We start from the raw sequence: 54959 nt of genomic DNA, 5'->3' as shown, positions 1-54959 counted from the left end.
GGCGACGAGCACGTCCGGCCCCCGCTCCCTGCTGTACAGGGGCGCGGTCGGGGGCACCGCGCGCAGTTCGAGCCCCGTCCCCGGCCGCAGGGGGAGCTCCCCCAGCACGGTGGTGAGCGGCCCGGCCTGCGCCACGGCGCGCACCCGGTCCGCGTCGACCTCCAGCGCGAACCGGTGGGCGGGGTCGATGCGCAGCTCCAGGGCGCCGGTCCCGCCGTCCGCGGCGACGACCGCCCGGGCGGTCATGGTGGTGTGCTCCTGGCGGCGGCCCACGAACACCCGGCCGGGGCCGGGCGGGGCCATCCGCCACCGGTCCCCCGCCCACCGCAGCACACGGCCGGGGAGGACGCCGGCGCCGACCCAGTCGGGCCCGATCACGCCGTCGGCGAGGACCGACCGCACCGGGGGCCGCGGCGGGGGTTCCAGCGGGCCGGAGACCACGGGCCAGCCGTCCCTCCAGGAGACCTCCGCGGCGAACGTCTCCCGGCCCAGCACGTGCCAGCCGGGGAAGGAGCCCGCGGGGCGCACGCCGAGGAACACCATCGCCCACGACCCGTCGGGGCGTTCGACCAGGTCGGCGTGGCCGGTGTTCTGGACCGGGCCGGGGGTGCCCCGGGCGGTCAGCAGGGGGTTGTCCGGACAGGGCTCGAACGGGCCCTGCGGGGAGGGCCCGCGGGCGACCGTGACCGCGTGCCCGGGACCGGTGCCGCCCTCGGCGATCACCAGGTACCACCACCGGCCGACCCGGTACAGGTGCGGCCCCTCCGGGTCCCTGCCGCCGGTGCCGCTCCACAGGGTGCGCGGCCCGGTCAGCAGCTCGCCGGTGGCCGGGTCCAGAACGGCCTGGCGGATCCCGCCGTCCGACCAGGTGAGCAGGCACCGGCCGTCCTCGTCCCAGGCCAGGTCGGGGTCGATGCCGCCCGCCCCGCGGATGCGGACGGGGTCCGACCAGGGGCCGGCGGGGTCGGACGCGGTCATCAGCAGGTGGCCGGGACCGGCGGAGACGTCGGTCGTCACCAGGTGGAAGGTCCCGTCGCGGTGGCGCAGGGTCGGGGCGTACACGCCGCCCGAGGGGCCCGCGCCGGCCGCCAGGTGCGCGGGGCGGTCCATCACATGGCCGATCGGCTCCCAGGCCAGCAGGTCCCGGGACCGGAACAGCGGGACCCCCGGCGCGTACTCGAAGCTGGAGCACGCCAGGTAGAAGTCGTCGCCCACCCGGCAGACGGTGGGGTCGGGGTAGAAGCCCCCGAGGACGGGGCGGGTCGGCAGCACACCGGCCGGGGAGGAGGGCGCCTCGGGCTCGATCACGCGACGAGTCTGGCACGTCGCGGGCGCGCCCGGAAGGGGCCGCCCGGAAAGCACGCCTCTCCTCGGCGGAGGCGTTTCCGGGCGGCCCGTGCGCGTTCAGGCGGCCGCGGGTCCGAACCACCGGGACAGCGCGTCGGGCAGCCCCTCCCGGTCGCGCCCCACCCAGACCGCGTGGCCGTCCGGGCGCAGCAGCACCGCGGGCACGTCCATCTCCGCCAGCTCCTCGCTGTCATCGACGACGTGGTCCACCCGGTCCCGCCACCCCTGTGCCGACAGGCTCCCCGTCCGGTCCAGCAGCAGTCCGCGGCCGCCGTGCATCAGCCCGTACAGGCGCCCGTGCTCCTTCAGCTCCACGTCCCGCAGCCGCGCGCCCAGCAGCGGGTGCCCTTCCGTGCCCACGTCGTAGCGGATCCCCGTGGCGATGATCTTCTCGGTCAGGTACCGGTTCACCTCCTCGATGTCCATCAGCTCCGACACCAGGCGGCGCGCCGCCTGCGGCCCCGGCTCCGGGGACATCAGCTCCATCTGCGCGCGGGTGTTGTCCAGCACGTCGGCCGCCACCGGGCGGCGCTCCGCCTCGTAGGTGTCCAGCAGCCCCGCCGGGGCCCGGCCGTTCACCTCGGCGGCCAGCTTCCACCCCAGGTTGAAGGCGTCCTGGACGCCCAGGTTGAGCCCCTGCCCGCCCACCGGCGGGTGGACGTGCGCCGCGTCCCCGGCCAGCAGCACCCGGCCGACCCGGTAGCGGTCCGCCAGCCGGGTCGCGTCGCCGAAGCGGGACATCCAGCGCGGGGAGTGCACCCCGAAGTCGGTGCCCGCGTACTCGCGCAGCTGCCGTTTGAAGTCCTCCAGGGTCGGCGCGGCGGTCCGGTCAGGCGCCACCCCCGCGGCGGGCACGACCACCCGGTGGACCCCGTCGCCCATGGGGCCGATGCCGAACCGCAGGTGGGTCCTGCGGACCTCGGCCATCGCCGCCGCCAGCTCCTCCGGCGACGCGGTCACCTCCATCTCGCCCAGCAGCGTCTCCGTCCGGCTGGGCTCGCCGGGGAAGCCGACGCCCAGCAGCCTGCGCACGGTGCTGCGGCCGCCGTCGCAGCCGACGAGGTGGCGCGTGCGCAGCCGTGTCCCGTCGGCCAGTTCGACGTCCACCCCCTCCGCGTCCTGCTCCAGGCCGACCAGCTCGCGGCCGCGCCGGATGTCGGCGCCGGCCTCGGCGGCGTGTTCCTCCAGCAGCCGGTCGATGGTCGTCTGCGGGATGGCGAGCACGTAGCCGTGCGCGGTGTCGAGCCCCGCGGGGGCGGGCTTGCGGATGGCGGCGAAGAACCCGCCCAGGGGGTGCTCGCGCCCTTCCGCGAGGAACCGGCCCAGCAGGCCGCGCTGGTCCATCACCTCGATGCTGCGCGCGTGCAGCCCCAGCGCGCGGACGAAGGGCGGCCGCTCGGCCTCCTTCTCCAGCACGACCACCTCCACCCCGTGCAGCCGCAGTTCGGCGGCCAGCATCATGCCGGTCGGCCCCCCGCCGGCGATGACCACGTCGATCATGTGTCCCCCGTTCGGTGCGTGTCGATGGCGGCGCGCCCCTCACCGGGTCCCGGGGATCCCGCCGACGGCGGCCGCGATCGACGATTCTGCGCCCTGACCCGGGTCTTGCCGCAAGCCCCGGGGTGCGCTATAGATTGAGAGTGGCAGGAGGTTCCCGGAACCCCTGCCTTTCGCTTTGGGGCGGCCTTCTTCCCGGGCCGCCGCATCCGCTTGCGGGGTCCCGTAATTCCCTGAGTTCTCACCCGGGGATGTGCTACTTTGCCCGCCATGTCTGAACTCGGGCCCGATATCTGGCCACCCTCCCCGATCAAGACCGAACGCCTCGTGCTCCGTGAGACCGAGGCCCGGGACCGTGAAGCGTTCATCGACCTGTTCTCCTCGCCGGAGGTGGGCACCTACCTCGGCGGACCGCAGCCGCGCGAGGACCTCGAACGCGCGATGCCCGAGGTGCCCGGACGGCGCCCCGGCCTGTTCGCGGTCGAGCTCGACGGGGCGATGGTCGGCATGACCACGCTCGACCGGCGCGACCCGGAGCGCCCGGGCCACGTGCGTCCGGAGGGCGCGGAGGCCGAGCTCGGCTACCTGTTCCTGCCCCGGGCCTGGGGGCACGGGTACGCCGCCGAGGCGTGCGCCGCGGTGCTCGACTGGTTCGCCGGGGCGCTGCCCGGCGAGCCGGTGGTGCTGTGCACGCAGACCGCCAACGACCGCGCGATGCGCCTGGCGGCGAGACTGGGGTTCACCGAGGCGGAGCGGTTCGAGGAGTACGGCGCCGAGCAGTGGTTCGGCGTGTGGTCCCCGGCCGCGCCGACCGGCTGAGCCGGGCCGGCCCCAAGGGCACCGCCCCGGCCGACGGCCGGGGCGGACCGGTGCCGAGGGCCCGGCGGGGGCCGGGGCGCGGGCGCACCTGCCGCGTTCCCGGCGGTCCCGGAAGGCGGGGGGAGGTACGCTCCGCGGCGGAAAGGACCACCACGGCCCCCGCAGGTCCGCGCCCCTCCCCGCGCCGGGGCCCCGGCCGCCGCGGCGCCCCGGCGGGGCCCTCCACCATCCGATACCAGACGATTCAGGAGGCCCCATGGCTCCGCTCCCCGACGTGGACGTGGTCGTGTTCGACATCCTCGGCACCATGGTCGACGAACCCGGCGGGATCGCACGCGGTATCCGCTCGCTGCCCGCCCGGCTCGACGACGCGCGCGTGGACGGCCTCGTCGGGACGTGGCAGCGGCATGTCGAGGAGCGGCAGCGGGACATCCTCGCGGGCCGCCACCCCTACACCGACAGCACCGCGATCGACCGGGAGGCCGCCGAACGCGTCGCCGCCGAGGCCGGCGTCGCCGACGCGGACGCGGTCCGCGCGCTGGCGGACTCCGCGCAGCGCCTGGATCCGTGGCCGGACTCGGTGTCGGGCCTGGAGCGGATCGCCGCGCGCCTGCCCGTGATGGGGCTGTCGAACGCCGGCCGTCCGGCGCTCACCCGCATCAACACCCACGCTGGGCTGCGCTGGCACCAGGTGCTCTCCGCCGAGGATGTGCGCGGGTACAAGCCCCACCCGGACGTGTACCGCCTCGCCGTGGCCAACACCGGCCTGGCGCCCGAACGCCTGCTCATGGTCGCCGCCCACGCCTGGGACCTGCGCGGCGCCCGAGCCGTGGGCATGAGGACCGCCTACGTCGAACGCCCCGTCGGGGACCCGCCCCGGCCGGCGGACGCCTTCGACCTGAGCGCGGAGGGCCTCGACGACCTGGCCGCGCTGCTCACCGCCGACTGACGGCCCGCCACCGGGGATGCCGGGCCCCCTGTACCCGGGCACACGGCTCGGGTCGCGCCGGGAACGGGCGGCGACGCCGTCCGTGCCGGGCCGCCGGGGCCGGACGGCCGGCCCCGCACGCCGCGCCGGAGCAGGTCCGGACGGGCGGGGGCGCGTCCGCGCCGACGCGGGCGCCGCTTCCGGGCGTCGGCGGCGCCGGTCCGGCGCCCGGTTCCCCTCACGGGGGCGCGAGGATGGGGCGGACCGCCCCTCCCGTCCTCGGGCAGGCCCAGGCGGGGACCCCCGAGACCAGGCGGGCGGACGGGGGGTGCGGGTGGCCGGGGCAGGGCGGCAGCGGCCGCCCGAGGGCCTGCTCCACGGCGGCGTCCTGGAGGCCGTCGGCCAGGTGGACCACCGCTTCGGCGTCGGTCATGGCGGCCTGGAGGTAGGAGCCCGCTGCGGTGCCGTCGGGGAACCACAGCACGACCTCCACCTCCCCGCTCTCCGGCCGGGACTCCACCACGAGGTTGCGCAGGGGCGGGTCGCCCAGGCCGCGCAGGATCTCCTCCGCCCAGGCGCGCACCGGCGCGCGGACCACGTCCATCTCCGGCCTCCGTTCTCCGTTTCCACGACGCGGCGTGCGCACGGGACCACCGTGAACCGCCGCAGATGACCGGCACCGGCACGGTTCAACGGCATATCGGGGCGATATGCGGTGACGTCCGCGCGGTTCCGGTTCAGGACCTTGGTTTCCGCTTCCGGAAGATATCCCGACAGCCCGGCGAACCCCATCCTCCGGCTGTACAAAGGACCTCATGCGCTCACTCTCGGACACGGACCCCCTGCTCCTCCCCCGCCGGGCGGTCGGCCCCGGGGACCCCTACGCCCTTCTCCCGGCCGGACGGCCCCACGGCGTCCCGTACGGGGAACCGCCCTCCGCGGGATCGGGCCGCGCGCCTCGGAGCCCGTGTCCGGGCCCGGCCGGCGGGAACCGGGGTCTCCGGCTCGCCTGCCTGTCCGCGGCCACCGCCGCCGTGCTGCTGGGCCTGGTGGAGTTCGCCTCCCGGCACCCCGCGTTCGGCGGGCCCGGCTCCGTCGGCCACTGCCTGCTCACCGGCGGCCCGTAGCGGCCCGCCGCCGCCCCGCGGTCAGCGCCGGGCCGGGGCCGCGGCACGCTCCCCCGCGGCCGCCGGACCGCGGCGGACGGCCCACTCGGCGACGGCGAGGTTGACCACCCACCCCGCCGCCATCAGCACCGTCCGGGTGGCCTCTCCCGGCTGTCCCAGCAGCAGCACCCAGGGCAGGTGGGTGAACACCTGGGTCCCCGCCCCCAGCCCGATCGCGTACCCGCGGGTCATCCAGGCCCGGTGCCCGGCGATGTCGCCGCGCCGGACGGCCGCGAACCCCAGCAGGACCGCCGCCGCCATGGCGCTCCCGAACACCAGCCGCACCAGGGTCAGCGAGGCGCCCTCCCCCTCGTTCAGGGGGTAGGCCAGGCTCATCCACACCCCCGTCAGGGCCGCGACGAGCCCCAGTGGGACCAGCAGGCGCCCCGACAGGCGGTGCCAGCGGCGGCGGCGCAGCCCGGGCGCGAACTGCAGGGCGCCCAGCAGGCAGTAGGGCACCACGGCGACGATGTGCAGCACCACGGGCACCGGGTCGGCGAAGAACCGGGCGTTGTCCGGGGTGACCGGCCCGCCGCCGCCGAGGTCGCCCAGGCGCACTCCGCCCGCGACCACGGGCACGGCGCTGAGCAGGATCAGCAGAACGGGTACGGGCCACTCGCGTCGGGCGGAGGGGGTCACGACGGGTCCTTTCGCTGCCGCGGCGGACACCGCGCCCGCCGCCGTGCTCCGATCGTGGCCGCCGGGCCGGTGCCGGGGCATCGGCATTCGGGCCGGGTCCGGGTCCCCCGGAAGGAGGAGATCCGACTCGTCCTTCCGGTCAGCGCGACGTGTTCCCGGCCCTGCCGGTCTCGTAGGCCCACATGGCGACCTCCACCCGGTTGCGGGCGCCGAGCTTGGCCATGATGCCGGCGATGTGGGTCTTGACCGTGCTCACCGCGATGTAGGTCTCGCGGGCGATCTCGTCGTTGGTCCTCCCGCGGGCCACGGCCCGCAGGATCTGTTCCTCCCGGTCCGTGAGCGCCTCGGCGGGCTGCTCGGGAGGCCCGGCGGGGCGGTTGCGCGCGAACGCTTCGAGCAGCCGCCGGGTGACGCCCGGGGCGATGAGCGCGTCGCCCGCGGCGGCGGCCCGCACGGCCTGGGCGAGCAGGTCGGCCCCTGCGTCCTTGAGCAGGAACCCGCGGGCCCCGGCCCTGAGCGCGGCGTACACGTACTCGTCGAGGTCGAACACGGTGATGACGACGACGGCGAGGGGGTCCTCCACCCCGGGGCCGGCCAGCAGGCGTGTGGCCTCGATGCCGTCGGTGCCGGGCATCCGGATGTCGAACAGGCACACGTCGGGGCGCAGGCGCCGCGCCAGCGCGACGGCCTCGCGGCCGTCGGCGGCCTGGCCGACGACCTCGATGCCCGGCTGGGCGTCGAGGATCATCGTCAGGCCGGTGCGGACGATCTCCTGGTCGTCGGCGACGACCACCCGGACGTGTCCGTGACCGCCGCTCATGCGGCCGCCCCGGCCCGGGGCAGGTCGGCGGCCACGGTCCAGCCCCGCCCGGGGCCGGGCGCGGCCCGGCAGGTGCCGCCGAGCAGTTCGGCCCGTTCGGCCATGCCGATGAGCCCGTAACCGGTCGATCCGCGGCTGGCGGGGTCGCCGTCGTCGCTGACCCGCAGGCGCACCGTCGTGTCGTCGGCGGTGACGCGCACCCGGACGCGGGTGGCGTTGCGGGCGTGCCTGCGCGCGTTGGCGACCGCCTCCCGGGCCAGGCGGTGGACCGCGGCCGCCACCTCCGGCGGCAGGTCGTCGAGGCCGTCGTCGACCTCCACCTCCACGGCGGGGCCGCCGGAGTCCCCGGCGAGCGCGCGCAGGTCGCCCACCCGCGGGTGGGGTACCCGAGCCGCGGGGCCGTCCTCGTCCCGGCGCAGGACGCGCACCAGGGCGCGCATCTCGGTCAGGGCGCGAGCGGCCTCGGCCTCGATGACCTCCAGGGCGTCGACCGCGGCCCCGGGCCGCGTCCGCGCCACCGCCAGCCCGGCCTGGGCCCGGACCGCCATCGCCGAGACGTGGTGGGCGACGGTGTCGTGCAGGTCGCGGGCGATCCGTTCGCGTTCGAGCAGGCGGGCCCGCTCGAACTCGCGCTCGCGGGCCCCGGCCCGGTACCGCACCGCCGCGCCCAGGGCCGCGGCCGAGAAGAGCACGGCGGCCCCGCCCAGCGTGTCGGCGGGGGCGCCCGAGAGGACGGGGACCGCCGCATTGGCGAGCATGACGGCCGAGCCCGCCGCGATCTCCCGGCCGGACCCCCAGCGGAAGAGCGCGTAGGGCAGCAGCAGGAAGCAGACCGTCGTGTACAGCGGGGCGCTCTGGCCGCCCAGGACCGCTGTGGCCAGGCCGGAGAGGCCGAAGGTGGCCGCGACCACCGCCAGCGGCCGGGTGCGGCGCAGCGGCAGCAGGGCGATCAGGCCGACGGTCAGGAGCAGCGTCGGGATCCGCCACGGCAGGTCGGGGCGCAGCACGGCCTCGGCCACCGCGGCGGCCGCGAGCACACCCGCGAGCGCCAGGTCCCGACGTGGCCGCGACGGCGGGCGAGGGGGCCGGGGCTCGTCCCACAGGGAGCGGAGGAGGCCGCGCACACGGCCAGGGTACAGGGGGCTCAGCGGCCCATGGCGGTGCGGACCCAGTCCAGGGGTTCCTGCGCCAGCACCGCCGCGGCGAGCGCCCGTCCCCCGTCCGTGGCGATCCGCTCCAGGCTGGAGTCGATCCACCGCTGCGCCGCCGCGTGCCCCTGCGCCCGGTACTCCACGGCCTGGATCAGGCACTCCAGTTTGTCGGCGTCCTTGGCGCAGCGTGCCTCCGGGGTGTCCTGCTCCTCGTAGGCGGCCACGGCGGAGCGCACCATCGCGCCCACCGCCTCCGGGACCCCCCCGGTCTGGTCGGCGGCGATGTCCCGGGCGTCGGGCTTGGACTCCAGGTACCTCTGGGCCAGGTGGTGGAGGTCGCCGGTGCGGGTCTCGCCGGTGTCGTGCCACACAGCGATCAGCGCGGCCTTCGCGGGGTCGGCGCCCTCCATCGACGCCAGCACCGACGCGATCAGGGCGGTCCGCCACGAGTGCTCGGCCACCGACTCGGGGTCGCGCACCCCGGCGACCCACCAGCCGGTACGGCGCTGGTTCTTGAGCGTCCCGGCCTCGAACAGCAGGTGTGCGATGCGGGCCGGCCCGTCGTCGCCCATGGTCACGTCCTTCCGCGTCGGGGGCGGCGGGTCGCGCCCCCGGACATCCAACTACATCCGGCCCCGGTCCGCCCGGGTTTCCGCCACCCACAGGAGGAGAGTCCACTGAAACTCCTCATCATTCCCTTTCTAGTTGCCTGTTAGGGAATGAAAGAGTACTTTCGGTACGTTCCGGCTTCGTACCCCGAGGCCCCGGAGGAAGGAGGGACGACGTGGACACGCCACCCGGGCACCGCCCGCCCCAGGAGCTGCGCGCGCTGCTGCGCGCCGACCTGGTCGCCGCGATGAAGGCCCGCAGGCCCGAGGCCGTCTCAGCGCTGCGCACGGCCCTGGCCGCCATCGAGAACGCCGAGGCCGTCACCGCCCCCGCGGGAGGCGGGGCGGCCGGGAGCGAGCACGTCGCCGGCGCGAGCGCGGGCGTCGGCTCGACCGAGGCGCCCCGCCGCGTCCTGTCCGCCGAGGACGTCCACGGCCTGCTGCGCGCCCAGGTCACCGAGCGGCGGGCCGAGGCCGAGCGCTACGCCGCCCACGGCCGGCACGACGCCGCCCTGCGCCTGCGCGCCGAGGCCGACGTCCTCGCCGGCCACCTCACCGGCGCGGGGGACGCAACGGTGTGACCCCGCGGGGCCGGTCGGCGGAGCCCGCCGCCCGGCCCCGCCGGCTCATCCGTCCAGGCGCCCGCGCAGCACCTCCACCCCGTCCCCGCTCAGGTCGCCGAGGTGCGCGGACCGCCCGGTCATCGCCATGATCAGCGCGAGCGTGCTCCCGGCGACCCGCGGCCCCTCCCCGGCCGCGAAGGGGCCGTCGGCGGCCTCCAGCCGCAGGTCCGCCACCCGGCTCCTGGCGACGACGACCTGGTCCGAGCCCCGGTAGTACTCGGCGACCCGCGTCAGGGTGCCGACGGGCCGGTCGGCCGCGATGCCCAGCGGGCGCCGGATGTCCTCGCCGTGCACGACGGCCTCGCCCAGCATGGCGATCCGGGGCAGCGGCGGCGAGGTCGTGCTCGACACCACCGCGCGGAAGCGGGCGAGGGTGTCGGCGCCGGAGGCCCCCATCTGCTCGGCCAGGCGCATCGCGACCTGGGCGTCGAAGTCGAACCGGCAGCGGACGACACCGGCGAACCACCGGAGCCCGTTGAGGCTCGCCCCGGAGGTCAGGTGCGCGAGGACCTCGCGCACCGTCAGCCCGGCGCACAGCGACGGGGTCGCCCAGTCCTCCTCGGACAGCCCGGCGAGGTCGTCGGCCAGGGCGGCGCGCTCGGCGTGGACCAGGGGCCACAGGTCCTCTCCCCGCCTCATTCCGGCCGCCTCCGCCGAACGCCGTCCTCGGGTCCGCCCTGCGCCATCGGGTCCTCCAGGTCGTCGGTACCGGTCCTACGGTCAGGGGCGATCCTGCCCCACGGTTCCGACACTCCTCCGGCCCGGCGGCGGAGCCGGGTTCCCGGGGCCGCGCCCCGGAGGGCGGGGCGGGGGCCCGGAGGGCGGGGCGGGGGCCCGCGGCCCCCGCCCGGCGCCTACACGGCGGGCAGGATCCGCCCGCTCACCTCGCCGAAGTGGACCAGGGTCCCGTCCGGGCCCGGGGCGGTCGCCGTGATGGTGACCTCGTCCCCGTCCTCCAGGAAGGTGCGCTCGGTGCCGTCCGGCAGCCGCAGCGGCTCCTTGCCGCTCCAGGTCAGCTCCAGGAAGCAGCCCCGCTGCTCCACCTCGGGGCCGCTCACCGTGCCCGAGGCGTACACGTCGCCGGTGCGCAGCGACGCCCCGTTGACGGTCATGTGGGCGAGCTGCTGCGCCGCCGTCCAGTACATCTGCGAGAACGGGGGGCGCGACACCACGTGCCCGTTGAGCCGGACCTCCAGCCGCAGGTCCAGGCCCCAGGGCTGTGTGCCGCGCAGGTAGGGCAGCGGCTCGGGGTCCTGGGCGGGCTGTTCCACGCGGGCCGCCTCCAGGGCGGCCAGCGGCACCACCCACGGGGAGACGGACGTGGCGAACGACTTGCCCAGGAACGGGCCCAGCGGCACGTACTCCCAGGCCTGGAGGTCGCGCGAGGACCAGTCGTTGAGCAGGAACACGCCGAAGACGTGGTCGGCGAAGCCGTCCACCCCGACCCGCCCGCCCATCGGGCTGGGGGTGCCGACCACGAAGCCCACCTCGGCCTCGATGTCCAGCCGCACCGACGGCCCGAAGACCGGGGACGGCTCGGTGGGCGGCTTGCGCTGCCCGGTGGGGCGGACGATGTCGGTGCCCGACACCACGATGGTCCCGGAGCGGCCGTGGTAGCCGATGGGCAGGTGCTTCCAGTTGGGGGTGAGCGGCTCCTGGTCGGGGCGGAAGATCCGGCCGACGTTGGTGGCGTGGTGCTCGGAGGCGTAGAAGTCCACGTAGTCGGCGACGGTGAACGGCAGGTGCAGCCGCACCGACGCCCGGTCCACCAGGTGGGGGCGCAGGGCCTCCTCGCGGGCGGGGTCGGTGAGCCAGTCCGCCAGGTCGGCGCGGACCCGGTCCCAGACGGGGCGGCCGGCGGCCAGCAGCGCGTCGAGGTTCGGGGTGCGGAGCAGGTCGGCGTGGGGGGATCCGGCGGTCAGGGCCGCGGCCCCCAGGTCCAGGACGTGGGAGCCGACGGCGACGCCGATACGGGTGCCGCGGTCGTCGCCGGGGCCGGTGTCGTACACCCCGTAGGGCAGGGTGGCCAGGCCGAACTCGGTGTCCTGGGGCAGGTCGATCCAGCTGTCGGGCATGGGGTGCGCGCTTTCTGGGTGCGGCCCCGCGGCCGGGCCGTCGGTTCCGGCCCGGCCGCGGGGGTGGTCGTTCGTCGGCGGTTCAGGGGCTGAGCGCCCCGAGGACGATGAGGTCCTCCAGCGGCTCGATGATGCTGCACGTGCCGAAGGAGCGGAACGCGGCCCGGACCGCGGCCGCCTCCCCGGCGGCGAGCCCCTTGGCGCGGGCGGCCAGGGCTCCGCCGTCCCGGTCGGCCAGGACCGCGGCCGCCTCCGCGGCGCTCCCGCCCCGGACCAGGGTGTCGGCGGCCAGCAGCACGTTGAGGAAACCGTGCTGCTCGAACCCCTCGGAGGTGGTGTGCCGGACGGCGTGGTGCAGCCCGGCGGTGCACTTGAAGGGCACTCCGAGGTCGACGGCGGCGTACAGGTACGCGGCCAGCTCGTCCTCGTCCGGGTGGGCCTGTGCGGTGACCCCGCCGGTGCGGAACTTGGCGCGGAGCCCGGCGGAGGCGAGCGCCGCCAGGTCCGCACGGGCCCCTTCGGGCCCGCCTTGGCGGGAGACCTCCACGTACCCCTGGACGCTCCCGTGCCCGCCCGACCCGTCGGGGAGGTGGGCGTTGAGCACGGCGGCCACCCCGTCGGCGCCGCCGGGCGGGGCGGCGACCTCCAGGCCCTCCAGGCGCAGGGCGGGGTCGGCCAGGACCGCCTCGACGGCGGGGGCGACCCCGTCGGCGCCGCCGGGGACGGTGACCACGACCCCCAGGGGCGGGTGGTCGCCGTCCTCGCGGGACAGCACCGCGCGCAGCTCGGCCACACGGGCGTCGGAGACCAGGAAGGGGCCCACGTAGGCGGCCCGGGACGAGGTCCGGTGCCCGCGGTGGGCGGGCAGGGCCTCGCCCATGGGGGCGTTGCCGGGCGGGAACAGGGCGGCGTCGTCGAACAGGGAGCGGTACAGGGCGTCCCCGGCCCCGCCTGCGCCCGCCGCCGCGTCGGCGCCGCTCACGACTCCCGCCTCCCTCCGGCCCAGGTCCAGGCGTAGGCGCCGTCGTCGCAGGCGGTCCCGCCCTCGCCCAGGTCCAGGGGCCGGAAGGTGTCCACCATGACGGCGAGCTCGTCGAACCGCTCGGCGCCGATGCTGCGCTCGTAGGCGCCGGGCTGCGGGCCGTGGGAGTGGCCGCCCGGGTGCAGTGAGATGGAGCCCTGCCCGATCCCGGAGCCCTTGCGGGCCTCGTAGTCGCCCCCGCAGTAGAACATGACCTCGTCGGAGTCCACGTTGGAGTGGTAGTACGGCACGGGGATCGCCCCGGGGTGGTAGTCCACCTTGCGCGGCACGAAGTTGCAGATGACGAAGTTGTGGCCCTCGAACACCTGGTGGACGGGCGGTGGCTGGTGCACCCGGCCGGTGATGGGCTGGAAGTCGTCGATGTTGAACGCGTACGGGTACAGGCACCCGTCCCAGCCGACCACGTCGAAGGGGTGGGTGGGGTAGGTGTAGCGGGTGCCGGAGATGCCGCCGGGGCCGTCGCCGCGGTGCTTGATGAGCACGTCCACGTTCTCGCCCTCGACCAGCAGCGGCTCGGAGGGGCCGCGCAGGTCGCGCTCGCAGTAGGGCGCGTGCTCCAGCAGCTGCCCGTAGCGGGACAGGTAGCGCTTGGGCGGGGCGATGTGGCTGTTGGCCTCGATCACGTAGGCGCGCAGCGGCTCGTCGCCGGTGGGCACCCAGCGGTGGGTGGTGGCCCGGGGCAGGATGACGTAGTCGCCGCGGCCGACCTCCAGCAGGCCGAACACGGTCTCCACGCGGGCGCTGCCGGACTCCACGTACACGCACTCGTCGCCGATGCCGTTGCGGTACAGCTCCGAGGGCGCCCCGGCGACCACGTAGGAGATGCGCACGTCGTCGTTGCCCAGGACCAGGCGGCGCGATTGGACGACGTCGGCGGCCTTCCACTCCTGGTCGTCGAAGAGCGAGTGCAGCCGCAGGTGGCGCGGCACCATCGGCGCGTTGCGGGTGCGGCTCTGGTCGGGGACCTCCCACTCGGCGGCGTCGACGATGGCCGACGGGATCGCGCGGTGGTAGAGCAGTGAGGAGTCGGCGGAGAAGCCCTCCTCCCCCATCAGCTCCTCGTAGTACAGGCCGCCCTCGGGGGTGCGGTGCTGGGTGTGGCGGGTGCGGGGCACCTCGCCTACCTGGCGGTAGTAGGCCATGGCATGTCCTCCAGGTGGTCGTCGTGGGTCGTGGTTCGTGCGGTCGCGCCGGGCGTCAGAGCGCGGGCGCCGGTCGTTCGGGGGCGGCGGCCCGCCCCAGGCAGGTGCGGACGGCGGCGGCGACGGCCCCGGTGTCGGCGGCGTCGACGACGGCGGCGATGTGGGCGTCGGGCCGCAGCACCCACACCCCGCCGGGGTGGCAGTCCAGGGCCTTGGCGAGGGCCCCGGTGGTGTCGATGTCGGCGAGGTGGAACGCGGCCACGGGCGCGCCGGTGGCGCCCCGGGCTGCGGCCAGGACGCCGTCGCGGGCGGCGTCGGCGTCGGTGCCCTCCGGGAGGGGGCCCAGCAGCAGGGTGACGCCCTCGCGGAGCAGGGACCGCAGCCGGGTCGGCGCGTCCCCGCCGGACGGGCCGCCGGGCACCTCGACCGGGGCGTCGGGGGCGATCACGCCGGGGCAGGGCTCGGGGGCCCGGCCGCGGGGCGGGCGGCCGCCGAAGGGGAACCGCGCGTTGGGCGTGGTGAGCGGGGAGTCCACGTACCAGAAGGGCTCGGCCAGGCGCCCGGAGTCGACCCGGGCGCGGGCGGCCTCGTCGGTGAGCGCCTGCTCCAGGACGCTCACCCGCGTGGTGTGCTCGGCCTCGTCCTGGGGGACGAGGAAGCTCATGGTGGCGCCGGTGATCTCGGCGTTCTCCAGTGCGGCGGCGTGGCGTTCGGTGTGGTAGGTCTCCAGGAACTCCTCGTCCGCCCACCCGGCGCGGACGTAGGCGATCTTCCAGGCGGCGTTCTCGGCGTCCTGGACGCCGGAGTTGAGCCCGCGGGCGCCGAACGGCGCGACCAGGTGGGCGTTGTCGCCGACGAGCAGGATGCGGCCCGCGCGCATGCGGTCCACCACGCGGGTGTGGAACCGGTACACCGAGTGCCAGACGATCTCGTAGGGCTTCTCCCCGATGATCTGGCGGATGCGGGCGTCCAGTCGTCCGCTGGCCTCCTCCGCCTCCAGGTCGAAGTCGGCGGGGACCTGCCAGTCGATGCGGAACACCGAGTCGGGACAGGGGTGGATGAGCACCTGGCGGCCGGGGTTCCACTCGGGGTCGAAGTAGAAGCGGCGCTCGCGGGCCCAGTCGCCCAGGTCGGCGCGGATGTCGCAGATGAGGAAGCGGTCGTGGAAGCTGGTGCCCTCGAAGCCCAGGCCCAGTGCGCGGCGGACGACCCCGCCGTGGGCGCCCAGGCAGGACAGGGCGTGGGTGCCGCGCAGGCGGACCGGGCCGGCGGGGGTGTCGCAGGTGACGGTGACGCCGGTGTCGTCCTGCTCGATGCCGGTGACGGTGTGGTCCCAGGAGATCGCCACCCCCGCCTCGGCGAGGCGGCGGTCGAGGATCTCCTCGGTGCGGGACTGGGAGATGTTGACGAAGGGCGGCAGGGGGGAGGCGCCCGGGTCGGCGAGGCGGACGCTGAACAGTTCGCTGTCGCGGTAGAAGGTGCGGGCGGTGTCCCAGGTCAGGCCCTCTTCGGCGACCTCTCCGGCGCCCACCCAGTCCCACACGTCCAGGACGTCGCGCTGCTGGCAGATGGCCTTGGAGCCGACGGCGTCGCGCTCGGGCCGGGAGTCGACGATGCGGACGGGGACGCCGCGCCGGGCCAGCAGCAGGGCCGCGGTCTGGCCGACGGGGCCGGCGCCCAGGACCAGGACGGGCTCGGCGGAGGTGTCGGCGGGGGGTCGTGGAGCGGGAGGTCGCATGTCGGGCTCCTGGGCGTCGGCGCCCCTTCGGGGCGGGGGTGGTCGGTGGGCGGCCCCGGCGGCGGGACGGGTGCCCGCCGCCGGGGCGTCGGCGGCCGCGGGTCCCCCGCGGGAGGTTCCCCTCCCGCGGGGGCGGGGCTCGGCCCCGGCGGTCCGCTCAGGCCTGGAGGAGGTCCCAGACCTCGCGGTCGCGCTCGGCCGTCCAGATGACGGGGCGCTCGATGCCGGAGAACTCGTCCCACAGGCGCGAGACGTCGAAGGGCAGGCAGTGCTCGAAGATCGGCCAGTGGCCGTAGTCGTCGACGAGGGCGGCGTGGGTGGCCTCGAACGCCTCCTTGAGGGTGCCGCCGCGCTCGTGGACGCCGCCGACCTCGCGGATCATCACGTTGAGGAAGTTGCGGGTCTGCTCGATGGCGGCGTCGACCTCCGAGCGGCCGCGGCTGACCGCGCCGCGCCCGCCGACGAGCATCTCGGCGCCCAGGGCCTTGACCCTGTCCAGGGTGGCGCCGGCCCAGTCCTTGTGGAAGGCGTCGCCGGTGTAGAGGGCGGCCTGGGCCTCGACGAGGTCGCCGGCGAAGAGGATCTTCTGCCGGGGCAGCCAGGCGACGATGTCGCCCTCGGTGTGGCCGCGGCCGAAGTACTCCAGGACGAGTTCGCCGCGGTCGCCGCCCAGGTCGATGGTGGTGCGGTCGGCGAAGGTCTGGGTGGGCCAGGTCAGGCCGGGCACGGAGCCGGCGTCCTTGGCCAGGCGGGGCATGCGGCCGAACTCGCTGGCCCAGTCCTCCTTGCCGCGCTCGCGGATCAGCTCGTGGGTCTTCTCGTGGGTGAGGATGATCTCGGCGTCGAAGGCGCTGGCGCCCAGGACGCGGACCGCGTGGTAGTGGGAGAGGACCAGGTAGCGGACGGGCTTGTCGGTGTGCTCGCGCAGCTTGGCCAGCCACTCGCGGGCCGCGGTGGGCGTGGCCAGGGCCTCGAACGCCACGAGGAAGTCCTCGCCCTCGATGGCGCCCACGTTGGGGTCGCCCTCGGCGGTGAGCGCGTAGACGCCGTCGGCCAGGACCTCCAGGGTCTGCTGCTTGGCCTCGGTGTCGGCGGACGAGGCGAACGGCTTGGCTGCCATGGTCGTCGGGACCCCTTCACTCGCTCCGGGCGGCGGCCGCCCATAATGATCAAACGTTTGATGATTCAGACCATAACGTGCTCTGCGTCACCGGACCAAGAGGCGCAGAGCCACCTCGCCGGTGATACAGGTCACACTGTACGCCTGTCGGCCGCCGACGGCAGGGCACCGACCTGCCCCGCTCCCCCACTCTCCCCACGGCGCGCACGACACCCCCGCCTCCCCGCGGCGGGTCGCGGTCCCCCCGGGAACGAAGAACGGAAAAAGCGCCGCCTCCACCCCGAAAAGAGCATTCGCCGCGTTCCACCCGTCCGCCGTCACCACTGAACAAGGCGCCCACGGAAAGGGAAAAGCACGGTAAACACGGCCCGGACCCCAGGTATTAGGCTGGTCCCGTGACCCATGACACCGCACCCCCCAGCAGTGACCTCACCTTCTGGTCGTTCGTCGACTACGCGGTGCAGAAGGCCGAGCAGGAACTCCCCTCCGTCAACGCCGACGCCATGCGCATGGTCCTCACCCTCAACCGGGCCACGAGCATGGTCATCTACGACCTGGAGTCCACGGTCCACCGGCCGCGCGGGCTCACCTGGCCCGGGTTCCGGGTGATCTTCGCGCTCTGGCTGGCCGGGCCGATGGAGGCCAAGACCACCGCCGAGATCTCCGGCATGAGCCGGGCCGCCCTGTCCGCGCTGCTCAACACCCTGGAGCGCGACGGGCTCATCCTGCGCGAGCGCGCCACCCACGACCGCCGCGCCCTCCAGCTCAGCCTGACCGAGGCGGGCTACCACGCCATCCTCGGCGGGTTCCGCGCCCACAACCGCCGCGAGTCCGCCTGGGCCGAGGCCCTGGAGCCCGAGGAGCGGCGCGAGCTGGTCCGCCTGCTCAACAAGCTCATGGCCGGGTCCACCGACGCCCAGGCCAAGTTCCGCAACTGAGGGCGCCCGGCCCGGGGGCACCCGGCCGCCGTCCCGCGCCCTTCCCCGCGACAAGGGCCAATCCCGACCCGAGCGGCCCTTGAACCCGGTCCCCCGCCGTAGGGAGCATGGGGGCATGGACGACTCCACCCGTGCCCGCATCGACGCCGCACGACGGCACTTCTCCCCCGGGACCGTGTACCTCAACACGGCCACCCACGGGCTGACCCCCGACACCGCGCTGGACGCGGTGACGCAGTACACCCGCGCCGTGGCCGAGGGTCGGTTCTCCCCTGCCGACGCCGACCCGGGCGTCGAACGCGCCCGCGCCTCCTACGCCCGCCTGCTGGGCGTGCCCGCGGAGAACACCGCGATCGGCGCCTACACCGCCCAGTTCGTCGGAACGGTCGCCGCCGCGCTGCCGCCGGGCGCCGAGGTCGTCGTCGCCGCCCGCGAGTTCAGCTCGGTGGTGCACCCCTTCCTGGCCCGGGCCGACCTCGCCGTCCGGGAGGTCCCGCTGGAGCACCTGGCCGACGCGGTCGGCCCGGACACCCGGCTGGTGGCGGTGTCGGCGGTGCAGTCCTCCGACGGGCGCATCGCTCCCCTGGAGGACCTGCTGGCGGCCAGCGACGCCCACGGGGCGCGGCTGCTCGTGGACGCCACCCAGGCGGCCGGGTGGCTGCCGCTGCCCGCCGACCGGATCGACTACACGGTGTGCAGCACCTACAAGTGGCTGCTGGGGCCGCGCGGCGCGGCGTTCCTCACCGGCACCGCGGAGGCGCTGGCGGAGCTGTCCCCGCTCGCGGGCAACTGGTACGCCGCCGAGGAGCCGTGGAACAGCCTGTACGGCGGGCCGCTGGCGTTGGCGCCGGGCGCCCGCAGGCTGGACCTGCCGCCGGTGTGGCCCGCCTGGGCGGGGCTGGAGCGCACCCTGGCGCTGCTGGAGGAGGCCGGGGTCGGCGCCGTGCACGCGCACAACACGGCCCTGGGCGACCTGCTGCGCACCGGCCTGGGCCTGGAGCCGGCGGGCTCGGCGATCGTGTCCGTCGCCGCCCCGGCGGGCGGGGTGGAGCGGGTGCTGGACGAGGGCATCGCGGTGGCCGCCCGCGACGGGCGCCTGCGCGCCTCGTTCCACCTGTACAACACCGAGGAGGACGTGGAGCGGCTGGTCAAGGCGCTCACCGGCTGAAACGGGCCGGCCCGGCCCGCAGCGGACGCTGCGGGCCGGGCGGCCGCCGACGGCTAGAAGATGGACCCGTTGAAGGCCGCGTCCGGACGGTGCAGGGCCGCGTCCAGGCGGGCGACCGCCCCCGGGGTGTGCTCGGTGAGCAGCCCGGCGGCGGCGTACCCGGTGAGCGGGGTCTGCCCCAGGTAGGCCGCGCCCAGCAGGGCCGCGTCCAGCGACACGTCCGGGGCGGCGTCGGTGGCCTCCACCCGCGCGCCCTCGGGGGACGCCTTCAGCGACCACGTCCCGGCGTTCCACGGCGCGTACCGGTCGGTGACCGCCAGGACCGCCTCCACCGGGGCGGCGTAGGTGCGCTCGGACAGCGCGCCGGGCACGTCCACCAGCCGGAACCAGAGGCTGTTGAAGACCTCCCGGACCAGCCGGTCCCGGTTGCCGAGCAGGTGCACGAGCGGGTCGTCCACCGGCATGAACTCGAACTCGATCCGGGCCGTCAGGTCGCGGTCGAGCAGGTGCTCGTAGAGCAGGGTCCAGGCCGCCGGGACCGTGGCCCGCATCTCCTGGACGTACACCGTCCCGGCCGGGCCGTCCGACTCCCACTTGCTCCGCGTGCTGTACAGGGCGTAGCCCACCGGGCCCTGCGGCCCGCGGACCACGACGGCGTGTTTGGGGCCCCGGCCCTCGCGGTGCTCGGGCTTGTCGCGCAGGGTCCGGTCCCACCAGTGGTCGGGGCGCGCGACCTGGCCGAGCCGGGCGGCGGCGGCCTCCGCGTACACCCGCTCCAGGTCGGCGCGCAGCTCCGCGGCGTAGCCCAGGCGGACCTCCAGCTCCGGGTCGCGGGGCGCGTCGGGGCGCAGCGCGGCGTGCGGCCGGGCGATGTGGGCCTCGGTCTCGGCGACGGCCGGGCCGTAGCCGAAGCGGCCGTAGATGGCGCCCTCGGACGCCCACAGGGCGGCGTACCTGACCCCCGCGGCGTGGATGTCGGCGAGCTGGCGGCGCATGAGGGAGCTGAGCACGCCCCGGCGGCGGTGGGTGGGCCACACGCCCACCCCGGTCACCCCGGCCACGCGGCGCGGCCCGCCGGGCAGGGTCATCTCGAAGCGGAAGTCGTTGGTGGCGCCGACGATCCGCTCTTCGCCGTCGATGTCGTCGACGGCCACGCGGACGCGCTCGTAGCCCTCGGCGTCGTGGATCGGACGCATCCGCTCCAGCATGGCGGGCACGTCCTCGGCGACCAGGAGGGCCTCGCCGATGACCCGGGCCGCCCGTGCGTACTCGTCCCGGTCGGTGCCGCGCACGGTCCACTCGGCGCGCGGGCTGTCGGATGTGGTCATGGTGTTCTTCGCCTTGTCGTTCGGTGCGGTCGGGACGGGATGGGGGGCGTTCGGAACGGGGCGGGGCCCGGCGGACCCGTGTCGGCCGGGGCCCGTCCCGCTCAGAAGCCGGTGTCGCAGCGGGGCGCCCGGGGGGTGTACAGGGCGGTGTCCAGGCGGGCGGCGGCGCCGGGCGTGCGCTCGACGGCAATGCCGGCGTCGACGTGGGTGGTCACCGGCCCGCGGCCCAGGTAGGCGGAGCCCAGGTGGGCGGCGTCCAGGGACAGGTCGGGGGCCGTCGTGGCGGCCTCCACCCGGGTGTGCTCCCCGTCGGTCTTCAGGTGCCAGCGCCCGGCGTTCCAGGGGGCGTGCCGGTCGGCGACCTCGATGACGGTGTCCAAGGGGTGGGCGTAGGTGCGCTCGGCCAGGGCGGCGGGCACGTCGACCAGGCGCAGCCACAGGCCCCCGCCGGCGCGGCGGACGGCCTGGGCGGGGTCGGCCAGCAGGGCGGGGAGGGGGTCGTCCTCGGGCAGGCCGACGACCTCGGTCTCCACGGTGAGGTCGGTGTCGAAGAGGTACTCGTACAGGGCGGTGCGGGCGGCCGGGGTGAGGGCGTTGACCTCCCGGACGGAGACCGTCCCGGTGGGCAGGCCGCCCTCGCCGTAGCCGGTGGTGACCCGGTGCAGGGCCGCGCCCACGGGGCGGCCCCGGGCGTCCCGGACGACGACGGCGCGCAGGTCGGAGGTGTCGGGCCGGGGGCGGGAGAGCATCCACAGGCGCAGCTTCCACCAGTTGCCCTCGCGGGGGAAGCCGCCCGGGCGTTCGGCCTGGGCGGCGCGGTGCAGCAGGTCCAGGTCGGGCAGGACGTCGGCGGGCTCGGCAAGCTCCAGGGTGAGCGAGGGGTCGCGGGGCGCGTCGGGGCGCAGGGCGGCATGGGCCCGGCTCACGGAGTAGGTGTGCTGGCGGAACGCCTGGCCGTAGCCGTAACGGCCGTAGATGCCGCCTTCGGAGGCCCACAGGATCGCCAGGTTCTCGCCGCGCCGGCGCAGGTCGGCGAGCTGTTCGCGCAGGAGCGCGGTGAGGATGCCGCGTCTGCGGTGGGTGGGCAGCACGCCCACCCCGGTCACCCCGGCCGCCGGGCGCGGACCGCCCGGGACGGTGAGGGAGAAGGGGTGGGAGTTGGTGGTGCCGACGATGCGGCCGCCGTCGCGGACGACCAGGAAGCGGTCGGGCTCGTTGACGGGGTGGTCGCGCTCGGTGTCGAGCAGGTCGTTCAACGGAATGTTGATGGCGGTGGCGAACACCCCGGTGGCCTCGGATATCTCGTCCTCCGCGGGCCGGTCGACCTCCCATCCGGGTCCGTCGGATCGGGGTGTCGCGGGGTGGTGCTCTGCTGCCATGGACCGACCCTCTCAGGACCGCCGCGGGGCGCGCCACTGCTTTTCCGTGTGTCCGCGGTTACGCCTCCCCCGGCTGACCGGCGGGGTCTCGGCGGGCGGCCGCGGCGGCCAGGGAGCGCTGGATCCGGTCGGCGGCGGTGAACGCCCCCAGGACCACCAGGCGCACCAGGTCGGCGTCGGCGGTGCGGCCGGTGGCGGCCCGCCAGGCGGCGACGTCGGCGTCGGCGATCCGGTGCGGGGACAGGGCGGCGAGCACGGCCAGGCGCACGGCGGTCCGGTCGGGCGCGTCGAGCCCGTCGGCGTGCGCGCCCACGGGGTCCTCGAAGAGGGCGGGCGGGCGCCCGTCCCAGGCGGCGACGGCGTCCCGCGTGCGGGCGCGGACGGTGTCGGGGACGTCCAGGGAGGCGACGGTCCCGGCCAGTGCGGCGTAGGCGGTGCCGACGGGTCCGTCGGCCCAGGCGGGCGGGGCGGTGTCGGTGGCCGGCAGCAGTTCCAGGGAGCGGCCGGGCGCCACGGGCCGGCCGGGGCCGCGGCGCACGGCCGCGCCCAGGACCCGGCGCACGGTCCGGGAGCGCTGGAGGTCGCCGGGCAGCAAGCGCTCGACGAGGAGGGAGGAGGTGACCCGGTTGATGATGTGCGTGACCAGGGCGGTGCCGATGAACGCGGCGGTGTGATCGGCGGGGAAGGGCGGCGCGGGCCGGGGGCCGGGGGTGGGGTCGCCGGTGGCGGCGGCCCAGTCGGCCAGGGCCGCCAGGGCGGGGTCGCGGGGGCGGCGGCCCGCCCGGACGGCCTCGGCGGCGGTGTGGTCGCCCCCGGCGTGGCCCAGGGCGGTGTGGGCGTCGACGCAGAAGGGGCAGGTGTTGGCGGCGGAGACGGCGACGGCGACGAGTTCGCGCTCGGCGCGCGGGACCGGCCCGGCCAGTTCGGACTCGCGCAGCAGCGCCCAGACGCACACCAGGAGCTCGGGGGCGCGGGACAGGGTCATGAAGGGGCCGTCGGCGAGCAGGAACTCGTCCTTGATCTGGGCGTAGGCGGCGGCGACGGGTCCGGTGGCGTCCTTGGGGGCCACCGGTGAGGTGTAGCGGTAGATGTCGGGCACGGGTCCTCCTCGAACCACGGGGAGCTATCGCAACTTTTTGTTGCGATAGCTTCAGTATGCGTGCGCCGGACCCCTGCGGCAAGGGAGAATCGGGACGATCCCGGGAGGACGATGACCCACGAACACGACGCCGGCCCCGCCCGGCCGGTGGGGCGCGGGGCCAAGGTGCTGGCCGCCGTCCGCGCCGCCACCCTGGCCGAACTGGGCGAGCGGGGCTACGCCGACCTCAGCGTCGAGTCGGTGGCCCGCCGCGCCGGAGTGCACAAGACCACCGTGTACCGGCGCTGGCGCGACCGGCAGGCGCTGGTCGTGGACGCCTTCGAGCACCTGGCCGCCACGGAGGTCCCGGTGCCCGACACCGGCGCGCTGGCGGGCGACCTGGAGGCCCTGGCCCGCGCCCTGGTCGGCCTGCTCACCTCGCCGCGGGGCGCGGTGATGACCGCGATGCTCGCCGACGCCGCGCGCATCCCCGAGATCGCGCGGGCGCGCGAGCGGGTCTTCGCCGACCGCGTCGAGCACGTCCGGCCGGTGGTGGAACGGGCCGTCGCCCGGGGCGAGGCCCCGCCCGGCACCGACCCGGCGCGGGTCGCCCGCGCGCTGGCCGCGCCGGTCTACCTCAGGCTGCTGGTCAGCGGGGACCCGCTGGACGAGGGGGCCGCGGCCGAGGCCGCCCAGACCGCGCTGGCCGTGGTCGGCCGCCTGCGCGAAGAGTATTCCGACCGCTGAAAGGGCAGTTCCCTCCTGTGACAGCCGTGACCTCTTCGACGACGAAGCGCTCCGACCGCCCCCGCCTGGTGGTGGGGGTGGACGCGGGCGGCACCTCCACCCGGGCCCTGGTCGCCACCCCGGCCGGCGAGCGGGTGGGCCTGGCCCGGGCCGGCGGCGCCAACCCCAACACGCACGGCACCGCGCGGGCGGGCCGGGAACTGGCCCGGGCGGTGGGCGCCGCCCTCGACCAGGCCGGGCCGCGCGCCCGCGAGGACGTGGTGGCCGGGGCGATCGGCCTGGCCGGGGTGTCGGCGCTGCGCGACGACCGGGTGCGCGCGGCACTGGTGGAGGAGCTGCTGCTGGTCGGCGTGCCGGCGGACCGGATGGTGTTCGTCGGCGACGACGAGGTGGCGTTCGCCTCCGGCACCCCCGAACCCGACGGGACGGTGCTCATCGCGGGCACCGGCGCGATCGCGACCCGGATCGAGGGGCGGCGCCGCAGCCGGTCCGCGGACGGGATGGGCTGGCTGATCGGCGACGAGGGGTCGGCGTTCTGGATCGGCCACCAGGCGGCCCGGGAGACCGCCCGCCAGCTGAGCCGGGGCACGGCGCTGAGCCCGCTCGCGCGGATGGTGGCCAAGCGGGTCATCCCCGGCAGGCGCCCGGTCCAGGGGCGCGAGCACCTGCCCGAGGAGCACGCGCGCGCCTTCGCCCGCACACTGACCGGGCGGCCGCCGATCGGGCTGGCCGAGCTGGCCCCGCTGGTCTCGGAGGCGTTCGCGCAGGGGGACGAGGCGGCCGAGGTGATCGTGAACGCCGCGGCCGGGCACCTGGCGCACTCGGTGCACCAGGTGCGCACGCCCGGGGAGCGGCGGCCGGTGGTGCTGGCCGGCGGGGTGCTGCTGGGGTCCGCGCCGGTGCACGAGGCGCTCACCCGCAAACTGGCGCTGGGCACCGCGGGGTCGCCGCTGTCGACGGCCGGGTGCACCGCCGGGGCGGCGGCCTGGCTGGCGGCCCTGGAGGCCGGGGCCCCCGCCGACGACACCCGCCTGCACGCGGTCTTCACCGCCCCCACCCGCGACGGCCGCAGCGACGCCGCCTGAGGCCCGTCCTCGGCCGCCGGGGGTTTCCGTGAGGCGCCCGGCCGGGTTCCGGAGGCCCGGAGGAGAGGCCCCCGGGGAGGACCCGTGGCCGTGGGCCGTCCGCCACGCGACGGGCGGGGATGCCGGTGCAGGACCGAGGGCTCCCGCCCTCAACGGGCGCCGGGCGGGACGGGGGTGCCGCGGCCGCGGGCCGCCCGTCGAGGGCGGCGGCCCGGACGGCGGGGCCGCCCGGGCCGGCCTTCACACCCGCGCCGGGGACGGGGCGGCCGAAGCGCGTTCGCGCGGCCACAGGGCCGCGGCCGCCGCGGCCCCGCCGACGGCCAGGACGGCCAGGACGGTCCAGGCGGGCGCGAACCCGGCGGCGGTGCCGATCCACCCGGCGACCGGGTAGGTGACCAGCCACGCCGCGTGCGACAGCGAGAACTGGGCCGCGAAGGCCGCGGGCAGGCCCGCGGGGGCGACCGAGGAGCGGATCACCCGGCCGGTCGGCGTGATGACCAGCGCCATCCCGGCGCCGACGGCCACCCAGACCGGCACCGCGACCGCCCAGGCGGCGATCTGCGCGTACGCCGTCCCCACGGCGGCCAGTACGGCGGCCACGAGGACCGCGGCGCCGGTCATCATGACCGCGCGTTCGGCGACGCGGTCGAGCACGCGCGGCAGGACCAGGGCGACGGCCAGGGTGCCGCCGCCGGAGGCGGCGAGCATCCAGGCGACGTCGGCCTGCGTGCCGCCGAGCCCGTCGCGGACGAAGTTGACGGTGTTGACGACCACGATCGACCCGGACGCGGCGACCACCAGGTTCAGGGCCAGGACCCCGCGCAGCCGGGGGGCGGCCGCGAAGGCCCGGATCCCCGAGGCCAGCCGGTCCCAGACCCGGGTGAGCCCGCTGGGCCGGGCGTCGGGGACCCGGGTCGCCAGGACCAGCGCGGCCGAGGCGGCGAAGCCGGCCGACGTCCCGACGAACAGCCAGTCGAAGGTCATGAACGTCAGGGCGAGGGCGGCGAGCACCGGGCTGAGCAGGCTCTCCATGGTGTAGGCCACCTGGGAGGCCGACAGCGCCCGCGTGTAGTCGGACTCACGGGTCACGATGTCGGGGATGACCGCTTGGAAGGTGGGCGTGAACGCCGCGGAGGCGGCCTGGAGGACGCCGATCAGCACGTAGATGTGCCAGATCTCGGTGACGAAGGGTAACGCCAGGACGACCGCGGCGCGCACCGCGTCGAGCAGGGTCAGGAACAGCCGTCTGGGCAGCCGGTCCGCGTAGGCGGCGACCACGGGCGCGATGAGGACGTACATGACCATCTTGATCGTGAGCGCGGTGCCCAGGACCGCGCCGGCGTCCGGGCCCGCCAGGTCGTAGGCGAGCAGCCCCAGGGCCACGGTGGCCAGCCCCGTGCCGAACAGGGCGATGACCTGGGCGGAGAACAGGTTGCGGTAGTCGCGGATGGCGAAAAGTCCCATGGTGGCGCTCCTCGTGGAGTGGTCGTCGTCGAACGCGGTAACCATATACCCCCCAGGGGTATTTCCACCACCCTCTCCGGCGCCCCGGAGGGGTACCCTGGCCGACGGTGGTGTTAGGTTCGCCTAACACGTTTCGACGAAGGGGGCCGCCGTGACCGAGCGACGGGAACGACCGAAGGTGACCGTGCACGTGGGCCGGGTGGAGGCGGTGGAGCGCCTCACCCCGCACATGGTGCGGGTGGTGTTCGGCGGGGAGGGCCTGGACGCCTTCGCCACCGCCGGGTACACCGACTCCTACGTGAAGCTGCTGTTCCCGCCGCCCGCCGAGGGCGACCCCGAGCCCTACGACGTGCGGGAGATCCGCGAGAGCCGCCCGCGCGAGGAGTGGCCGGTCACCCGCACCTACACCGTGCGGGCCTTCGACCCGGCCACCCGGCGGCTGACCGTCGACTTCGTCCACCACGGCGACGCCGGGCTCGCCGGGCCGTGGGCGGCCGCAGCCCGCCCCGGCGACACGCTGCGCCTGCTCGGCCCGGGCGGCGGCTACTCCCCCGACCCGGACGCCGACTGGCACCTGCTGGCAGGGGACGAGAGCGCCCTCCCGGCGATCGCGGCCGCGGTGGAGCGCCTGCCCGAGGGGCGTCCCGCGCACGTGTTCGTGGAGGTCGCCGACCCCCGGGAGGAACAGAAGCTGGACGCCCACTCCGGGGTGCGCGTGCACTGGCTGCACCGGGGCGACCGACCGGTGGGCTCCCTGCTCACCGAGGCGGTGCGGGCCCTGGAGTTCCCGGCGGGACGGGTGCACGCGTTCGTGCACGGCGAGGCCGGGTTCGTGCGCGACCTGCGCCGGCTGCTGCGCGTCGAGCACGGCCTGCCCAAGGAGGACCTGTCGATCTCCGGCTACTGGCGGCTGGGCCGCGACGAGGACGGCTGGCAGTCCTCCAAGGCCGAGTGGAACAGGCAGGTGGAGGACGAGGAGGCCGCGGCCCTGGCCGACCGCTCCTAGGGCGCGCTCGGCGGATCATTCCGGGTCGCGGCCGCGAGGCCTCCTCTCGCCGCACCGCCTGCGCTCGGACAGCCGAACCCGGGCCGACCCGCGCCGGTCGTCCTGCGAGAGATCACCTCGCGGCCGCTCCCGGCATTCGACGCAAGCGCCGAAACGCTCGAAAGCATCCACCGAACACGCCCCAGGACCCGCGGCCGCGGTACCGCGGCGGACCGCGTTCTGTCACCGTATCCTCACGATACGTACTACCGGTCTTGACAGGTCTAGACCACACTTGCTTGGGTGACGGCACCCCCTGCGGCGCGCGGTCGGATGCGCGCCGCCCCCGAGGAGTGTGATCACGTGATCCGACGTCTCCTGAGCCAGTTCGCCGCGCTCGGCGCGATGGCGGCCCTGCTCACCGTTCTCCCCGCGACCGCCGCGCAGGCCGCCGTCTGCGCGGCGCCCTGGAGCGCCTCCGCCGTCTACACCGGCGGCAAGACGGCCTCCTACGAGGGCCGCAACTACACCGCCAAGTGGTGGACGCAGAACGAGCGCCCCGGCGCCTCGGACGTGTGGGCCGACCAGGGCCCCTGTACCGGCGGCGACGGCGGCGAGCAGCCGGGGCCGAGCGACTTCATCGTCACCCAGGCCCAGTTCGACCAGATGTTCCCGAACCGGAACCCCTTCTACACCTACAGCGGCCTGGTCGCCGCGCTGAGCTCCTACCCGGCGTTCACCAACACCGGGAGCACCGAGATCCGCAAGCGCGAGGCGGCCGCCTTCCTGGCCAACGTCAGCCACGAGACCGGCGGCCTCGTCCACATCAAGGAGACCAACGAGGCCAACTACCCCCACTACTGCGACCGGAACCAGCCCTTCGGCTGCCCGGCGGGCCAGGCCGCCTACTACGGCCGCGGCCCGATCCAGCTCAGCTGGAACTACAACTACAAGGCCGCGGGCGACGCCCTGGGCATCGACCTGCTCAACAACCCCTACCAGGTCGAGCAGAACGCCTCGGTCGCCTGGCGGACCGGCCTGTGGTACTGGAACACCCAGACCGGCGCGGGCTCGATCACTCCGCACAGGGCCATCGTCGACGGCCACGGCTTCGGCGAGACGATCCGCGCGATCAACGGCGGCCTGGAGTGCAACGGGGGCAACCCGGGGCAGGTCCAGAGCCGGATCGACAAGTTCACCCGGTTCGCCCAGATCCTGGGCACCACCACCGGCTCGAACCTGGGCTGCTGACCTCCCGGGCGGGTCCGAACGCCCGTGGAGAGCAGCCGGTCCGGCTGTACAGAGCGGGGGCGTGCCCGGCCGTCCGGCCGGGGGCGCCCCCGCTCCCCCGTTCTGCGGCGCTACAGGTCCAGCTGTTCCAGCGCCGCCACGTAGCCCTCGTTGAAGGTGGGGAACTGCGGCGTGGAGTCGATGAGGTAGCCCACCGGGATCCGCGCGCGGATCGCCAGCGCCGCGGTGTTGATCCATTCGGAGACCATCGGCCCGAACGCCCACGCCCCCACCAGCACGCCCTCGTCCCGGTCGGCGATCACCCCGAGGGTGCCGCGCGGGTCGGTGGCGTGGGTCCAGGGCCGGGCCAGGGTCTCGGGCAGGTCGATCTCGGCGGTGGCCACGTCGATCCCCCGGTCCCGGGCCTGCTCGGAGGTGAGCCCGACCCCGGCGATCTCGGGGTGGGCGAACACCACCCGGGGCACCCCCGTGTAGTCGGCGCGGCGGTCCCCTCCCAGGATGTTGGCGGCCACCAGCCGCCCCTGGTACTTGGCGACGTGGGTGAACATGGCGCGGGCGGTGACGTCGCCGACCGCCCACAGCCCCGGGGCGACCCGGCAGCGTTCGTCGACGGGCAGGGCGCCCCGGTCCGTCTCCACGCCGAGGTCGGCCAGGCCGAGCCCGTCGCCGCGCGGCCTGCGCCCCGTGGCCAGCACGAGGACGTCGGCGCCGACGCTCTCCCCCGAGCCCAGCACCGCCGCGACGCCGTCGCCGTCGGCGGCCGCCGAGGCCACCTCGGTGCCCAGGTGGACGGTGATGCCGTCGCGCTCGAACTGCTCGGAGACCAGTTCGCACAGGCGCGGGTCCTCGCGGTCCAGCAGCCGGTCGCCGCGCTGCACGAGGGTCACCGCCGACCCCATGCGGGCGAGGAACTGGCCGAGTTCGACGGCGACCGCTCCGCCGCCCACCACCAGCGCCCGGCCGGGGATCCGGGTCAGGGTGGTGGCCTCGCGGTTGGTCCACACCCGGTCCGGGCCCAGGCCGTCCAGGCCGTCGACGGGCGGGCGCACCGCCTCGGAGCCGGTGGCGACCACCACGTGGTCGGCGGTGTACTCCCGCCCGTCGACCGCGACCCGCCAGGGGTCGCGGCCCACGACGCGGGCGGCGCCCTTGAGGACCAGCGCCCCCTGGTCCCGGTACCCCCGGACCTGCCGGGAGTCGTCCAGGTGGCGGATCATCTGGTCGCGGTAGGCGCGCAGCGCGGGCCAGTCCAGGCCGGGCCGGTCCAGCCCGGCGGCCTCCTCCGCGTCGGCCCGGGCCTCGGGCGGGCGGATGAGCGTCTTGCTGGGGATGCAGGCGTAGTACCCGCACTCGCCGCCGATGAGCTCGCGCTCCGCGACGGCCACCCGTTTGCCGGCCTTCAGGAGCCGGTCGGCGACGACCTCGCCGCCCGGTCCCATGCCGATGACGATGGCGTCCAGGTGCTCCATTGGTGTCCTCCGCTCGCCGGGTCCCCACCGATGGTGTCCCCTGCCGGCCCGCACCGGGTGCCCGACACGCGGTCACCACCGGGGTTCGCGGGTCCAGATGCGGGCGGGGACACCGGTGACCAGGTCGCGGCCGCGCAGCACCTGCACGCGCCAGGGGTCCACCCGAAGCACGGAGAGCTCCGGGTCGTCGGGGCCCTTCCAGAACCCGGACGGGTCGTAGCCGGCCCCGGGCGGGCTGCCGTAGCGGTACAGGTCCCAGACCCGGCGGCGGTCGGCGGGGTCCTCGGTCCAGGCGGCGGTGGCGTCGACGGAGGCCGTGTTCTGGGTGGGGTTCCAGTAGGAGAAGGTGACGTGCGGGTTGTTCGCCAGGTGGGCGGCCTTGACCGGGGTGCGGTAGGTGGCCAGCCAGCCCCGGGGCTCGTCGCCCTCGGTCTCCCAGACGGGGATGAGGACGCGGGTGCGGGGCCTGCCCTTGGCGTCGACGGTGACCATGGTGGCGTAGTTGACGGAGCCGACGACGGCGTCGAAGTCCTCGCGGAGGTCGGCGAAGGTGTGGACGCGGCCGCGGCGGCGGGTGGCGGTGCTGTCATCGTTCATGGCACCACCGTGCGCCGCGCGGCTCCGGGGATCCTCAGGGTCCGCTCAGGGCCTCCCGGTCCGCCGGGGCGGCGGGGCCGGAAGGGCCGGAGGGGCCTGCGAGCAGCGCCTCGGCCCCCTCCACGGCGCCCCGCGCCGTCTCCCGGGCCAGCCCCTGGGCCCCGAGGGCCCGCCGGATCCGGTCCTCGATCCGGGCCACGTCGACGCGTTCGGCCTCGGGCAGCGGCACCCCCACCGAACGGCGCAGGGCGTCGGCGGCGCCGAGCAGCCGGGCGGCGTGCCCGGCCCGCCCGGCCAGGGAGCGGGCCCCGGCCAGCCCCTCCAGGGCCAGGGCCAGGGCGCGGGGGTCGCCGGTGCGGCGGGCCGCCGCCAGCCCGCGCAGGTGCAGGTCCTCGGCCCCGGCGGCGTCGCCGTCCAGTTCGGCCGCGAACCCCAGCTCGGCGAGGATGAGCGCGGCCCCGAAGTCCGAGCCCGACTCCAGGTGCCAGTCCAGCCAGGCGCCCAGGTGGGTGCGGGCGGCCGCCAGGTCGCCGCGGCGGCGGGCCACCAGGCCCAGGCCCAGCACCGCGGACTCCTCCCCCACCACGTGCCCCTGTTCGGCGGCCACCCGGCGGGCCCGCTCGTGGAGTTCGGCGCTGCGGGTCAGGTCGCGGCGGAGCAGGGCGATGCGGCCCAGGGAGGTGAGGCGTTCGCCGACCTCGGTCCACAGGCCCAGGTCCTCGGCGGCGCCCAGGGCCTCGCGGTGGTGGCGTTCGGCGGCGTCCAGGTCGCCGGCGGGCTCGGCCCGGGAGGCGAGCAGGAAGGAGGCCAGGGCCTGGCCCCACCGGTCGCCGAGGTCGGTGAACAGCGCCCGGGCGCGCTCGCCGCGGCGCAGGACGGCGTCCAGGTCGCTGCGGCCGAAGGCGCGCCGGGCCAGGGTCGCCGCGGCCGCGGCCTCGCCCCAGCGGTCCCCGGTGCGGACGAAGAAGGCGTGCAGGTCCTCCAGGCCGGCCTCGTCCCCGCCGCCGAACCCGGTGCGCACGTGGGCGAGGAACCAGCGGGCCCGCGCCTCGCCCGCGGCCGGCTCGCCTACGGGCTCCGGGACGGGGCCCGCGTCGCGGCCCAGGCCGTGCCCCAGGGCGGCGCGCCACAGCAGAGCGGTGCGGTGCAGCGGGTGGTCCGGGGCGCCGGGCAGGTGCAGGGCGGTGTCCAGGGCGCGCACGCCCTCGGCCAGGCGGCCGCGCATCACCCGGTACCAGGCCAGGGAGACGGCCAGGCGCAGGGCCGCGTCGGCGTCCCCCGCGGTGCGGGCGGTCTCCAGGGCGCGGCGCAGGTCCGCGCCCTCGGCGTCCAGGGCGTTCAGCCACCTGCGCTGGGCGCCGGTGCGCAGCAGGGGGTCGGCCCTCTCGGCCAGGGCGAGGTGGTGGTCCAGGTGGCGGCGGCGGACCCGCTCCTCCTCCCCGGCCTCGCGCAGCCGCTCCGTCCCGTAGAGCGCGACGGACTCCAGCAGCCGGTAGCGGGGGCGGGCCTCGCGCGAGGCGGTGACCAGGGAGCGGTCGACCAGCCGGGCGAGCAGGTCGGGCACCTCCGCGCGGGGGACGCCGTCGCCGGAGACGACCTCCTCGGCCGAGGCCAGGGAGGCGCCGTCGGCGTGCACGGCCAGGCGGCGCAGCACGGCGCGCTCGGGGCCGGTGAGCAGCTCCCAGCTCCAGTCCAGGGCGGCGCGCAGGGTGCGGTGCCGGTCGGGGGCGTCCCGGTAGCCGTCGGTGAGCAGGGCGAACCTGTCGTCGACGCGGTCGGCGAGCTCGTGGACGCCCAGGGCCCGCACCCGGGTGGCGGCCAGCTCCAGGGCGAGGGGGACGCCGTCGAGGCGGCGGACGATGGAGGTGACGGCGTCGGCGTTGTCGTCGGTGACCGCGAACCCGGGGGCCGAGGCGGCGGCGCGGTCGGCGAACAGGCGCACCGCGTCGGCCTCGGGCAGGGGCTCCACGGCGTGCAGGTGCTCGGCGGCGATGCCCAGCGGCACCTGGCTGGTGACCAGGGCGCGCAGCCCGGGGGCGGCGGCCAGCAGGGCGGACAGGACCGGGGCGAGCGCGGCCGCCACGTGCTCGGCGTTGTCCAGCAGCAGCAGGGCGTCGCGGGTGCGCAGGGCGTCGGCCAGCCGGGTGGTGCGGGTGCCGGGCGGGGCGGTGAAGGGGCTGGTCCCGGAGGAGTCGTCGCGCACCCCCAGGGCGGCGGACAGCGCCTCCACCACGGCCGCCTCGGCGCTGTCGGCGTCCTCGCCCGGGCAGACCCCGGCCAGGTCGACGGGGTGGACGCCGCCGGGGGCGGCCTGTGCGGCGGCGGCCAGGGCCAGCCGGGTCTTGCCGACGCCGCCGGGGCCGGTGAGGGTGACCGCGCGGGCCCGCTCCAGCAGGGCGAGCACCCGGGCGAGGTCGTCCTCGCGGCCGACCAGCGGGGTGAGGGGCACGGGCGGGTCCGGCGGGGGCGGCAGCCGCGGGGCGTCCCCGCCGGGTGCGGGCGGTGCCGGGATGCCGGGGACGGTGTGCGTCACCGGGGCGGCGGGCGCCGCGGGGGCGTCCAAGGCGGGGTCCTGGGCGAGCACGGCCTGGTGCAGGGCGGTCAGCTCCGGCCCCGGGTCCAGGCCCATCTCGTCGGCCAGCAGGTCGCGCAGCCTGCGGTAGGACTCCAGGGCCAGGGTCTGGCGGCCGGACCGGTACAGGGCGAGCATGTGGGCGGCGCGCAGGCGCTCGCGCAGCGGGTGCTCCTCCACCAGGTCGCCGAGCCCGTCGGCGACCGCGGCGTGCTCCCCCAGGTCCAGGCGGGCCCGGGCCTGGTCCTCCAGCGCGGTGAGCCGCCGCTCCTCCCAGCGCAGGACGGCGGCGCGGACGAAGTCGTGGTCGGCCAGGTCGGCCAGGGCCGGCCCCCGCCACAGCGCCAGGGCGTCGCCCAGCAGGCCCACCCGCGCGGCCGGGTCGGCGGTGTCGCGGGCACGGCCCAGCAGGTCCTCGAAGTCGCGCGCGTCCAGCCGGCCGGGGGCGGCCTCCAGCAGGTAGCCGGGGCGGCGGGAGACCAGCAGGGCGCGACCGCCCGGCTCCGCGGCGTCCAGGACCCGGCGCAGCTGGGAGGCGCGGGTCTGGAGCGAGGCGGTGGGGTCGGCGGGCAGGTCGGCTCCCCACAGGTCATCGACCAGCCGGTCGGCGGGCACCACCCGGCCCGGCTCGATGAGCAGCGCCGCCAGCAGCAGGCGGACCTTGAGCTCGGGCACCCGCACCGGCTCCCCGCGCTCGTCCCACACGGCCAGCGGCCCCAGCACCCCGAATCTCATGATCCGAACTCTAGGGGTCCTCAGGGCCGGCCGCGCCGCCGCCCTGAGTCCGCCCGAAGGGTTTCCGGAGCCCGGGCCGCCACGGTGGTGACCGTTCGATCCGATCCGCGAAGAAGGTTCACGATGCCACTCGATGCCTCTCCCCGGGCGACCGCCCGGACCTGGACGGGCCTGGCGGTCCTGCTGGCGCCCACGGTGCTGCTGTTCCTGGCGATGACCGTCCTGTTCCTGGCCACCCCCTACATCGCCGCCGACCTGGGGCCCACCGGCGGCCAGCTGCTGTGGATCAACGACGTCTACGGCTTCGTCATGGCCGGGTTCCTGGTCACCATGGGCACGCTCGGCGACCGGGTGGGGCGGCGCCGTCTGCTGCTGGCCGGCGCGGCGGTGTTCGCGCTCGCCTCGGTGGGGGCGGCCTACGCCCCGAGCCCTGAGATCCTCATCGCCGCACGCGCCCTGATGGGCCTGGGCGCGGCCGCGATCATGCCCGCCACGCTGTCGCTGATCACCGTGATGTTCACCGATCCGCGCCAGCGCGGCACGGCGATCGGCCTGTGGGCGGCCTCGGTGTCGGCCGGTGTGGCGCTGGGCCCCCTGGTGGGCGGCCTGCTGCTGGAGTCCCTGTGGTGGGGCGCGGCGATGCTCATCGGCGTCCCGGTGATGGCCCTGGTGCTGGTCGCGGTGCCGTTCCTGGTGCCGGAGTACCGTGCCCCGGTCGCCGGGCGGCTGGAGCCGCTGAGCGTGCTGCTGTCGCTGGCCGCGCTGCTGCCGTTCGTGTACGGCGTCAAGAAGCTCGCCGAGGAGGGCTGGGAAGCTCTTCCGTTGACGGCCCTGGCCGCCGGTGCGGTCTTCGGGGTCCTGTTCGTGCGGCGCCAGCTCAGGGCGGCCGACCCGCTGCTGGACGTGCGGCTGTTCGCGAACCGCGTGTTCAGCGGGTCGCTGGTGGTGTTCCTGCTGGCGGCCGTGGGCATCGGCGGCGTGTACCTGCTGTTCACCCAGTACCTGCAGCTGGTGGCGGAGCAGTCGCCGCTGCGGGCCGGGCTGTGGATCCTCCCGGCGGCGGTCCTGCTGGTGATCGTCTCGACGGTGACCCCGGCGATCGCCCGCCGGGTGCGGCCCGCCTACGTGATCGCCGCCGGCATGGCGCTGTCGGCGGCCGGGTACCTGATGCTGACCGGTGTGGACGCCGCGGGCGGGCTGCCGCTGCTGGTCGCCGCGTTCTACGTGCTCTACCCGGGTGTCGCCCCGGCGATGGCGCTGGTGCCGGGGCTGGTCGTCGGCGCGGCCCCGCCGGAGAAGGCCGGTGCGGCCTCGGCGGTCAACACGACCGCCAGCGACCTGGGCACCTCGCTGGGCGTGGCGCTGCTGGGCAGTGTGGGCACCCTGGTCTACCGGGCCCGCATGGAGGGCGCCGGGGAGGAGGCCGGCCGGACGCTGCCGGGGGCGCTGGAGACGGCGGCGGGCCTGCCGCAGGAGGCGGGCGCGGCGCTGGCGGAGTCGGCGCGGGCCGCGTTCACCGACGGGCTGAACACGGCGGCGTGGGCGGCCGCGGCCCTGGCGGTGCTGGGCGCGGTGCTGGCGCTGGCCCTGCTGCGCCGGGTCCCCGCCACCGGTGCGGCCGAGGCGGCCGGGGCCGCTGCGCCGGAGCCGGCGGAGAAGGAGGCCGCCGGACGCTGAGCCGGGGTCCCGGGCCCGCCGCGGGGAGGACGCCCCCGCGGCGGGCCCGGCCGCGTCCCCGGCGGAGTGCGGCGCGTCACCCCCGCGAACGCGGGTGCGCGCGGCCCGGGCGTGGTGAAATGACCGGTCGGCACACCGCTCTCACCAGGGACCCGCGCTCCATATGTCCACGCAGACCATCCTCCTGATCCTCGACCTCGTCGGGATCTTCGCCTTCGCCGTCGACGGGGCCCTCACCGCCATCCGCACCGCCCGGGTGGACATCGTGGGCGTCCTGGTCCTGGGGCTGGTGACCGCCATCGGCGGCGGCATCATCCGGGACGTGCTGCTGGGGGTGACCCCCGCGACGTTCCAGGACTGGCGGTACGTGACCGTGGCCCTGGCGGGCGGGATGGTGGCGTTCTTCCTGAGCTCCCGGCTCACCCGGCTGACCAAGCCGATCCTGCTGTTCGACGCCGCGGGTCTGAGCCTGTTCGTGGTCATCGGGGCGGCCAAGGCGATCGAGCTGGGCTTCGGGCCGTTGCAGGCGGTCCTGCTGGGGGCGATCACCGGGGTGGGCGGCGGCACCATCCGCGACGTGCTGCTCAACCGGGTGCCGACGGTGCTCAGCGCCAACTCGCACCTGTACGCGATCCCGGCGCTGCTGGGCGCGGGGACGGTGTCGGTGGCGCACGTGCTCGGCTTCGACGCCGGGTGGGTGGCGGTGGTCGGCGCGCTGCTGTGCTTCACGATCCGGGTGCTGGCCCTGCGCTACCGGTGGAACGCGCCGCGCCCGCCGGGCGTCCCGCCGCTGTAGCGGACGCTCACGGGGCGGGCGCCTCCTCCAGGGCGCGGGCGGCGACCCCGCGCAGGGTGGCGACCAGCTCCGGCAGCGGTTCGGGGGGCCTGCGCCGGTGCACCACGTACACCTCGCGGGCCAGCCGGGCGCCGAGCAGCGGCCGGCTCACCCAGCCGCCGCGGCGGGCGGCGCCCAGGATGGTGGAGGGGATCAGCGCCACCCCCACGCCCACCTCGATCAGGGCCAGGGCCACCTCGTAGTCGCGGGTCTCGTAGGTGACGGTCGGCTTCGCCCCGGCGGCCGCGGCGGCCGCGTCCAGGGTGGTGCGGTTGGCGATGCCCGGGGCGCCGCAGATCCACTCCTCCCCCGCCAGGTCGGCCAGGGACATGGGCCGGTCGGCGATGGGGTGCCCGGCCGGGGCCACCACCATGAGCGGGTCCACGAGGATGCGCTCGCGGTGCAGGCCCGAGGCGCGCGGCAGCGGGACCGCCGGGTAGCGGTGGGTGACGAGCACGTCGAGTTCGCCGGAGGTGACCAGGTCGTGGCCGCCGGGGGGCTCGATGTCGGCCAGGGACAGGCGCACGTTCGGGTGGGCGCGGCCGAACGCGGCCAGGGTCTGGGGCAGCAGGATCTGGCCCGCGCTGGCGAACGCCCCCAGGGACAGGTGGTCGGGCGGGGTCCCGGCGTGGGCGCGGACGGCCGCCTCGGCGTCGCGGAGCTCGCCCAGGACGCGTTCGCCGTGTTCGAGCAGGATCCTTCCGGCGCCGGTGAGGGTGGCCCCGGTGCGGCCGCGGTCCACCAGCACCGCGCCGACCTCGCGCTCCAGTTTGGTGAGCTGCTGGGACAGGGCGGGCGGGGTGAAGGAGAGGCGTTCGGCGGCGGCGGAGATGGAGCCGGCGTGCGCGATCTCCACGAGTACGCGCAGGCGGTTGGCGTCCAGCACGGCGGCCTCCTGGGACAAGGGTCGGTGCAAAGTTCTGCTTAAGGTTCCTTAGCAGACCCAACTTTAAGTTAATCGTGGGTAGCGGCAGCATGGTGCCATGACCACGACCGCGCACGCCGTGCCCACGGCCACCGACGTCCGTGCCGCCGCCGAACGCATCGCGCCCTACGCCCGCCGCACCCCGGTGATGCACACCGAGGTCGACGGCAGGCCCGTGACCCTGAAGCTGGAGCACCTCCAGCTCACCGGTGCGTTCAAGCTGCGCGGCGCACTCAACGCCCTGCTCGGCGGCGGCCCCGTCGACCGGGTGATCACCGCCTCCGGCGGCAACCACGGGCTGGGGGTGGCCACCGCGGCCCGCCTGCTCGGGGTGCGCGCCACCGTCTACGTGCCCGAGACCGTCCCCGAGGCCAAGGCCGCGCCGCTGGCCGCCACGGGTGCCGAGGTCGTCCGGGTGGGCGAGCACTACGCCGTGGCCGCCGAGGCCGCCCGCGCGCACGCGGACCGGGAGGGCATCCGCTACCTGCACGCGTTCGACGACCCGCTGGTGGTCGCGGGCCAGGGCACCCTGGGCCTGGAGATCGCCGCCGACGCGCCCGAGTGCGACACCGTCGTGGTGGCGGTGGGCGGCGGCGGACTGGCCGCCGGGGTGCGGCTGGGCGCGGACGGGCGCGAGGTCGTGGGGGTGGAGCCCGAGGGCTGCCGGAGCCTGCACGCGGCCATGGACGCGGGCCGCCCGGTGCAGACCCCCGTGGACTCGGTGGCGGCGTCCGCGCTGGGCGCGTCGGTGCTGGGCCGGGTGCCGTTCGAGGTGCTGCGCGACAACCCGATCACCCGGAGGCTGGTGAGCGACGCCGAGATCGTCGCCGCCCAGGACCGGCTGTGGTCGGAGTTCCGCATCGCCACCGAGCCCGCCGCCGCGGTGCCCTTCGCCGCCTGGCTGGCCGGCAGGGTGCCGGGCGAGCGGCCCTGCCTGGTGGTGTGCGGCGCCAACGCCCGCTGGGACCGCGTGGGCTGACCCCCGCCGGCCGCCCGTGCGCCGCGCCCCGGGGGCGCGCGGTCCGGTCCGGGCGTGGGAGCCTGGTCCGATGGAGAACGCACCCGTCGACCGGACCGCCGCCCTGCGCCTGTGGGAGGAGTACCGGTCGGCCAGGCCCGACCTGGCGACCGACCCGGAACCCCCGTCGGTGGAGTACTTCGGCGACCACCCCGAGCTGACCGACGAGCTGCTGGGGCTGGTCCTGGCCGGGACCAAGCGGGCCACCGCCGCGCTGGCCGCCGAGTTCGCCGCCGCGGGCGACCCGCTGCCCAGGGTGGGCGGCCACTGGATCGCCTGCGACTCCTCCGGGCGCCCGCGCGTGGTCCTGCGCAGTACCGAGCTGCGGCTGGGCGGGTTCGCGAGCGCGGACGCGGCGTTCGCCCGCGACGAGGGCGAGGGCGACCTGTCCCTGGAGTACTGGCGCGAGGGGCACCTGCGGTACTGGCGGCGGGTGTGCCGCGGCCTGGGCCTGGAATGGGACGAGGACAGGGAGATCGTCTTCGAGCGGTTCTCGGTGGTCTGGCCGCCGGAGCACGCCGACGGCTGACCCCCTGTCCGCGGCCCCGTGCGCGCGGACGCGTCCCCGGGTCGGGCGCCCGAAGGAATTCCACCGAACGGCGGCGGGCGAATGCGGCGTCACATCCTCCCCATTCGCCCCAGGCCGGGAAAAGGACTTCCGCCTCACAGGTCCGTGACCTGCGGTTTCGCGCCCACGTGGCCGAAACTGCGGACGGCGCACAGGGGCTCGAAAAAGACCGATTACAGCGCCGGGTTCCGGTCCTTCCGAATATACGAAGCAGAGGTTTTTTCCGTAATATTCCGATCCGAATGCCCGGCGGTCGCATCCTACGCAGGGAATCGGCCCCAGGTCGTTCATCCCCCGTCACCCCCTGCACAGAGAGAAGCAGCCGTGTCCTTCGAGATCGTCGGAACCGAGGGCGCCCTCTGCGGGCACCGCTTCCCCGTCGGCGACGCGCCGGTGACGTTCGGCCGCCACACCGACAACACCGTGGTCTTCCCCGGCCGCGCGGTCTCCCGCTTCCACGCCGAGCTGCGGCGGGAGGGGGAGAACCACGTCCTGCGCGACCGCGGCAGCAGCAACGGCACCCTCGTCAACGGCGAGCGGGTCACCGAGCACCTGCTGCTGCCCGGCGATCTCATCGCCATCGGCGAGGAGACGTTCCGCTGGGAGGCGGCCGAGACCCCGGGGGCGCCCTCCGACCTGCCGGTGACCCAGATGTTCGTCCGGCCCGAGGTGTTCTCCGGGCCCGTCCTGAACGTCGCCGTGTCCGGCGGCGGCCCCGTCGGGCTGGCCTTCGCCCTGCTGCTGGACCACCTGCTGGGCCCGCAGGTGTCGGTGACCGTGTACGACTCCCGCTGGACCCGCGAGGACGGCCGGGTCGTGTGGAAGGACGAGCGGCAGGGCAACGTCCGGCGCCGGCAGGTGGTGACGATCCAGAGCCGCCAGTTCCTCAACCTGTCCGAGGAGATGCGCGAGCGGCTGTTCGCCCCCGGCGAGTACACCGAGATGTGGCCCTCGGGCGCCGACTCCATCGGCGGCCTGGGGCCGCGCAACATCCGCATCGCGCGCATCGAGGACGTGCTGCTGCGGATGTGCGGCGAGCGGCCCGACCGCATCCGGCTGGTCCCGGAGAAGTTCGACGTGACCGCGCCCGGGGCGCTGGAGGGCCGGCACGTGCTGGCCGTGTGCGAGGGGTCGCGCTCGCGCACCCGCGAGCACCTCACCGGCCGCTTCGGGCAGGCCGACAGCGGCATCTACTCGCTGGACGGCGAGCACGTCGAGGACGTGGTGCTGGGGCTCCAGGTGCGGTCGGCCCTGTCGGACCCGGCGACCGTGCTGCTGACGGTCGCCCAGAACCGGTTCCTGCTCAACTCGCTGCGCGGCGAGGGGTTCCTCAACATGCGCCTCACCGACGAGGAGGCGCAGGAGGTCGTGGGCATCGACCCGGTCCGGCGGTCGTTCGAGCAGTGCATCGGCTCCCGCCCGTGCGTCATGGACCGCGACGGGGACGGCGACTTCGCCTGCTCCACCCACAGCACGCTGTTCCTGCCCGCCCTCGTCAAGGGGTCGAAACTGTGGAAGCGGGTGCGTCAGGGGCTGGAGTTCTTCGCGGTCCCCGAGGAGGACCTGAGCGCCGTCACCGCGTTCCGGCTGAGCATGGTGCAGCGGCCGCGGTTCACCGCCCAGCTGCGGGCGGAGACCCCCGCCTCCCCCGGCACCTACGGGTTCCTGCTGGGGGACGCCGCCAACGCCATCCACTTCTGGCCCGGGCGCGGCCTCAACAGCGGGCTGGCCTCGGCGATCTCGCTGGCCCGCTCGCTGAGCAGCGCCTGGAGCGGGCGCCCCTTCCGGGACGCGGACTTCATCCGCCACGAGGCGGCCATGTCGATGCTCCAGTACCGGCACAAGAGCCGGGCCTGGAAGGCGATGGTGGCCAGCGACGAGGACGGGGTGACGAGCACGGTCAAGGAGCTGATCGCCCGGAGCCTGGCCGGGGAGGGCGCCGGGCGCGAGGCCGACACCGAGGTGCTCATGGAGCGGCTGGGGTCGATCCGGTCCCGGCTGGCGGGCCGGATCGAGGGGCTGCCCGACGACGGGGCCCTGCGCGAGCACCTGGCCCGGCTCACCGACGAGACCCTGCGTTCGCTGGTCGCCGGGGGTCCGTGGGACACTCTCACGGTGGGCGGCGAGGAGGTCGACATCGACATCTTCTACCGCGAGGAGGCGGCCCAGCCCGCACGGGCGTGACGCACGGGCGGAGCGGGGCGCGGTGCGGAACGTGACCGCGGGCGCGCCCTGTTCGTCCGCGTCGTCCCTGTTCGGTGACCTGCGGCACTCTCTCCGGCGGAACCGCTCATTACCCGTGGGTCACCCTTACCATCGGGTTCGACCACCACCCTGAGTGAGGGAGACCACGTGCTCTACGATGTGCTGCGGCAGACGGCGTCACTCCTGGCCCGGTCCCTGTGCCGCCCGACCATCGAGGGCCGCGAGAACGTCCCCGCGACCGGGCCGGTGCTGCTGGCCAGCAACCACCTGTCCTTCGTGGACAGCGTGGTGATCCCGCTGTCGGTGACCCAGCGCCGGGTGCGGTTCCTGGCCAAGAGCGACTACTTCGAGGGCAAGGGGATCAAGGGCCGGGTCACCGGCACCGTGTTCGGCGCGCTGGGGGCCATCCCGGTGGAGCGGCGCAACGCCCGCGACGCCCTGGTGTCCCTGGACGTGATGCTGGAGCGGCTGCGCGAGGGCGAGGCCTGCGTGATCTACCCCGAGGGCACCCGTTCCAAGGACGGCCGCCTGTACCGGGGCCGCACCGGGGTGGCGCACCTGGCCCTGGAGTCCAAGGCCCCGGTGGTCCCGGTGGCGGTGGCGGGCACCCAGGAGGTCCAGCCGATCGGGGCGTCGATGCCGCGGCCGCGCCCCTTCACCGTGCGCTTCGGGAAGCCGCTGGACTTCTCCACCGGCTACGACCACCTGGCCCCCGGCAAGGCCCGCCGCGAGATCACCGACCGGGTGATGGACGCCATCCACTCCCTGTCCGGGCAGGAGCGGGCGGACCACTACAACTCCGTGGGCTGACCCGGCGCCTGCCCGGGGCCGGGGCGCCCGTGCGGGAGGTCCCGGCGGACCGGGCGGGCCAGCAGGGCGAGTCCGGCGGCGGCCGCCGCCATCGCCGCGCCCACCGCCGCCCAGCCCCAGGCCCCCGCGGCCAGGACGAACGGCAGCAGCGCCGCCGACCCGGCGATGCGCGCCACCGAACCGGCCATCCCGAACACGGCCTGGTGCCTGGCCTGGAGCGCGGCCGGCACGTCGCGCAGGGCCAGGTGCCAGGCGGGCGGTCCGCCCGCCACCTCGCCGACGGTGATCAGCACGATCCCCGCCAGGACGAGGGCGGTGGCCGCGGCCGCGCCGCCCGTTCCGGCCGAGCCGAGGAGCACGCACCCGCCCGGCAGGGCGGCGGCCGCCCACAGCGCCGACCGGGCCGCCGCCGCGTCCGAGACCACGCGGTCGGCCCAGGGGCGCTGCACGGCCAGGACCAGCACCGTGTTCAGGCCCAGCGCCACCGCGGGGACCCACCCGGGGGCGCGGGTCCCCTGGGCCGCCCACAGCGGCAGGATCACCGACAGCACGGGCAGGCACAGCTGCACCACCGACGTCAGCGCGGTGACCGCCAGCAGCCGCCGGTCGCCCAGGGCGGCCGAGATCCGGCGGTCGCGGCCCGCCGCCGCGGAGTCGGCCGGGTCCGCGGGCATCCCCGCCAGCAGCAGCGCGCAGCCGAGCACCACGAGCGCCCCGCCCCCGTACAGGAGCGTGAACCCGGCGTCGGCGCCCGCGGCCAGCACCAGCGCGCCCAGCACCGTCCCGGCGCCCATGCCCGCGTTGAGCAGGGTGTGCATCCTCCCCCGGGCGGCCACCCGGGCCCGGGGCTCCACCCGGGCGGCCACCACCGCCTGGCGGGCGGCGCCCAGCCCGGTCTGGGCCACCACGAACACGACCGCGCCGACCGCGTACGTCCACGGCCCGTCCGCCACCGCGTAGACGGCCAGGGACGCCCCCACCAGGCAGGTGAAGCCCACCGCCGCCCGGCGCGCCCCGACCGCGTCGGCCAGGGCCCCCAACGGCACCGCCGCCGCCAGGGCTGCCAGGTTGCCCGCCCCCAGGACCAGGCCGATCCAGGGGACCGGCACCCCGACCCGGGTGCCGAAGTACAGCACCGCCGTGGCCAGCACCGCGCCGTCGACCACCGCTCCGACCGCCTGCGCGGCGTACATCCGCCGCAACCCGCCGTCCCGGGCGGCCCGCAGGGCGGCGCCGGCCGGGTTCGTTCCCGTGTTCACGGGTCGAGGCTACGGAGCGATCGGCCCACCGCTACAGTGCGATCCCATGGAGAGAACATGGGCCATTTCCGGGATCGACCTGCACGTGGAGGTCGGCGGGACCCGGGTGGCCCGGTCCCTGGAGCGGGAGCTGCGCGCCGCCGTCACCGGGGGGCGCCTGCCCGCCGGGACCCGGCTGCCGTCCTCGCGCACGCTCGGCGCCGACCTGGGCATCGCCCGCAACACCGTGGCCGAGGTGTACGGGCGGCTGGCCGCCGAGGGGTGGCTGGAGTCGCGTGTGGGGGCGGGCACCTGGGTGGCCCGCCGCCCCGGGCCGCCGCCCGCGGGCGCCGACGCCGAGCCACCGCCGCCGCCCGCCCTGGACCTGCGCGGCGGCATCCCCGACCCGTCGGCGTTCCCGCGCGGGGAGTGGGCGGCGGCGCTGCGCCGGGCCGTGGAGTCCGCGCCCGCCGACGCCTTCGACTACCCCGACCCGCGCGGGGCGGCACCGCTGCGCGAGGCCCTGGCGGGGTACACGGCGCGGGCGCGCGGCGTGCGCGCCCGCGCGGAGAACGTGGTGGTGGGGCACGGTTTCGGTGACCTGCTGGCACTGCTGTGCCGGGCGCTGGCCCGGCGCGGGGCCCGGCGCATCGCGGTGGAGGCGTACGGGCACGGGCGGCACCGGCGCATCGCGGCCGCCCACGGGCTGGAGCCGGTACCGGTGCCGGTGGACGCCGACGGCGCGGACGTGGCGGCGCTGGAGGGGCTGAATGTGGGAGCGGTGCTGCTCACCCCGGCCCACCAGTTCCCGACGGGGGCGGTGCTCTCACCCGAGCGGCGCCGGGCGCTGGTGCGGTGGGCGCAGCGGCGGGACGCCCTGGTGCTGGAGGACGACTACGACGGCGAGTTCCGCTACGACCGCCGGGCGGTGGGCGCGGTGCAGGCGCTGGCCCCCGACCGCGTCGTCTACCTGGGCACGGCCAGCAAGTCGCTGGCCCCGGGCCTGGGGACGGCCTGGGCGGTGGCGCCCGCGGAGCTGGTGCCCGAGCTGGTGGGGCTGCGCGAGCTGTCGGGGGCGGGCCACCACGTCCCGGGGCAGCTGGCGCTGGCGGACCTGATCACCTCGCACCGCTACGACCTGGCGGTGCGCCGGGCCCGGGCCGTCCACCGGGACCGGCGGCGGGCGGTGGCCGCGGCCGTCGCCGGGCTGCCCGGCTGCTCCCTGTCGGGGCCCGAGGCGGGGCTGCACTGCCCGCTGGAGCTGCCCGCGGGGGTGTCGGAGGCGGCCGTGTCGGCCGAGGCTGCGCGACGGGGGCTGGCGCTGGAGGGGCTGGCCTCGTTCGGGTCCGGTGCGCCGGAGCGGGGTCCGGCGATGGTGATCGGCTACGGTGCGCCCCGCCCGCACCTGTTCGCCCCCGCCCTGGCCGCGGCCGTCGCCGCCGTGGCCGCCCACCTGCCCTGAGCGCGCACGCCGGGAGCGGTGGCGGCCCCGGCCCGCGGCGGGGTCACAGCGCGCGGCCGGCCAGGGCCAGCAGGCGCTCCTGGGTCCCGGCCTCCTCCCCCACCTCCACGGGCGCGTCGAACATCGGCCCCGGGCCGAAGTCCTGGCGCCGGGCCCAGCCGTAGAGCTCGGCGACCAGGTCGGGGTCCAGGTTCTCGTCGGCGCCCAGCGCCCGGGCCAGGTCCCAGGCGTGCACGCCCAGGTCGAAGGTCATCTGCCACAGGTACAGCTCCGCCGGGGCGTCGCCGAACGACAGGTGGACGGTGCGGTTCTGCGCGGAGGGCGCCAGCCAGGCGGTGCGGGCCTCCCGGGCCGCCACCTCCCAGACGGCGAGCGGCTCCTCGCCCAGGACGTCGCCGTCGAAGCGGTCGCCGACCTCCTCGGGGGTGCGGCCCTCCAACAGCGGCGGCACCCACAGCTGCTCGGTGGTCAGGTGGTCGACCAGATCGTGGACGTCCCAGTCGGAGCAGGGGGTGGGCAGCGCCCAGTCGGTCATCCGGATCAGGCGCACCCGCCGGTCGAACTCCTCCAGGGCGGTGCCGTGCAGGTCGATCAGCCGTTCCATGTCGGTTCCCTCCGCGGTGTCCGGTCACTCAGGGCCGTCTACCCGCCCCGGAGCCCCGGGACACCCGGCGGCGGCCCCCGGCGGCCCCGTCCCGCCCTCAGCCCGCGAACCGGTCCGGGGTGAGCGGCAGGTCCCTGACGCGGACCCCGGTGGCGTGGTGGGCGGCGTTGGCGATGGCCGCCGCGGTGCCGACGATGCCGATCTCCCCGACCCCGCGCAGCCCCAGGGGGCCGGCCGAGGGGTCCTCGCCCTCCAGCCAGTGGGCCTCCACCTCGCCCACGTCGGCGTTGACGGCGACGTGGTACTCGGCGAGGTCGGCGTTGACCACGTGCCCGAAACGGGGGTCCAGGACGCTGCGCTCGTGGAGCGCCATCGACAGCCCCATGACCATGCCGCCCACGAACTGGGAGCGCGCGGTGCGCGGGTTGACGACCCGGCCCACCGAGAACACCCCCAGCATGCGCGGCACCCGGACCTCCCCGGTGTCGGCGTCCACCCGCACCTCGGCGAAGTGGGCCCCGAACGAGGCCACCGCGCGGCCCGGCTCCACCGTGTCCTCCGGGGCCGCGGCGCGGGCCCGGGCCCCGGGCCGGGGGTCGGCCCCGTGCTCCTCCCGGAAGGCCGCCGCGGCGGCGAGCACGGCCGCGCTCCAGGACGCGGTGCCGCTGGAGCCGCCGGCCACCGTGGCCGGGGGCAGGTCGGTGTCGCCCAGGCGCAGCAGCACCTCCTCCACCGGCCGCTCCAGCGCCTGGGCCGCGATCTGCGTGAGCGCGGTGCGCGACCCGGTGCCGATGTCGGCGGCTCCGATGTCCACCGTGTAGCGGTCCCCGTCGTAGCCGATCTCGGCGGCGGAGCCGGGGTTGTACAGGTGCGGGTAGACGGCGGCGGCCACCCCGGTGCCCACCCTCCAGCGGCCCTCCCGGCGGGTCCCGGGCGCGGGGTCGCGGCCGGCCCAGCCGAACCGTTCGGCGCCCTCGCGCAGGCACCGGGCCAGCCGGCGGTCCGACCAGGGCTCGCCGGTGCGCGGGTCGGTCTCCGGCTCGTTGCGCAGGCGCAGCTCGACGGGGTCGATCCCGCAAGCCTGGGCCAGCTCGTCCATGGCCGACTCCAGGGCGTACATCCCGGGCGCCTCGCCGGGGGCCCGCATCCAGAACGGGATGGGCACGTCGAGCGGGGCCAGGCGCTGGGTGGTGCGGCGGTGGGGCGCGGCGTACATCATGCGCGAGACCGCCGCGCTGCCCTCGGTGAACTCCTTGACCATGGAGGTGTGCTCCACCGAGTCGTGGACCAGGGCGCGGATGCGGCCGTCGCGCTCGGCGGCCAGGCGCACCCGCTGGACGGTCGGTGTCCGGTGCCCGGCCAGGGAGAACATCTGCGGGCGGGTCAGCGCGAACTTGACCGGCCGGCCCGGCAGCTCCCGGGCGGCCATGGCGGCGAGGATGTTGTGCGCGTGCGCCGACCCCTTGGACCCGAACCCGCCGCCCACGTGCGGGGACACCACCCGGACCCGTGCGGGGTCCAGGCCGAACACTCCGGCGACCGTCTCCCGGACCGGGTGGGCGCCCTGGGTGGAGTCGTACAGCGTCAGCCCGCCGCCGTCGCCGTCCCACACGGCGACGGTGGTGTGGGGCTCCATGGGGTTGTTGTGCTCCATGGGGGTGCGGTAGGTGCGGTCGACGACGACCGGTGCCCGGGCCAGCTCGGCGTCGGGGTCGCCCTGCTCGGTGTCGGCCGGGTCGTCCTCGTCCTCGGGGCGGTACAGGCCCGGGTGGTCGGCGGTGAGGACCACGTCGTGCGGCTCGACCGCGTAGTCCACCCGCACCAGGGCGGCCGCCTCGCGGGCCGTCTCGGGGGTGTCGGCGACCACGGCGGCGACGAGCTGCCCGTGGAAGGCCACCCGGTCGGACTGCAGGACGGCGAACTCGCGGTCCGCGGTGTCCGCGAGGCGCTCGGCGGTGGTGTGGGTCAGCACGAGGCGGACCCCCTCCGTGCCGCGGGCGGCGGAGGCGTCGACGGAGGTGATCCGCCCCCGGGCGACGGTCGAGGTCACGGGGTGCAGGTACAGCGGGTCGGGCAGGGGGTGCTCGTAGGCGTAGGGCGCCCGGCCGGTGGCCTTGTCGGCGCCCTCCAGCCGGGCGAGCGGCAGTCCCAGGGCGCGCGTTCCGTCCCGCCCGCTCACCGGTCCCCCTCCCCGGCCAGGTCGCGCAGCACGGCGGTCACGGTGGAGACCGCCAGCCCCGGCTTGAAGGCGTTGTCGGGCCCGGTGCGGGCGTCGGCGAGTTCGGCGCGGGCCGCCTCGCGGAAGGCGTCCTCGGTGGCGGGGCCGCCGGTCAGGGCCTCCTCGGCGCGGCGGGCGCGCCAGGGGGCGTGCGCCACGCCTCCCAGGGCCAGCCGGACCCGCCGCACGCGGCCGCCGTCGACCTCCAGTGCGGCGGCCACCGACACCAGGGCGAAGGCGAAGGAGGCCCGGTCGCGCACCTTGCGGTAGGCCGAGCGCTGCCCGCCGGGCGGGTCGGGCAGGTCCACCGCGGTGATGAGCTCCCCGTGCTCCAGCACGGTGTCGCGGTGCGGCTCCTCGCCGGGCAGGCGGTGCAGGCCGGGCATGGGGACGGTGCGTTCGCCGCCGGGGCCCAGGACGCGCACCCGCGCGTCGAGGGCGGTGAGCGCCACCGCCATGTCCGAGGGGTGGACGGCGACGCAGTGGCGGGAGGCGCCCAGGACCGCGTTGTGGCGGCCGTGCCCCTCCAGGGCGGAGCAGCCCGAGCCCGGTTCGCGCTTGTTGCAGGGGGTGGCGGGGTTCCGGAAGTAGGGGCACCGGGTGCGCTGGAGCAGGTTGCCGCCGGTGGTGGCGGCGTTGCGCACCTGCCCGGAGGCGCCCGAGAGCAGGGCGGCCGACAGCATCGGGTGGTGCCGGCGGACCAGGGGGTGGGCGGCCAGGTCGGCGTTGGGCGTCCCGGCGCCGATCCGCAGCCCTCCCCCGGGCAGTTCCTCGACGCCGTCGTCGAGCAGGGACCGCAGGTCGACGAGGCGGCCGGGGCGTTCGACGCCCAGCCGGAGGTGGTCGACCAGGTTGGTGCCGCCCGCCAGGTAGGCGGCCTCAGGGTCGGCCGAGACCTCGGCGACCGCCGCGGCGGCGTCCGTCGGCCGGCTGTAGTCGAAGGGCCTCATCGCGCCGCCTCCTCGACCGCCTCGACGATGCGGGGGTAGGCCCCGCAGCGGCACAGGTTGCCGCTCATGCGCTCGCGGATCTCCTCGCGGTCCAGCGGGACCGGCGCCCCTTCCCCGGCGTCCCCGGCATCCCCGGTGACGAGGCTGGGCCAGCCGCGGGCGGCCTCGTCGATGACGCCCACGGCCGAGCACACCTGCCCCGGGGTGCAGTAGCCGCACTGGAGGGCGTCGCGGTCGACGAAGGCGCGGGCCACCGGGTGCAGCCGGCCCGGCGGGGCCAGCCCGGCTGCGGTGGTCACCTCCGCCCCGTCGTGGGCGACGGCCAGCGCGAGGCAGGACAGGATGCGGCGGCCGTCCACCAGGACGGTGCAGGCGCCGCACTGCCCGTGGTCGCACCCCTTCTTGGGCGAGGTCTCCCCCAGCCGGTCGCGCAGGGCGTCCAGCAGCCCCGTGCGGGTGTCGACGGTGAGCTCGTGCTCGCGGCCGTCGACGTGCAGGGTGATCGTGACGTCCACTGCGGGTGCCCCCTCCGTGATCTGCGCGGCCGTGGGCGACGGCTCCCCACAGTCTGCGACGGGGGCACGGCGGAACGAAGCCGACACGGCGGGGGGAACCGATCCCGGCGCACGGTCCCGGGCACGCGAACGGCCGGCCTCCCGGTGGGGAGCCGGCCGTGGCGCGGTGCGGCTAGTGCGCGGCGGCGGCCGCCGGGACCTCCCCGGTGCCGGCGGCGGCGCGGCGCACGAAGAACGTGGCCGCGAACGCCAGCACCGAGATCGAGGCGCCGAGCAGGAAGGCGACGTGGATGCCGCCCGCCATGGCCTCGGTCTCCGGCAGGCCGTCGCCCAGGTAGCCGGCCGTGGAGGCCGCCATCACCGCGACGAACGCTGCCGTGCCCGCCGCGCCCGCGACCTGCTGCACGGTGCCGACGACCGCGCTGCCGTGCGAGTACAGCTGCGGGGTGAGCGACCCCAGGGCGCCGGTGAGCAGCGGCGTGAACATCAGGCCCAGGCCGATGGTGAGCATGACGTGGGTGGCGATGATGAACCCGAGCGGGGTCTGGGTGTCGAACGTCGTCATCGCCCACAGGATCGCCGACACCAGCGCGGCGCCCGGGATGACCAGCGGCCGGGGGCCGAGCTTGTCGTAGAGGCGGCCGACGAACGGTGCGATCAGGCCCATGGTCAGGCCGCCCGGCAGCAGGGCCAGGCCGGTGGCCAGGGTGTCGTACTCCAGCACGTTCTGCATGTACAGCGGCAGCAGGATCAGCGTGCCGAACAGGGCCATGAAGCTGACCGCGACCAGCCCGATGGAGATCGAGAACTGGGTGGAGCGGAACACGCGCAGGTCCAGCAGGGCGCGCTCGTCGCGCTGGAGGCGGATCTGCCGCCACACGAACACCACCAGCGCCACCGCGCCGATGCCGATGGCCAGCTGCGGCGGGATCGGGCCGCCGCCGTGGCCGCCCAGGCTGGAGAAGCCGTACACCAGGCCGCCGAACGCGAACGCCGAGACCAGCACCGAGAACATGTCGATGGTGGAGGGGCGCGGCTCGGTGACGTTGCGGATGAACAGGGCGCCCAGGGTCAGGCCCAGGAGGGCGATGGGCAGCACCAGGCCGAACATCCAGCGCCAGTCCAGGACGCTGAGGATGAGGCCGGCCAGCGTCGGGCCGACGGCGGGCGCCACCGACATGACGATGGAGATGTTGCCCATGGTGCGGCCGCGCCGCTCGGCGGGCACGGTGTTGAGGATGGTGGTCATGAGCAGCGGCATCATGATCGCCGTGCCCACGGCCTGGACGACCCGCCCCATGAGCAGGAACGCGAAGCCCGGTGCCAGGAAGCACAGCAGGGTGCCCAGGGTGAACAGCGACATGGCGGCGATGAACACCTGCCGCACGTGGAAGCGCTGGAGCAGGTAGCCGGTCGCGGGGATCACCACGGCCATCACCAGCATGAAGGCGGAGGTGAGCCACTGCCCGGTGGAGACGGAGATGCCCAGGTCCTTGTTGAGCGCGGGCAGGGCCACGCCCATGATGGTCTCGTTGAGGATGACGACGAACGCCGAGACCAGGAGCAACGGGATGACCAGGCGGTCGGCGCGCGGCTCCGGCCCGGTGTCGGCGGTCTCCGGCGCGCGGTCGGATGGTGTGGGTGTCCCGGTCACAAGTGTCCTCTGTGGTTCGTGGTGTCCGTCAGTGCGCGGGGGATGCAGGCGGGGGATGCAGGGAGTGCAAATATTCTCTCCCGGAAAACTCCCAACCTTCCACATGTTTAGGACATTCCCGCTGCGGCGCTGTGTTCTACGGCATCCCCACCTGGGCGGGAGCGGGTCCGCGGCCGTGTGGCGCGGCCCGCACCCGCGCGCCCGGGGCGGCGGGAACTCCCCGCGGCCCGGAGGTGTTATGAAGGACGCCGCACGAAGAAAGGGTGGTCACAGATGACGACCGAGCGCGCCGTCCTGGCCGGAGGCTGTTTCTGGGGCATGCAGGACCTCATCCGCAGGCTCCCCGGGGTGGTCGACACCCGGGTGGGCTACACCGGGGGCGACGTCGAGAACGCGACCTACCGGAACCACGGGACGCACGCCGAGGGGATCGAGATCCACTTCGACCCGGAGCGGACCTCCTACCGGGAGCTGCTGGAGTTCTTCTTCCAGATCCACGACCCGACGACCCTGAACCGCCAGGGCAACGACATCGGGATGAGCTACCGGTCGGCGATCTACTACGTGGACGAGGACCAGAGGAAGGTCGCCGAGGACACCATCGCCGACGTGAACGCGTCCGGCCTGTGGCCGGGCCCGGTGGTCACCGAGGTCGAGCCGGTGGGGGCCTTCTGGGAGGCCGAGCCGGAGCACCAGGACTACCTGGAGAAGTACCCGAACGGGTACACCTGCCACTTCCCGCGGCCCGAGTGGCGCCTGCCCAGGCGCGGGGCCACCGCGTGAGGACGTGAAGCGAGGCCCGAGGGGCCCCGGCCGGACGGCCGGGGCCCCTCGGCGTTCCGGGAGGGCGTGTCAGCCGCCGACGAGCCCGGCCTCGGCCAGGGCGGCGTGGATGCGCTCGGAGGACAGCAGCAGCTCGCTCATGACCGCGGTGACCGAGGCGTCGGAGCCCGGCGGGATCTCGGTGACCAGGCCGCCCCACTCGGGGACGGGGACCACCAGCACCCACCAGGGCGAGGGCCGGCGGCCGTTCTCGTCGCGGCCGCGGTAGCGCAGCAGCAGGTGGTCGGGGCGGCCCAGCCCCCCGGGGCGGCTGAGGGAGGGCAGGGTGGTGCCCACCCCGGTGGAGAGGGAGGCGAGCATGTAGGAGCTGGAGGCCGACTGCTCGGCGCGCGCCGTGGCCGCCTCGTCGTCGGGGTGCCCGGCGTGGCCGAGGAGGACGCCGTCCAGGTCGAAGGCGGCTGTGTGCGCGGCCCCTGTGCGCGCTTCGAAGTCGGCCAGGAGTTCGCCGACCAGGGCGGGGGACTCGCCTCGCACGATGGGGCGCCCGTTCCGATTGTTGATCATGAGCGAACCTTAGAGTGACGGGAGGTGCAGGTGTGAACCAGGATTCCCGCAACCCCAGGGGTTCCCGAGGGCCCGGACCTGGGAATCCCACCCCCGTCGCACACAAAGGCGCAGCTCAGCACACCTGTGATGGCGAAGTCACCGTTCGGAGCCGTTCGGTCGAAATTCCCTGATTCTTCCGGCTTTTCGGTCGTCCGTCCGGGTCCGCGGGCGGACGCCCGGTCCGCGCCGGGTGCGGCGGTCAGTCCTCGCGGGCCAGGCCCCGGGCGGCGGCCGAGGAGACGGCGAGCGCGACGGCGTCCTCGATGAGCGCCCCGGCGGTGTCCGGGCCGACGCGGCCCCACGCCTCGCGCCAGGCGACGCCCGCCCAGGCCCCCGCGGGGGCGGTGGCGCCCGCGATCAGGGCGGCGGGAAGGGCCGGGGCGCCCGCGGCGCGGGCCAGGAGGGCGCCGCCGGCGGCGGCGCTGGCGATGCGGGGGGCGAGCCCCGCCCAGCCCAGGCGGCTGGGGACGCCGGGAAGCTTGTCGCCGACGAACTCCGCGGCGGTGCCGAGCACCGTCAACACCGTCAGCGCCCGGCCGCCCCAGGGGACGGTGCGCAGCGCGGTCCCCACGCCCAGGCTGGCCCGCGATCCGGCCGCCAGGCCCAGCAGGCAGGCCCGTACCGGGATGCCCTTCCGTTCCGTCATGGTGTCCTCCCCGTGCCGTGGTCCCGCAACCGATCCTGCGCCATGTCGGGCCCGAACGGCGGGAGCGCCTCGCCGGTCCGGCCGAGGTATCGCCGAGGGGGCGGCGACCGCGCCCGGACCCCGAGCCGGGTTCTCCCGTTCGCCTCACGTCCACCGCTACCTTGTGGTACTTTATAGTAGTACTCTGTGCCACGAAGTACCAGGAGGACTGAAGAGGACCTGCGATGGAAGACCTGACGGAGATGCTGAAGGGCACGCTCGAGGGCTGCGTGCTGGAGATCATCGGCGGCGAGGAGACCTACGGGTACGCCATCACGCGGCGGCTGAACGAGCTCGGCTTCGCCGACGTCGTCGAGGGGACGGTCTACACCATCCTGCTGCGCCTGGAGAAGAACGGCCTCGTCCAGGTGACGAAACGGCCCTCCGGGGTGGGGCCGCCGCGCAAGTTCTACGCGCTCAACGACGCGGGGCGGGCGCAGCTCGCCACGTTCTGGGCCAAGTGGGACTACGTCTCGGACCGGATCGAGAAGCTCAGGAAGGACGGGGGATGAACCTCTGGGAGACGGTGACGGGCAGCGACCTCACCCGGGAGTGGAAGGCGTTCGAGGCCCGGGCCGCGGCCCTGCCGACCGGCCACCGTGAGGCGTGGGAGCAGATCAAGGCCCACCTGTACCCCTACTCGGACTTCTCGGGACGCAACCTGATGCCGATCTTCGACGGCGCCCTGGGGCTGCTGGAGGAGACCGCGGCGGACGGGCAGGACGTCCGCGACGTCCTGGGCGACGACGTCGCGGGCTTCTGTGCGGCGCTGGCCGGCGGGGAGGGGGCCCGGAGCCACCGGGACCGGTGGCGCGAGCAGTTGAACCGGAACGTCGCGAGGAAACTGGCCCGGCTGGGAGGCTGACATGGGCGTCCAGGACATCATCGAGGGCAAGCGGCAGTGGCGCGCGCACGTGGCGCGGGTCAAGGCGCTGCCGCCGGACTACCAGATCGTCTACAAGGAGATCCAGAGGTACTACTTCAAGGTCGGGCCGGTCGGCCTGGCCGAGGGGGACCTGCTCTCGGGGATCGTCGACTTCTTCGAGGAGGGGGCCGCAGCGGGCACCGGGGTCATGGACCTCATCGGCCCCGACGTCGCCGCCTTCTGCGACGACCTGATCAAGGACACGCCGACCTACGCGGACCTCTACCAGGCGTCCGCGGCCGAGGGCTCCGGCTCCCCCGGCGCGTGACCCCGCGCCCGGGGCGGCGGCCGCGCGGCCCGGTGGACAACGCCCCCCGGGCCGCCGCGGGTCAGCCGTCGCGGAGCGCCTCGATGACGGCGCGCTCCACCGGGGTGGGGTGCTCGGCCTCGAGGTCGAGCTCCCCCACCGGGAGCAGCGGGGGCTGGGCCATGAAGCGCGGGACGGAGCCCCGGTGCGGCTGCGCGCTGTGCACGAGGAACGGGTGGCACAGGAACACGTCGCCCGCCTCTCCGGTGGCCAGTGCCTCCGGCCGCCCCTCACTGGCGGGGACCGCCTCGCCGCACAGGTCCATGAACTCGCGCCCCTCGTCGCCCGCGTCGGCCAGCAGCCGGGGCAGGTCCCGGTGCGAGCCCACCCGGATGCGCGTGGGCGCGTCGTCGGGGCCCACGTCGGAGAACAGGAAGAGCATCAGCAGCGCGCGCCCGCGCGAGCGGAGGTTGACCCGGGCCTCCCCCTGCTCTCCGGCGAACGAGGCGTCGAGGTGCCAGCCGGCGTCCCCGGGGTCCTCGTCACTGGGGAAGCGCACGGGGAACGTGCCCAGCCCGCCGGGCCGCTGCCAGCGCCCCTCCCCCACCAGCGCGTCGAACGCCTCGAGCAGCGCGGGGGCGCACGCGGCCTCGCGGAACGGCGGGTCGTGGTAGCCGCCGAGCCGGATGACCGGCCGGGTCCAAGTGGCCGGGTCGCCGGGGTCGCAGTCCAGGTCGGCCCACAGCAGCTCCCTCCCCCGGTCGGCGAGTTCGCGGGGGAACGCGCCGCGCAGGGCGACGTACCCGTCCCGGACGAACGCCTCGACGTCGCGCTCGGACAGCATGTGCGGTCTCCTCTCACCACGGTCGCGGGGCGGCGTGCCCCGTCCGCGGGAAACGCTATGCGGTGCCCGGGCGGCGCGACCCGACAGTCGGCGTGCGCGTTCGGTCGGGTCCCGGCCGGGGTTCAGGGGGCGGTGCGCTCGCCCGGGGAGGCGGAGGCCAGGTCGCCGATCACCCGGCTGGGCTTGCCCGACACCGCCGAGGCCACCAGGCGGTCCACCCCGGGCAGGGCCGACAGCCGCAGGACCAGGCGGCGCAGCCGGAGGCGCAGCGCGGTGTCGGGGAGGAACCAGGAGGTCCCGGTGAGGGCCGCGCGCTGGCGCTCCTCCACCACGGGCCGCCACCGCGCCTCGTAGCGCTCCAGCCCCTCGCGCAGGGTGGGCGCCCCGGCGAGTTCCTCGGCCAGGACGAACGCCCCGCCCACGCCCATCGAGGCGCCCTGGCCCGCCAGCAGCGACACCGCCTGGCAGGCGTCCCCGAGGAGCACCACCCGGCCCCGGGACCAGGAGTCCATCCGCACCTGGGCGACGTGGTCGTAGTAGACCTGTGCGGGCTCGGGGCACAGCTCCAGCGCCCGGGGCACCTCCCAGCCCAGGCCCGCGCAGGCCTCGCGCAGGGCCCGGCGGGGGTCCTCGGGCAGGGTGGTGTCGCGGGTCCGGTGCACGGTGAAGACGGCGACCT

Annotated in this window: 52 protein-coding genes (2 of these 52 cut by a window edge); 21 read left to right on the top strand and 31 right to left on the bottom strand. The window is 75.9% G+C overall.

Features of this window, described 5'->3' with window-relative positions:
- Positions 1 to 1308 carry the 5' portion of a family 43 glycosylhydrolase gene (locus ACFVNO_RS14620; RefSeq protein ID WP_378892744.1) on the bottom strand. 162 nt of this gene lie to the left of the window's left edge, so only the first 1308 of its 1470 coding nucleotides appear in the window; the start codon lies at positions 1306 to 1308; the stop codon falls past the left edge of the window.
- Between the two features lie 96 nt (positions 1309 to 1404).
- Positions 1405 to 2847: a rifampin monooxygenase gene (gene rox / locus ACFVNO_RS14615; RefSeq protein ID WP_378892741.1), complete on the bottom strand. Its 1443-nt coding sequence runs from the start codon at positions 2845 to 2847 to the stop codon at positions 1405 to 1407.
- A 267-nt stretch (positions 2848 to 3114) separates the two neighbouring features.
- Here rox and ACFVNO_RS14610 point away from each other — a divergent pair, with 267 nt between their 5' ends.
- Positions 3115 to 3663 (top strand): GNAT family N-acetyltransferase, encoded by a 549-nt coding sequence (locus tag ACFVNO_RS14610; protein ID WP_220560913.1) that lies wholly within the window; start codon positions 3115 to 3117, stop codon positions 3661 to 3663.
- Positions 3664 to 3919: 256 nt separating this feature from the next.
- Positions 3920 to 4612 carry a haloacid dehalogenase type II gene (locus ACFVNO_RS14605; protein ID WP_355261526.1) on the top strand — a complete coding sequence of 231 codons (693 nt, stop codon included), beginning with the start codon at positions 3920 to 3922 and terminating at the stop codon, positions 4610 to 4612.
- 217 nt (positions 4613 to 4829) lie between these two features.
- Here ACFVNO_RS14605 and ACFVNO_RS14600 read toward each other — a convergent pair whose 3' ends face one another.
- On the bottom strand, positions 4830 to 5195 hold the full coding sequence (locus ACFVNO_RS14600) for a hypothetical protein (protein WP_378892736.1): 366 nt from the start codon (positions 5193 to 5195) through the stop codon (positions 4830 to 4832).
- Positions 5196 to 5406: 211 nt separating this feature from the next.
- Here ACFVNO_RS14600 and ACFVNO_RS14595 point away from each other — a divergent pair, with 211 nt between their 5' ends.
- The gene (locus tag ACFVNO_RS14595; RefSeq protein ID WP_378892733.1) at positions 5407 to 5718 is read left to right on the top strand and encodes a hypothetical protein; all 312 of its coding nucleotides are present in this window, start codon (positions 5407 to 5409) and stop codon (positions 5716 to 5718) included.
- A gap of 21 nt (positions 5719 to 5739) precedes the next feature.
- Here the strand turns inward: ACFVNO_RS14595 and ACFVNO_RS14590 are convergent, their stop codons facing one another.
- The 4 genes from ACFVNO_RS14590 to ACFVNO_RS14575 all read right to left on the bottom strand — a co-directional run bounded on the left by ACFVNO_RS14590 (position 5740) and on the right by ACFVNO_RS14575 (position 8939).
- Positions 5740 to 6396: a DUF2306 domain-containing protein gene (locus tag ACFVNO_RS14590; RefSeq protein ID WP_378892730.1), complete on the bottom strand. Its 657-nt coding sequence runs from the start codon at positions 6394 to 6396 to the stop codon at positions 5740 to 5742.
- A gap of 139 nt (positions 6397 to 6535) precedes the next feature.
- Entirely contained in the window at positions 6536 to 7216 is a 681-nt protein-coding gene (locus tag ACFVNO_RS14585) for a response regulator (protein ID WP_378892727.1), read from the bottom strand.
- Entirely contained in the window at positions 7213 to 8340 is a 1128-nt protein-coding gene (locus ACFVNO_RS14580; RefSeq protein ID WP_378892724.1) for a sensor histidine kinase, read from the bottom strand. Before ACFVNO_RS14580 ends, ACFVNO_RS14585 begins: the two co-directional genes overlap by 4 nt.
- A gap of 20 nt (positions 8341 to 8360) precedes the next feature.
- Entirely contained in the window at positions 8361 to 8939 is a 579-nt protein-coding gene (locus tag ACFVNO_RS14575) for an HD domain-containing protein (RefSeq protein WP_355261542.1), read from the bottom strand.
- Between the two features lie 212 nt (positions 8940 to 9151).
- On the opposite strand from ACFVNO_RS14575, the gene ACFVNO_RS14570 reads away from it, so the two are divergent.
- Entirely contained in the window at positions 9152 to 9556 is a 405-nt protein-coding gene (locus ACFVNO_RS14570) for a hypothetical protein (RefSeq protein WP_355261545.1), read from the top strand.
- 45 nt (positions 9557 to 9601) lie between these two features.
- Here ACFVNO_RS14570 and ACFVNO_RS14565 read toward each other — a convergent pair whose 3' ends face one another.
- From ACFVNO_RS14565 to ACFVNO_RS14540, 6 genes are all read right to left on the bottom strand, one after another.
- A complete protein-coding gene (locus ACFVNO_RS14565; RefSeq protein WP_378892720.1) occupies positions 9602 to 10237 on the bottom strand; it encodes a maleylpyruvate isomerase family mycothiol-dependent enzyme in 636 nt (211 codons plus the stop codon).
- Positions 10238 to 10452: 215 nt separating this feature from the next.
- Positions 10453 to 11673, bottom strand: coding sequence for a fumarylacetoacetase (gene fahA, locus ACFVNO_RS14560; protein WP_355261551.1), 1221 nt, complete (start codon positions 11671 to 11673; stop codon positions 10453 to 10455).
- A gap of 82 nt (positions 11674 to 11755) precedes the next feature.
- Positions 11756 to 12655: a hypothetical protein gene (locus tag ACFVNO_RS14555; protein ID WP_378892716.1), complete on the bottom strand. Its 900-nt coding sequence runs from the start codon at positions 12653 to 12655 to the stop codon at positions 11756 to 11758.
- Complete coding sequence (locus ACFVNO_RS14550) at positions 12652 to 13857, bottom strand: homogentisate 1,2-dioxygenase (RefSeq protein WP_220560902.1); 1206 nt, start codon at positions 13855 to 13857, stop codon at positions 12652 to 12654. The genes ACFVNO_RS14555 and ACFVNO_RS14550 overlap by 4 nt, the downstream gene beginning before the upstream one ends.
- Before the next feature lie 55 nt (positions 13858 to 13912).
- Complete coding sequence (locus ACFVNO_RS14545) at positions 13913 to 15595, bottom strand: FAD-dependent monooxygenase (RefSeq protein WP_378892713.1); 1683 nt, start codon at positions 15593 to 15595, stop codon at positions 13913 to 13915.
- A 157-nt stretch (positions 15596 to 15752) separates the two neighbouring features.
- Positions 15753 to 16715, bottom strand: a complete 963-nt coding sequence (locus tag ACFVNO_RS14540; RefSeq protein WP_220560900.1) for an MBL fold metallo-hydrolase — start codon at positions 16713 to 16715, stop codon at positions 15753 to 15755.
- Between the two features lie 395 nt (positions 16716 to 17110).
- Between ACFVNO_RS14540 and ACFVNO_RS14535 the strand changes: the two genes are divergently transcribed.
- Together ACFVNO_RS14535 and ACFVNO_RS14530 are read left to right on the top strand one after the other, a co-directional pair.
- Complete coding sequence (locus ACFVNO_RS14535) at positions 17111 to 17653, top strand: MarR family winged helix-turn-helix transcriptional regulator (protein WP_220560898.1); 543 nt, start codon at positions 17111 to 17113, stop codon at positions 17651 to 17653.
- Positions 17654 to 17768: 115 nt separating this feature from the next.
- Complete coding sequence (locus ACFVNO_RS14530; RefSeq protein WP_378892708.1) at positions 17769 to 18821, top strand: aminotransferase class V-fold PLP-dependent enzyme; 1053 nt, start codon at positions 17769 to 17771, stop codon at positions 18819 to 18821.
- A gap of 53 nt (positions 18822 to 18874) precedes the next feature.
- Here the strand turns inward: ACFVNO_RS14530 and ACFVNO_RS14525 are convergent, their stop codons facing one another.
- From ACFVNO_RS14525 to ACFVNO_RS14515, 3 genes are all read right to left on the bottom strand, one after another.
- Positions 18875 to 20149, bottom strand: coding sequence for a GNAT family N-acetyltransferase (locus ACFVNO_RS14525; protein ID WP_378892705.1), 1275 nt, complete (start codon positions 20147 to 20149; stop codon positions 18875 to 18877).
- A gap of 101 nt (positions 20150 to 20250) precedes the next feature.
- Complete coding sequence (locus ACFVNO_RS14520; RefSeq protein WP_378892702.1) at positions 20251 to 21528, bottom strand: GNAT family N-acetyltransferase; 1278 nt, start codon at positions 21526 to 21528, stop codon at positions 20251 to 20253.
- A gap of 58 nt (positions 21529 to 21586) precedes the next feature.
- Positions 21587 to 22627, bottom strand: a complete 1041-nt coding sequence (locus tag ACFVNO_RS14515) for a carboxymuconolactone decarboxylase family protein (RefSeq protein WP_378892699.1) — start codon at positions 22625 to 22627, stop codon at positions 21587 to 21589.
- Positions 22628 to 22738: 111 nt separating this feature from the next.
- Between ACFVNO_RS14515 and ACFVNO_RS14510 the strand changes: the two genes are divergently transcribed.
- Together ACFVNO_RS14510 and ACFVNO_RS14505 are read left to right on the top strand one after the other, a co-directional pair.
- The gene (locus tag ACFVNO_RS14510) at positions 22739 to 23353 is read left to right on the top strand and encodes a TetR/AcrR family transcriptional regulator (protein WP_355261572.1); all 615 of its coding nucleotides are present in this window, start codon (positions 22739 to 22741) and stop codon (positions 23351 to 23353) included.
- A gap of 77 nt (positions 23354 to 23430) precedes the next feature.
- Positions 23431 to 24438 (top strand): BadF/BadG/BcrA/BcrD ATPase family protein, encoded by a 1008-nt coding sequence (locus ACFVNO_RS14505; RefSeq protein WP_355261842.1) that lies wholly within the window; start codon positions 23431 to 23433, stop codon positions 24436 to 24438.
- Positions 24439 to 24678: 240 nt separating this feature from the next.
- Here the strand turns inward: ACFVNO_RS14505 and ACFVNO_RS14500 are convergent, their stop codons facing one another.
- Positions 24679 to 25902 carry an MFS transporter gene (locus ACFVNO_RS14500; protein ID WP_378892695.1) on the bottom strand — a complete coding sequence of 408 codons (1224 nt, stop codon included), beginning with the start codon at positions 25900 to 25902 and terminating at the stop codon, positions 24679 to 24681.
- A gap of 151 nt (positions 25903 to 26053) precedes the next feature.
- Between ACFVNO_RS14500 and ACFVNO_RS14495 the strand changes: the two genes are divergently transcribed.
- Positions 26054 to 26908 (top strand): siderophore-interacting protein, encoded by an 855-nt coding sequence (locus ACFVNO_RS14495; RefSeq protein WP_378892692.1) that lies wholly within the window; start codon positions 26054 to 26056, stop codon positions 26906 to 26908.
- Positions 26909 to 27250: 342 nt separating this feature from the next.
- Entirely contained in the window at positions 27251 to 28138 is an 888-nt protein-coding gene (locus tag ACFVNO_RS14490; RefSeq protein WP_220560891.1) for a glycoside hydrolase family 19 protein, read from the top strand.
- A gap of 110 nt (positions 28139 to 28248) precedes the next feature.
- On the opposite strand, the gene ACFVNO_RS14485 is transcribed toward ACFVNO_RS14490, so the two are convergent.
- From ACFVNO_RS14485 to ACFVNO_RS14475, 3 genes are all read right to left on the bottom strand, one after another.
- A complete protein-coding gene (locus ACFVNO_RS14485; RefSeq protein WP_355261581.1) occupies positions 28249 to 29607 on the bottom strand; it encodes an NAD(P)/FAD-dependent oxidoreductase in 1359 nt (452 codons plus the stop codon).
- A gap of 72 nt (positions 29608 to 29679) precedes the next feature.
- A complete protein-coding gene (locus ACFVNO_RS14480; protein ID WP_355261584.1) occupies positions 29680 to 30204 on the bottom strand; it encodes a pyridoxamine 5'-phosphate oxidase family protein in 525 nt (174 codons plus the stop codon).
- 34 nt (positions 30205 to 30238) lie between these two features.
- Entirely contained in the window at positions 30239 to 33511 is a 3273-nt protein-coding gene (locus ACFVNO_RS14475; RefSeq protein WP_378892685.1) for a BTAD domain-containing putative transcriptional regulator, read from the bottom strand.
- Positions 33512 to 33634: 123 nt separating this feature from the next.
- On the opposite strand from ACFVNO_RS14475, the gene ACFVNO_RS14470 reads away from it, so the two are divergent.
- Together ACFVNO_RS14470 and ACFVNO_RS14465 are read left to right on the top strand one after the other, a co-directional pair.
- Positions 33635 to 35188, top strand: a complete 1554-nt coding sequence (locus tag ACFVNO_RS14470) for an MFS transporter (protein WP_378892682.1) — start codon at positions 33635 to 33637, stop codon at positions 35186 to 35188.
- A gap of 163 nt (positions 35189 to 35351) precedes the next feature.
- Positions 35352 to 35984, top strand: a complete 633-nt coding sequence (locus tag ACFVNO_RS14465) for a trimeric intracellular cation channel family protein (RefSeq protein ID WP_220560885.1) — start codon at positions 35352 to 35354, stop codon at positions 35982 to 35984.
- Positions 35985 to 35991: 7 nt separating this feature from the next.
- On the opposite strand, the gene ACFVNO_RS14460 is transcribed toward ACFVNO_RS14465, so the two are convergent.
- Positions 35992 to 36909, bottom strand: a complete 918-nt coding sequence (locus ACFVNO_RS14460) for a LysR family transcriptional regulator (protein ID WP_378892963.1) — start codon at positions 36907 to 36909, stop codon at positions 35992 to 35994.
- A gap of 97 nt (positions 36910 to 37006) precedes the next feature.
- Here ACFVNO_RS14460 and ACFVNO_RS14455 point away from each other — a divergent pair, with 97 nt between their 5' ends.
- The 4 genes from ACFVNO_RS14455 to ACFVNO_RS14440 all read left to right on the top strand — a co-directional run bounded on the left by ACFVNO_RS14455 (position 37007) and on the right by ACFVNO_RS14440 (position 41549).
- Positions 37007 to 37927 (top strand): threonine/serine dehydratase, encoded by a 921-nt coding sequence (locus ACFVNO_RS14455; protein WP_220560884.1) that lies wholly within the window; start codon positions 37007 to 37009, stop codon positions 37925 to 37927.
- Positions 37928 to 37997: 70 nt separating this feature from the next.
- Positions 37998 to 38495 carry an ASCH domain-containing protein gene (locus tag ACFVNO_RS14450; protein WP_378892677.1) on the top strand — a complete coding sequence of 166 codons (498 nt, stop codon included), beginning with the start codon at positions 37998 to 38000 and terminating at the stop codon, positions 38493 to 38495.
- 363 nt (positions 38496 to 38858) lie between these two features.
- Complete coding sequence (locus ACFVNO_RS14445; RefSeq protein ID WP_355261595.1) at positions 38859 to 40718, top strand: FHA domain-containing protein; 1860 nt, start codon at positions 38859 to 38861, stop codon at positions 40716 to 40718.
- A 168-nt stretch (positions 40719 to 40886) separates the two neighbouring features.
- On the top strand, positions 40887 to 41549 hold the full coding sequence (locus ACFVNO_RS14440; protein WP_355261598.1) for a lysophospholipid acyltransferase family protein: 663 nt from the start codon (positions 40887 to 40889) through the stop codon (positions 41547 to 41549).
- On the opposite strand, the gene ACFVNO_RS14435 is transcribed toward ACFVNO_RS14440, so the two are convergent.
- Complete coding sequence (locus ACFVNO_RS14435) at positions 41531 to 42808, bottom strand: MFS transporter (protein WP_378892672.1); 1278 nt, start codon at positions 42806 to 42808, stop codon at positions 41531 to 41533. The genes ACFVNO_RS14440 and ACFVNO_RS14435 overlap by 19 nt on opposite strands.
- 46 nt (positions 42809 to 42854) lie before the next feature.
- On the opposite strand from ACFVNO_RS14435, the gene ACFVNO_RS14430 reads away from it, so the two are divergent.
- Positions 42855 to 44249: a PLP-dependent aminotransferase family protein gene (locus ACFVNO_RS14430; protein WP_378892669.1), complete on the top strand. Its 1395-nt coding sequence runs from the start codon at positions 42855 to 42857 to the stop codon at positions 44247 to 44249.
- Between the two features lie 43 nt (positions 44250 to 44292).
- Here ACFVNO_RS14430 and ACFVNO_RS14425 read toward each other — a convergent pair whose 3' ends face one another.
- The 5 genes from ACFVNO_RS14425 to ACFVNO_RS14405 all read right to left on the bottom strand — a co-directional run bounded on the left by ACFVNO_RS14425 (position 44293) and on the right by ACFVNO_RS14405 (position 50190).
- Positions 44293 to 44853, bottom strand: coding sequence for a TIGR03086 family metal-binding protein (locus ACFVNO_RS14425; protein ID WP_220560878.1), 561 nt, complete (start codon positions 44851 to 44853; stop codon positions 44293 to 44295).
- Between the two features lie 97 nt (positions 44854 to 44950).
- Positions 44951 to 47032, bottom strand: coding sequence for a xanthine dehydrogenase family protein molybdopterin-binding subunit (locus ACFVNO_RS14420; RefSeq protein WP_378892666.1), 2082 nt, complete (start codon positions 47030 to 47032; stop codon positions 44951 to 44953).
- Positions 47029 to 48021 carry an FAD binding domain-containing protein gene (locus ACFVNO_RS14415; protein ID WP_378892663.1) on the bottom strand — a complete coding sequence of 331 codons (993 nt, stop codon included), beginning with the start codon at positions 48019 to 48021 and terminating at the stop codon, positions 47029 to 47031. Before ACFVNO_RS14415 ends, ACFVNO_RS14420 begins: the two co-directional genes overlap by 4 nt.
- Positions 48018 to 48536 (bottom strand): (2Fe-2S)-binding protein, encoded by a 519-nt coding sequence (locus ACFVNO_RS14410; protein WP_378892660.1) that lies wholly within the window; start codon positions 48534 to 48536, stop codon positions 48018 to 48020. Before ACFVNO_RS14410 ends, ACFVNO_RS14415 begins: the two co-directional genes overlap by 4 nt.
- A gap of 172 nt (positions 48537 to 48708) precedes the next feature.
- Positions 48709 to 50190, bottom strand: coding sequence for an MDR family MFS transporter (locus ACFVNO_RS14405; RefSeq protein WP_378892657.1), 1482 nt, complete (start codon positions 50188 to 50190; stop codon positions 48709 to 48711).
- A gap of 273 nt (positions 50191 to 50463) precedes the next feature.
- On the opposite strand from ACFVNO_RS14405, the gene msrA reads away from it, so the two are divergent.
- Entirely contained in the window at positions 50464 to 50973 is a 510-nt protein-coding gene (msrA, locus tag ACFVNO_RS14400) for a peptide-methionine (S)-S-oxide reductase MsrA (protein WP_355261615.1), read from the top strand.
- A 69-nt stretch (positions 50974 to 51042) separates the two neighbouring features.
- On the opposite strand, the gene ACFVNO_RS14395 is transcribed toward msrA, so the two are convergent.
- On the bottom strand, positions 51043 to 51537 hold the full coding sequence (locus ACFVNO_RS14395; RefSeq protein WP_220560869.1) for a hypothetical protein: 495 nt from the start codon (positions 51535 to 51537) through the stop codon (positions 51043 to 51045).
- A gap of 241 nt (positions 51538 to 51778) precedes the next feature.
- Complete coding sequence (locus ACFVNO_RS14390; RefSeq protein WP_378892652.1) at positions 51779 to 52225, bottom strand: hypothetical protein; 447 nt, start codon at positions 52223 to 52225, stop codon at positions 51779 to 51781.
- A 224-nt stretch (positions 52226 to 52449) separates the two neighbouring features.
- Here ACFVNO_RS14390 and ACFVNO_RS14385 point away from each other — a divergent pair, with 224 nt between their 5' ends.
- The 3 genes from ACFVNO_RS14385 to ACFVNO_RS14375 are packed head-to-tail and all read left to right on the top strand — an operon-like array spanning position 52450 to position 53457.
- Positions 52450 to 52776 carry a PadR family transcriptional regulator gene (locus tag ACFVNO_RS14385; RefSeq protein ID WP_355261621.1) on the top strand — a complete coding sequence of 109 codons (327 nt, stop codon included), beginning with the start codon at positions 52450 to 52452 and terminating at the stop codon, positions 52774 to 52776.
- Entirely contained in the window at positions 52773 to 53129 is a 357-nt protein-coding gene (locus tag ACFVNO_RS14380) for a DUF1048 domain-containing protein (RefSeq protein WP_378892648.1), read from the top strand. The genes ACFVNO_RS14385 and ACFVNO_RS14380 overlap by 4 nt, the downstream gene beginning before the upstream one ends.
- A gap of 1 nt (position 53130) precedes the next feature.
- Positions 53131 to 53457 (top strand): DUF1048 domain-containing protein, encoded by a 327-nt coding sequence (locus tag ACFVNO_RS14375; protein ID WP_220560865.1) that lies wholly within the window; start codon positions 53131 to 53133, stop codon positions 53455 to 53457.
- A gap of 61 nt (positions 53458 to 53518) precedes the next feature.
- On the opposite strand, the gene ACFVNO_RS14370 is transcribed toward ACFVNO_RS14375, so the two are convergent.
- Both ACFVNO_RS14370 and ACFVNO_RS14365 read right to left on the bottom strand, forming a co-directional pair.
- Positions 53519 to 54280, bottom strand: coding sequence for a phytanoyl-CoA dioxygenase family protein (locus tag ACFVNO_RS14370; protein ID WP_378892644.1), 762 nt, complete (start codon positions 54278 to 54280; stop codon positions 53519 to 53521).
- A 122-nt stretch (positions 54281 to 54402) separates the two neighbouring features.
- Positions 54403 to 54959, bottom strand: the final stretch of a protein-coding gene (locus tag ACFVNO_RS14365) for an FAD-dependent monooxygenase (protein ID WP_378892641.1). The gene runs 655 nt beyond the window's last position; the window shows 557 of its 1212 coding nt (coding positions 656-1212); its start codon lies beyond the right edge, outside the window; its stop codon occupies positions 54403 to 54405.

The sequence above is a fragment of the Nocardiopsis sp. NPDC057823 genome (genome assembly GCF_042797335.1).
Classification (GTDB): Bacteria; Actinomycetota; Actinomycetes; order Streptosporangiales; family Streptosporangiaceae; genus Nocardiopsis; species Nocardiopsis changdeensis.
This window is presented reverse-complemented; position numbering and strand designations above follow the sequence as displayed.

Coding starts and splice junctions, on each gene's coding strand:
- rox (WP_378892741.1), bottom strand. CDS start 2,847: ATGATCGACGTGGTCATCGCCGGCGGGGGGCCGACCGGCATGATGCTG.
- ACFVNO_RS14610 (WP_220560913.1), top strand. CDS start 3,115: ATGTCTGAACTCGGGCCCGATATCTGGCCACCCTCCCCGATCAAGACC.
- ACFVNO_RS14605 (WP_355261526.1), top strand. CDS start 3,920: ATGGCTCCGCTCCCCGACGTGGACGTGGTCGTGTTCGACATCCTCGGC.
- ACFVNO_RS14600 (WP_378892736.1), bottom strand. CDS start 5,195: ATGGACGTGGTCCGCGCGCCGGTGCGCGCCTGGGCGGAGGAGATCCTG.
- ACFVNO_RS14595 (WP_378892733.1), top strand. CDS start 5,407: ATGCGCTCACTCTCGGACACGGACCCCCTGCTCCTCCCCCGCCGGGCG.
- ACFVNO_RS14585 (WP_378892727.1), bottom strand. CDS start 7,216: ATGAGCGGCGGTCACGGACACGTCCGGGTGGTCGTCGCCGACGACCAG.
- ACFVNO_RS14575 (WP_355261542.1), bottom strand. CDS start 8,939: ATGGGCGACGACGGGCCGGCCCGCATCGCACACCTGCTGTTCGAGGCC.
- ACFVNO_RS14565 (WP_378892720.1), bottom strand. CDS start 10,237: ATGAGGCGGGGAGAGGACCTGTGGCCCCTGGTCCACGCCGAGCGCGCC.
- fahA (WP_355261551.1), bottom strand. CDS start 11,673: ATGCCCGACAGCTGGATCGACCTGCCCCAGGACACCGAGTTCGGCCTG.
- ACFVNO_RS14550 (WP_220560902.1), bottom strand. CDS start 13,857: ATGGCCTACTACCGCCAGGTAGGCGAGGTGCCCCGCACCCGCCACACC.
- ACFVNO_RS14545 (WP_378892713.1), bottom strand. CDS start 15,595: ATGCGACCTCCCGCTCCACGACCCCCCGCCGACACCTCCGCCGAGCCC.
- ACFVNO_RS14540 (WP_220560900.1), bottom strand. CDS start 16,715: ATGGCAGCCAAGCCGTTCGCCTCGTCCGCCGACACCGAGGCCAAGCAG.
- ACFVNO_RS14530 (WP_378892708.1), top strand. CDS start 17,769: ATGGACGACTCCACCCGTGCCCGCATCGACGCCGCACGACGGCACTTC.
- ACFVNO_RS14525 (WP_378892705.1), bottom strand. CDS start 20,149: ATGACCACATCCGACAGCCCGCGCGCCGAGTGGACCGTGCGCGGCACC.
- ACFVNO_RS14520 (WP_378892702.1), bottom strand. CDS start 21,528: ATGGCAGCAGAGCACCACCCCGCGACACCCCGATCCGACGGACCCGGA.
- ACFVNO_RS14510 (WP_355261572.1), top strand. CDS start 22,739: ATGACCCACGAACACGACGCCGGCCCCGCCCGGCCGGTGGGGCGCGGG.
- ACFVNO_RS14500 (WP_378892695.1), bottom strand. CDS start 25,902: ATGGGACTTTTCGCCATCCGCGACTACCGCAACCTGTTCTCCGCCCAG.
- ACFVNO_RS14485 (WP_355261581.1), bottom strand. CDS start 29,607: ATGGAGCACCTGGACGCCATCGTCATCGGCATGGGACCGGGCGGCGAG.
- ACFVNO_RS14480 (WP_355261584.1), bottom strand. CDS start 30,204: ATGAACGATGACAGCACCGCCACCCGCCGCCGCGGCCGCGTCCACACC.
- ACFVNO_RS14475 (WP_378892685.1), bottom strand. CDS start 33,511: ATGAGATTCGGGGTGCTGGGGCCGCTGGCCGTGTGGGACGAGCGCGGG.
- ACFVNO_RS14470 (WP_378892682.1), top strand. CDS start 33,635: ATGCCACTCGATGCCTCTCCCCGGGCGACCGCCCGGACCTGGACGGGC.
- ACFVNO_RS14465 (WP_220560885.1), top strand. CDS start 35,352: ATGTCCACGCAGACCATCCTCCTGATCCTCGACCTCGTCGGGATCTTC.
- ACFVNO_RS14455 (WP_220560884.1), top strand. CDS start 37,007: ATGACCACGACCGCGCACGCCGTGCCCACGGCCACCGACGTCCGTGCC.
- ACFVNO_RS14450 (WP_378892677.1), top strand. CDS start 37,998: ATGGAGAACGCACCCGTCGACCGGACCGCCGCCCTGCGCCTGTGGGAG.
- ACFVNO_RS14430 (WP_378892669.1), top strand. CDS start 42,855: ATGGAGAGAACATGGGCCATTTCCGGGATCGACCTGCACGTGGAGGTC.
- ACFVNO_RS14425 (WP_220560878.1), bottom strand. CDS start 44,853: ATGGAACGGCTGATCGACCTGCACGGCACCGCCCTGGAGGAGTTCGAC.
- ACFVNO_RS14415 (WP_378892663.1), bottom strand. CDS start 48,021: ATGAGGCCCTTCGACTACAGCCGGCCGACGGACGCCGCCGCGGCGGTC.
- msrA (WP_355261615.1), top strand. CDS start 50,464: ATGACGACCGAGCGCGCCGTCCTGGCCGGAGGCTGTTTCTGGGGCATG.
- ACFVNO_RS14395 (WP_220560869.1), bottom strand. CDS start 51,537: ATGATCAACAATCGGAACGGGCGCCCCATCGTGCGAGGCGAGTCCCCC.
- ACFVNO_RS14390 (WP_378892652.1), bottom strand. CDS start 52,225: ATGACGGAACGGAAGGGCATCCCGGTACGGGCCTGCCTGCTGGGCCTG.
- ACFVNO_RS14385 (WP_355261621.1), top strand. CDS start 52,450: ATGGAAGACCTGACGGAGATGCTGAAGGGCACGCTCGAGGGCTGCGTG.
- ACFVNO_RS14380 (WP_378892648.1), top strand. CDS start 52,773: ATGAACCTCTGGGAGACGGTGACGGGCAGCGACCTCACCCGGGAGTGG.
- ACFVNO_RS14375 (WP_220560865.1), top strand. CDS start 53,131: ATGGGCGTCCAGGACATCATCGAGGGCAAGCGGCAGTGGCGCGCGCAC.
- ACFVNO_RS14370 (WP_378892644.1), bottom strand. CDS start 54,280: ATGCTGTCCGAGCGCGACGTCGAGGCGTTCGTCCGGGACGGGTACGTC.